A 57671-nucleotide genomic window follows, 5' to 3' on the forward strand; every position below is an offset into this window, starting at 1 on the left:
TTCCAGAATACGGATTGACACTCACGTAGTGCTTGTTAGCCAATCTAAATTGCCAAGCTAATGCTTTATTTTGCTCGGGCATAAAAAAAACAATTTTTTGTTGTGTTTGCGTTTGCACGCTTTCTATCAATTTTTGATTGTTTAATGTACGAGGCTGCGGAATAACCTGCCATTTATCTGGCTGAATGAAGTGCTGTATGTCTTTTGCATAAATCATAACAGCACCGGTTAAGCTCACTATTAATAAAAATAGTCCGCTAATGAGGGCAAGGCCTAAATGAATTCTACGTAACCAAAGTTTCAAAAACAGTATCTCATTATAAGTTAGTAGCAATATTGTAAATGATAATACGAGATGTTTTCAATTAAATAGTTATGTATTTGTTTAGCTTATTATTAACCCTATTATGCTGCGCTTTTATTTGCAATAGGTCTGGTTTCTATTATGCAATTTTCGATGTTAAAATTGTCGTGTAAGAAGCCTTTTACTGCGGGTAAATCAATTGTTTGTTGAGTGCTAATAACAAGCTCACAATGATTTTCTTTATCATCTAGTTGCCAAAGCTTAATGCTGACTACCGATTCGATATTAAATTCATTACTAATAGCATGTGATATTGCGTGTGTATCAATGTTATTAGGGGCTGCTTGCATTAAAATTTTGCCGCTTTGCTTTAATAATAAAATACCATGATAAATTACATACACAGAAATAAGCACTGTGGCAATTAAATCAACGATATACCACTGGTATAAAATAATTAAAGTGCCAGCAATAATAACAACAATAGAGGCCATTGCATCTGAGATGTTGTGAATAAAAGCCGCTTTTATGTTTATGCTGTGATTAGCACCAGCTCGGTAGGTTAAATACGCTGTTGCTAAATCAATAACTAATGCTATTGCTGCCACCCACACAACTATCCAACCATTAATAGGCTGTGGATTTAAATAGCTAGAAATGGCTTCAAAAATTAAATATAGGCCAATTATAATTAATGTAGTGCTATTAAAAAGAGTAGCGAGGATTTCAGCGCGCTTATAGCCAAAATGATGAGTTACGTCAGCTGGTTTATTACCAATTTTACGTGCAATGAGCGCTATAAATATTGCCCCAGCATCGCTTAAATTGTGAAGTGCGTCAGCTATAAGCGATAAGCTACCCGAAAATACCCCGCCAATAACTTGGGTTACGGTTAGTAATACGTTAATGATAACAGCAACGGCGAGCTGTTTATTGCTTTGGTTTTCGTCTACATGACTATGTGAGTGATCGTGCGCCATAATGCTCTCAAAACACTTTTATTGAATAATGCTTATATCATGGGGAGTTTAAAACAGCTACAAGAGTGACAAAGGAGCAGGGCAAGATCACGAACTTTACCTTGACTTAAAAGTATGATCTTATACTCCTTTTTTAAGGAGCATCCCCATGTCTAACATTCAGCTATTTAAATATTTCGAATCAATCGACGACCCTCGCCAACAAGGTAAAGTTGTTCATAAACTATTTGATATCATATTCTTAGCTGTTAGCGCTGTTGTTTCAGGCTGTCAGGGCTGGGAAGAGATTGAAGATTTTGGTCATGATAGACTAGATTGGCTCAGAAAATATGTTCTTCTTGAACAAGGGATCCCTCGCCATGACACAATTGCTCGTGTAATGAGCCGTATTGACATGACGCAATTCCAAGATTCCTTTTCTTCTTGGATGAAAGCCTGCTCCAAATTAACTCAAGGCGGTGTAGTTGCTATTGACGGTAAACGATTGAAAGGTTCATTTAATCAGTCAGATAGACGCGATGCGCTTTATATGATCAGTGCATTTGCATGCGAAAATGGTGTTGTTTTGGCACAATGCCCTGTTGATAAAAAGTCGAATGAAATAAAAGCGTTGCCAGAGCTGCTTGAATTATTAGAGATAAAAGGCTGCTTAGTAACGATTGACGCTATGGGGTGTCAAAAATCAATTGCAAAAAAAATAGTTGGTAAAGAAGCCGATTACTTACTTGCGGTAAAAGCAAACCATAAAAGGCTACTGTCACAAATAGAAGATGTGTTATTACCTGAGGTAGCACGACAAGCATCTGATGGGCTCTTGTTTAACGAAGCCGATTATCAAAAAAATAGAGAAGAATTTAGGTGCTGTGCAGTGAGCCATAACGTGAGCGGTTTATCAGAAACGATACACTGGGAAGGTGTAAAAACAGTGGGTGTTATTGTTTCTTATAGAAAATAAAAAGGTAAATTAAGCAATGAGTTATGCTATAGATACTATATTAGTTCAGCGAATTTAACAGCGGAAGAACTCGCGAGAGGAGCACGACAACATTGGCAAATAGAAAATGGATTACATTGGCGTTTAGATGTAGGATTTAAAGAAGATGAGTGTCGAATTAGGCGCGAAGGTGCAGCACCTGTATTTGCGGGGCTGAGACACATCGCATTTAATCAGCTAAAAGCAGAAAAAAGCTTTAGTAAAGGCATGCCCGCAAAACAGAAAAAAGCTATGCGCAGTACAGCCTACCTTGAAAAGGTACTGAACGCATAGACTTTTTTCATGCTCTTGCCCTGGACAAAGGAGTCAAAAAATTAATCCTATTGGCATGTTTTTTATTGTAATGCTAATTAGACGTTATAACGCTAAACACCGATTTTTTAAGGCGTTTATAGCTCAAAACTTGCGTCTTTATATATTTAATGCATTAATATAGTCACTATAAAATGATTATAAGCTATTAGGCAATAAGCATGGATAAGGGTTTAAACTTTGGAGTATTAACAGGTAAAGGACAATCTGTTCGAAGTAAATTAATTATTACCTTTATAATTATAGCATTAGGGCCGTTATGCTTGTTAACGTGGTTTAGTTTTCAGCATGTAAATAATACGCTTAAGCAAAATGCGCATAGCGAACTAAATGAACTCAGCAATATTGGAAAGCAATTTGCTGAAATTTGGTTTTTAGACCAAGTTAATGATCTGTATTTATTAAAGTCGCAATTAAGTATAAGTCCAACCAAGGAACACGCTTTAATAAATGATTTTGTCAGACAATATGATTTTATAAATCATATTGAAATCATTGATGTGTTGTCTAACAAAGCAAAAATAGAACTTTCCTTATTTAATCAAATTCAAGAATCAGAACTCACTAAATTATTCATAGCACAAAATAAAACAGATAAAGCATTATTTCATTCTATGGTGGTTGAAGGACATGCGCATCATATAGTGTCGTTACCTATATTTGACGATCAAAATAAACTAAAAAGTGTATTACTAGCCGATGTAAACTTACAGGGACTGCTAAACAACTTAAGCAAAATACAGGCAAAAAATACGAGTGTTGCATTCTTTATACTGCACAATAGCAAAATCGAAAAGCAAACAAGGGCTTCCGTTGCTACCCCACCGCTTTTAAATCAAAACAGCTCTGCACCAAAACAAGTGTTTAGTTATGCTAATAACAATGAAAAAATATTTTATGCATACATTAATGAACTTGATTTTTTAGGCCAGCAAGGTTGGCAGCTATTAGTTTCCAAACCAGCTGAAGCAGCATTACAAGGCAGTCTCTATTATAAGCGGCTTGCTATTTTAACTAATGCTGGATCTTTGCTGCTTATTTTATGTTCGTCTTGGTGGTTTGGTCGTAGATTATCTCGCCCGTTAATTCGTTTAACTAATATTGTTGAAAGTATAACTAGAGGGAAACATGTAAAAATCCCTATTTTAAACGACAGTATTGAGTTTAATCAGCTTTCAAAAGATCTGCATGAGCTTGTAAAAGTAAATCAAGAACAGCAAAGTACTTTGCAAGAACAACGAGCTGCATTGCAAATTGCACTTAAGCAATTAGCAGAGCAAAAATCAGCGCTTGATAAGCATGCAATTGTTGCTGTTACTGACTTACACGGAACAATAGTTTTTGTGAACGGAAAATTTTGTGCAATAAGTGGTTATGAAGAATATGAGCTTATAGGTCAAAATCACCGGTTATTAAATTCAGGCACGCATTCACATGCTTTTTTTGAAGAAATGTATGCAACGCTTAAGCGTGGTGAAGTTTGGAATGGGCAAATTTGTAACAGATCAAAGGACGGTAGCTTATATTGGATGGACACCACTATAGCGCCATTTTTAGATGATGAAGGTAAACCACAAAGCTATATAGCAATTCGCACTGATATTACTCCACTTAAGTTACAGGAATTTGAATTAGAACAGCATAAAACACAACTTGAACTTGTTATCAATAGTACCGCTGTTGGTATTTGGGATTGGTATGTAGATACAAGCAAAGTTACGTTTAATAAACGTTGGGCTGAAATCATTGGTTATACACTTAGTGAAATAGAACCTTGCAGCATAGATACTTGGTATAAATATGCACACCCAGAAGATTTAGTTGAATCAGAATTAAAATTAAAAACCTACTTAGCTGGCGGCAGTGATTTTTATGTTAGCGAAGCTCGGATGAAGCATAAGTTAGGGCATTGGGTCTGGGTACTTGATACAGCTAAAGTAGTTGAATGGAATAGCGACGGCTCACCTAAACGAATGATTGGGACGCATGTAGATATTACTCAAAGAAAAACAACGGAGTCTGAACTACAAAGCAGCCGTGATCAGTTTGCGTCTCTTGTTGAAAATATTCCCGGTATTATTTATCGCTGCGAGTCAGATGAAATATGGACGATGCTTTATTTAAGTGATCAAACTAAAGATATCACTGGTTATGCCGCAGATGATTTTATTAATAATAAAAATAAGCGTTTCTTTGATCTTCTTCATGAAGAAGATATTGATCATATAAAAAAATCAATTAACCAATCTATTAAAGAGCATAGTACGTGGTCAATTGAATACCGAATTATAGCAAAAAATGGTTATGTTCGATGGGTTAATGAAAAGGGTAAGGCAATCTATGACTCTGACGGTACTGTTCTGTACCTTGATGGCTTTATATTGGATATTACTGAGCGCTACAATATACAGTTAAAAATAAAACGTCAGCAAAGTTTACTTGAATCAATGAGTAAGCAGGGACAAATTGGCGCGTGGGAAATAGATTTAAAAGCCCATACTCTTTATTGGTCAGATGAAGTTAAAGTTATTCATGGTGTACCTGATGAATATGAACCCGATTTAGCGACCGCAATAGATTTTTACAAGCTGGGAGAACATCGCGATAAAATCTCTAAGCTATTTGAAAATGCAGTTACTTTAGGTGAAAGCTGGAGTGTTGAGCTGATAATTTTAACCCATCAAGGTAAAGAAAGGTGGGTTAAGTCTATGGGTCAAGCTGAATTTAAAAATGGTGAATGCATACGTATATTTGGCTCATTTCAAAGTATTGATGCTCATAAACGTTTAGAGATCGAAAGTGAAAAAGCAAACAGATATAACAAAAATCTTGCTCAATTAACCATTGCGCCTGAAGTACAAAGTAGTGATGTAAGCGAAGTGAACAAACTAGTTGTTAAATCAATGTGTGAGGTATTGAATGTAGAGCGTGCTTCGTTATGGATTTTTAATGAGGCCGGTGATGCTATGGTACGTCATAGTTTACATACTAAAGGCGAGGGACTGGTTCGCACGGAAGATGAGCTAAAAGTTAAAGACTTTCCTGCGTATTTTTCTGCTATTTACAAGCATAACTTAATTGCGGTTGATAATGTAAATATGCACCCTGCAACAGCTGAGTTTATTGATGACTACACCAGGCCGCTAAATATTAAATCGTTAATTGATGTTGTAATTTCTTCGGGTGACGGGAATTTGGGGATTTTGAGTGCTGAAAAAGTGGATGAACACCATTATTGGACTCAAAACGAAGAAACTTATTTACGTTCATTAGCAACCTTAGTCGGAAGTACGCTTATATCGCAACGCCGTAAAAAAATAGCAGAAGAGCTTAGTGTTGCCCTCGTTAAGGCTGAAGATGCTGCGGTTGCTAAAAGTCAATTTTTAGCGACGATGAGCCATGAAATTAGAACGCCGATGAATGGTGTACTTGGCATGCTAGAGCTTATTGAGCTTGAAAACTTATCGAAACCAATTGAAACAAAAGTAGGGATTGCTAAAACAAGTGCTCACTCATTGCTGGGGGTTATTAATGATATTTTGGACTTCTCTAAAGCTGAAGCGGGTAAAATAGAGCTCGAAAGTATTAATTTTAATGCGGGTGATTTAATTGGTGAAGTTGCAGCTGCGCAAGCTTTTACAGCTCAAGATAAAGGCATTGAAATTATCTTAGACTTAGTCGCTTTAGAGCCTTCACAATTGTGTGGCGATCCAGGTCGTATCCGTCAAATTCTTACTAATTTATTGAGTAATGCAGTCAAATTCACCAGTAAAGGTGAAGTTGTCGTTAGTGCTCAAATAGATAAAGTAGAACAAGGCTTAGTGCTACAAATAAAAGTAAAAGATTCAGGTATTGGTATTAATGAGCAAAAACAGCATCAATTATTTTCACCTTTTTCTCAGGTAGATGCTTCAACAACGCGAGAATATGGTGGCACTGGACTCGGTTTAGCTATTTGTAAACAGCTGTGTGAGCTGATGGGCGGGGAAATTTCACTTAAAAGTGAAGCAGGCCAAGGCAGTGAATTTACTGTGACTATACAAGTCACCCAAAGTGAGCAAAAAGAACGTTATATACAAAAGCTAAATATAAAAGGTTTATCTGTCTTAGTTGTTGATGATAATGAGACTAATAGAATTGTTATATCCCAGCAGCTAGAGCATTGGGGCGCCCATGTAGCGCTTGCATGCGATGCATATGATGCACTTGCAATGTGTGAAAGCCGGATCAGTAGTAATCTAAAAATGTATGATATTGCAGTGCTTGATATGCAAATGCCTGGCATGGACGGGATTGGACTTTGCAAGGCTTTAAAAGCAAACGATGACTTTAAAAACATGCCCCTTGTTATGATGACGAGTATTGCTGGTATGGAAGGTGCTCAGCGTTATTCAAGCATTGGATTTCAAGCTTATTTCCCTAAACCTGTTACAACGGCGGATCTGATTTCAGCGTTGTCGGTAATTACAAATAATGAGCATGATGAAGCATTACCGTTGGTTACATCCGGTTATATCTCATCTTTGAAAAAAGAAAAATTAGGTGAACCTATTCAAATATTACTTGTAGAAGATAATCCAATTAATCAGCAAGTATCCACATTAATGCTTAAAAAACTTAATTGTAATATTACGCTTGCTGAAAATGGACAGCTCGCTATTGATATTTTAAATACTCATGGGCAAGGTTATTTTAAAGCTGTGTTAATGGATTGCCAAATGCCAGTGATGGACGGCTTTGATGCCACAAAAGCTATTAGAAATGGCTTAGCGGGCGACAAACACAAAGATATTAAAATAATAGCATTAACGGCAAATGCGATGGATGCAGATAAGCAAAGGTGTTTTGCTGCCGGAATGGATGATTATTTAAGCAAGCCAATACAATTGGATTTTTTAAAAGATAAATTAGAACAATATATTTGAGGTATAAAGTATATGAGTGAAATAATTGAAATTCGTGATGCGCGACCAAGTGATTCAAAAACGATTTTACATTTTATAAACGAGTTAGCCATTTATGAAAAAGAACCAGACGCAGTAAAAACAAATGAACAAGCCATATTAGATACATTATTTAGTGAAGGGGCGACAGCACATAGTATTATTTGTTTGGATGGCGATGAGCCAATAGGCTTTGCTGTTTATTTTTATAACTACTCTACATGGTTAGGTAAGAATGGCTTATATCTCGAGGATTTATACGTAAGTCCAGATAGCCGTGGGAAAGGCGCAGGAAAAGTAATTATGAAACACCTAGCTAACAAAGCGATTAGCAATAACTGTGGTCGGTTTGAATGGGTGGTTTTAGATTGGAATAAACCGGCCATTGATTTTTATGACAGCATGGGTGCTAAAGCGCAAAATGAATGGATTATTTACCGATTAGCAGGAGATGAATTAATTAATTTTGCAAAATAGATAATGAAAATCATTTGCATTTGCGTTTTGTGGTGTGTAAGTTAATAGCATATTAAATAAACGCATAGATGATTTTATGATCTTAGGTCAAAAACAGCAGCAACCTGATTTACTTTATCTTGAGCAAGCATTGAGCCCTTGGCAGTCAAACATCATGCAAGGCAATTATGCCTTTGAGCAAGGTGCATTACTTGAAGCGCGTGACAAGTACTTATTAGCTAAAACACTCGCTGGCCATCTATTACAACAATTCTTATGTGCGCAAATTAATACTAATGTCATTTATGCTATTGAACATTGTATTCCTGCACTTGTTGTTGCCTCCCATAATTTAGCTGATACCTATATTGCAATGCAGCAACCTGAAAATGCATGTAAATGGTTATGTGAAGTTCACTTATCATTATCTCCACTTATTAAGCACACTCATTACGATGTACAAAAGGTAAGTAAGCATCATTATCTTAAAACATCAGCTGAGCTTGTGTCATTTGCACGTCGTTACCCCTCTTTACCCGAACTTATTGAGCAAGTAAATTTTTGCTTATGCTCAGAGAGTACTACAAACAATCAACTGCACTAATTTAAAAGAAAAAGGAGTATTTATGGCTTTTACTTTGCCTGCACTTAACTATGAGTACGATGCGCTTGAGCCTCATATTGATGGTAAAACAATGCATATTCATCATACTTTACATCATCAAACCTATATCAATAAAGCTAATGCTGCTTTAGCGAATACACCGTTTGCTGATTTAGATGCCGAAAAGTTATTGAGAGAGATTAATGGCTTACCAAATGATTTAAAAAAAGCAGTGCAGGAGCATGTTGGTGGGCATTTAAATCATAGCTTATTCTGGTCAGTCATGAGTCCCCACGGAGGAGGAGAGCCAAGTGATATTATGGCACAAGCAATTAATGAGCAGCTTGGTGGTTTTAATCAATTTAAGGAAAAGTTTACTGCAGCGGCTGTGAGTCAATTTGGCAGTGGTTGGGCATGGCTTTGTGTAGCACCTGATGGGTCATTAGTTATACAAAGCAGTACTAATCAAGATAGTCCCTTAATGGAGGGTAATACACCTATATTAGGCCTTGATGTGTGGGAGCATGCGTATTATTTAAAATATCAAAATAGACGCCCTGAATATATTGCTGCTTTTTATAATGTGGTTAATTGGGCTGAAGTACAAAATCGCTATTTAGCTGCTATTGGTTAAGTGCCGAATATGGCTAGTAATACAGTTTATTTTCTATAAGCTAGGCTCTATTAAATTACTTTGTAGAGCCGTTTATGAAATTTTTACATTGGCAAAAAGCACGTCAAAGTCGAGACCCTCGTTTTGATGGTCTTTTTTATGTAGCGGTTAAAAGCACTGGAATATATTGCCGACCAATTTGTCCGGCACCAACGGCTCATGAAAAGAATGTGGCTTATTATCAGTTTGCGCACAATGCAGCGCAAGATGGTTTTAGGCCATGTATTCGATGTAGACCTGATAGTGCACCTGGCAGTGCAGCGTGGCAGGGGACAAAAACTACCGCGTTGAGAGCAAAACAATTAATAGATCAAAATGATGAACATGACTGCGAAAAATTAGCAGGTCGTTTAGGTATTAGTAGTCGCTATTTAAGACGTTTATTTAAACAATATTTTGGTGTGTCTATTACACAATATAGGTTATTCAATCAATGCCATTTTGCTAAAAAACTGATTCAAGAAACAAACCTACCAATGACAGAAATAGCTTTTTCCGCTGGCTTTAAAAGCATTAGGCGCTTTAATGATGCATTTTTACAGCAGTTAAATATAGCCCCCTCGAAGCTACGCAGTGGCGATAAAAAACCAACGTCAACACTCACATTAACTTTACCATTTAGGCCGCCTTATAATTGGCCTGCTTTGCAGTGTTTTTTACAAAGGCGTTTGATAAAACCAATGGAGTGGATAACGCAAACGAGTTACGGGCGTACTTTTGCAAGTGAGGAATATAAAGGAAGCTTTACCGCTGAATTTATAGCGAGTAAAAACCACTTTAGGGTGTCTATTGACATAGATAATACGCGTCATCTGCAACCAGTAATAAATAATATACGTCGTGTACTTGATTTGGATGCCGATATTAATTTAATTGAAACGCATTTAAGCGCTAATACAAACAATGCATTTACAGTGTGCGAGGGGCTCAGGCTTCCAGGAATTTGGTCAAGCTTTGAAGCCGGTATAAGGGCGGTACTTGGGCAACAAGTAAGTGTTACTGCGGCGCATAATTTAGTAACAAAGTTAGTTGATGAATTAGGCGAAAAAAAGGGCGATGCCATTTATTTTCCTACGGCTAAAATTGTTGCTAATAGTGATTTTACATTTTTTAAAATGCCACAGGCGCGTAAAAATGCGCTGCATAACTTAGCGCAATTTTGTGCGTTAAACCCTCAAAATGATGATTTAGACGAATGGCTTAGTTTAAAAGGAATTGGCCCTTGGACGGTAAACTATGCAAAGCTGCGAGGACAAAGCCAACCCGATATACTACTTGATGGCGACTTAGGTGTTAAAAAAGCACAAGCGGCAGCAAACCCTTTTGAGCCTGCTCATTGCGCTCCTTTTCGCTCTTACTTAACGTTTCAACTTTGGCAGCAATTGTAATGATAATTCAAACAAAAATACCAAGCCCAATAGACAATATTATTATTCAAGCAACCGATAAAGGTGTGAGTTATGTTGGGTTTTATCCACCAGTTGAGCACTCTCATACGCCATTTGAGCAAGTCACTAACAAAGCGGTGCTTATTTGCGCTGTGCAATTGAACGAGTATTTTGCAAAAAAACGCACTACTTTTGAGGTACCACTTGATACAAACGGTACAGTATTTCAACAAAGTGTATGGCAGGCGTTATTAACAGTACCTTTTGGGGAGTCGCAAACATATGGCTATATTGCTAACCAACTCAACAACCCCAAAGCAGTGAGAGCGGTAGGCGCTGCGAATGGTAAAAACCCGATTAGTATTATTGTTCCGTGTCATCGGATCATTGGTGCTAACGCAAAGTTAACGGGTTATGCGGGAGGCTTGGATAGAAAACGGTGGTTATTAAAACATGAAGGGCTAATGTGAATTGGTATTAATTTAATATTAAGGTAGCATAAGCGCACTTTTTATAAAATGGCACAGCAATGGCTCAATTATATTTCTACTACTCTGCAATGAATGCAGGTAAATCAACCACGTTATTACAATCGGCATTTAACTATAAAGAGCGTGGTATGGAACCTGTGATCCTCACCGCAGCCATTGATGATAGGCAAGGTGTGGGTAAAGTATCATCTCGTATTGGCTTACAAGCAGATGCGCATGTTTTTGATGCTAGTAAAGATGTTTTTGATCTTATTCAATCACTCAATAATGATAAAAAACGCCATTGTGTATTGGTTGATGAATGCCAATTTTTATCAAAAGAACAAGTAATGCAATTAACCGATGTAGTTGATGAATTAGGTATACCGGTATTGTGTTATGGTTTGCGTAACGACTTTAGAGGCGAGCTATTTATAGGCTCGCAATATTTGCTAGCGTGGGCTGATAAGTTAATTGAGCTTAAAACTGTATGCCACTGCGGACGTAAAGCAAACCATGTACTGCGTACCGATGAAAATGGTGAAGCAATAGCCGATGGTAACCAAGTAGAAATTGGCGGCAATGACCGATATGTCTCGGTATGCCGCAAACATTATAAAGCCGCGTTAAATATGGGCCGACAAAGCATTTAAAAATATATCAATACCTTCGCGGGTTATATCTAAATGCGTTACTAGCCTAAGCTGCTTGCTTGGGCTAAATAATATACCTTGTTGTTTAAGGGCTTTAGCAACCTCTTCAATGCTTATATTACCAGCGTAAGTTGCGTAAACCATATTAGTGGTGTTAGTCATATCGACAGTAAAGCCACTTATTTCACTTAGCTTTTGAGCCAAATAACGTGCATTTTCATGATCGTCTTTTAAGCGCTCTACATTGTGCTCAAGTGCAAACTGCCCAGCGGCTGCAAGCATTCCGGCTTGGCGCATACCGCCACCAAGTACTTTTCTCCATCGTCTTGCTTTATTAATAAGTGCTGGTGAGCCTAATAATAAAGAGCCTACGGGCCCCCCCAAACCTTTTGATAAACAAATAGAAACTGAATCAAAGTGCTTTGTGATTTCAGTGATATCAATATTTAGCTCAACAGCGGCATTAAACGCACGTGCGCCATCTAAGTGCAGTGCTAAATTATGCATATCAACAAAGTCGCGAGCTTGGGCTAAGTACTCAAGCGGGAGTACTTTTCCGCCAATGGTATTTTCTAAGCTGAGCAATCGCGTTTTTGCAAAATGGCAATCGTCTGGTTTTATAGCCGCCGCTATTTTATTAAAAGGGATACTGCCATCAGCATCGTTTTCGATAGGTTGTGGTTGAATAGAGCCTAAAACAGCTGCGCCACCACCTTCAAACTTATAATTGTGAGCATTTTGGCCACATATGTATTCGTCACCACGCTCACAATGCGCCATTAACGCAAGTAAGTTCGCTTGTGTACCTGAGCTACAATAAAGTGCGGCTTCGAAGTTAAAACGCTTACACGCATAGATTTCTAACTGGTTAACGCTTTCATCATCACCATATACATCGTCACCAACCGGTGCGTTGTACATAATATCGCGCATTGTTTTTGTTGGTTTTGTAACCGTATCAGAGCGAAAATCTATCATGGTTTGCTTTTCCTTTTATAGCTTAATCAAGCTCGCTACATATTTGTTCACGAGTTTCTTTATCAAAATAGCTCCATGCAATAAAGCGGCTAATTTTTTGACCCTGTGCCATATCAACTATTTTATACTGTGCTATTGGGTGAGCTTTTAACACTTCTTCAAGCGCTGCAATATTGTCTTTTTTAGAGACTAACGACGTAAACCACAGTACTTGTTCTGCAAAGTCTTCGCTTTCTTTAATCATATTAGAGATAAACTGTACTTCACCGCCTTCGCACCATAATTCATTATTATGACCACCAAAGTTAAGCGTGCTACTGGGTGTTTTTCCTAAGTTTTTCCATTTACGTTCACTGCCTTTACTTGCCTCTTCTTCACTTGCATGAAACGGCGGGTTACAGAGTGTTAAGTGGTATAGATCTTTTTGATTAATAACGCCTTTAAAAATATGTGATGCGTTTTTTTGTTGTTTTAGGGTTATTTTTAAACCATTAAACTGCGCAATTTGCTTTGCTATTTTTACTGAGGCTGCATCAATATCAGTCCCTGTAAAATGCCACTTATATTCACTTGTACCCGTAAGTGGATAAACCAAGTTAGCGCCAGTGCCAATATCAAGCACTTTAATTTGTCTACCTAGAGGTGTTTGTTGTTGATTATCATCACTTAATAGGTCGGCCAAGTAGTGAATATAGTCAACACGCCCAGGTATAGGCGGGCATAAGTTATGCTCGGGTATATCCCAAAAATCAATATTATAATGCGCTTTTAAAAGAGCCTGATTAAGTGTTTTAACAGCCTTGTTATCACTAAAATCAATGCTTTTAGTCCCTGCAGGTGTGATTATAACAAATGGCAGTAGAGCAGGGTGCTCTGTTGTTAATAAATCGAAGTCGTACCCATTTTTATGTAGGTTGCGAGGGTGTAATTTTGAACGTGTTTTATTTTCTTTCATGGCTTCATTTTAACAACAGATATAATGACGTAAGTGTAACAAATGCTGATGGGTAAAGTGCAGACATTTCCTTTGGTATATTTAATATTGCTGGTAGGATGAGTTGAAAATAATAAAAAGGAATAACTGTGGCAATTTCTCAGCAATCAATAATTATCAATTTAGCTGATCAACAAACACTTCATTTACGCCGTATCAGTGATGAAAATCAGCAAGGGCCTGTCGTATTTTTTATGCATGGAGCTGTAGAAAACGGTAAAATTTTTTACACGCACTCCAATAAAGGACTTGCCCCTTTTTTGGCTGAGCATGGGTATAGATGTTATGTGGCTGATTTACGTGGCCGAGGTGATAGTAAACCGGTTATTTCAAGTGACGCTAAATACGGGCAAACCGAGGCCATTTTAGAAGATATCCCAGCCTTTATTAAGCAAATAGAGTTGATTGAAGGTAAAAAGCCTGACTACTGGGTTGCTCACTCTTGGGGCGGGGTATTGATGAACAGTGTATTTGCACGCTTTCCAGAATATATTAATGATGTAAAAGCGTGTGTGTATTTTGGCTCTAAGCGTTCTTTATTTAATAATCATCCTCAAAAATTATTACAAGCCAATTTAATTTGGTATTTTATGGCACCTTTACTTGCTAAAAAGCATGGCTATTTAAATGCTAAAGGTTATAAGTGGGGAAGCGATAATGAAACTCAAAAGTCGCATTATCAAAGTATGCAATGGGCTAAAAAGAAGCCATGGATAGATTCTGATGATAATTTTGATTATGCAAAAGCGCTAAACAGCCTGCATTTACCGCCAACACTTCATATTGCTGCGGTAAAAGATAAAGCATTAGCGCAGCCAATCGATATTCAAAAATTTATGGACGAATCGGGGCCAGGCATTCAACAAATGCGAATTTACGGTCGTAAACACGGGCATAATTTTGATTACGACCATATTAATATGCTTACCCATCCGAGTGCCCGCGATGATCAATTTAAAGATTTACTTAATTGGTTTAAAGTACATTCAGTTAACTAGTTCTCATCAAGCAATTTAAGCAAAGGCGCTCTATAGCGTTCCCATTTTGTAAGTGCTGAATTATTAACAGGCTTTCGAATGGCATGCTTACTAAGCGTAGTAACAGCTGATGTACGCTTATGAAATGCTAAACAACCATCTTCATATTGACAACCTAAAAAGTTAAGTAATGTAGTTAGCTGACCTTTTGGGTTGTTTATTAATGCTTCGTAATTGACATCATAAATTGGCATCTCTTTAAAGGAATACCAATGGCTCATCAGTTTTTCATACAACTTATGATAAAGCTTAAACTCAGGTAGTGAGCAAAAATAAGGCTCGTTTTCAGCAAAGTAATTAGTGAAGATAGAAAATGCGGTGGCATTAAAGTCACGCGTTAAGTTTATAAATTTGGCATTTGGAAAAAGGACATAAATAAGTCCAAGAGATAGGTAGTTACTTGGCAGTTTATTTATTATAAAAGGGCTGATGGGCGATGCTGTTTTTAATGTTGTGATATACATTTCGCGGGCTTTTTTGATTAAATCCGGCGTTAAATGCGCTAAACATTGCGGGTAAGTAACTCCCGTTTTTTGTTCGATAAAAGCAACTGCGTTATTACTAATACTCGTACTCTCTCCTAGGCTCGAAAACTGGCTATGGCTTGCCAACATTTGCTCCACAAGGGTAGAGCCACTTCGAGGCATGCCAATAATAAAGACAGGCGCGATATTAGTTGTAAAATTTTTATCACGTTTTCGCATAAAGGCATTGGTATTGTGTTTAATTATTTCGCCGTAAAAAGGTTCAAGCTCTTGAGTATTAAAGTTACTTAATTTTCGTTGTAGTTTATTTGCTAGTACAAAGTAATTAAATGCTTGTTCAATGTCTTCAAGTTTATCGTAACTTTTAGCGAGTGCGTAATAACACACCATTTTGAGTCGTAAATTATCTGTTTGCATTAATAAATGATGCAGATTACTTATGTAGTTGTGTTCTTTGTCAAAGCGGCCTAATTGAACTAACTCAAATAAAATATAAGCAGTTACGGGGTAAACCCCCATACTCAATGCGTGTGCAAATGTGGTATGTGCTTTATTTAAATCGCCATGTGTTAAATAGTGCTGAGCTAAGTAGTAATGAGGTTCAGGGTTATTATTTGCTAGACTTTTTGCATATTCAAGCACAGTAAGTGCATCTTTTGGTGAGTTGACACCATTAAACGCATCGGCTAGTGCATGCAGTGGCTCAAGCATATGAGGCATGCGCTCACACGCTTTTTGGAGTAGGTATACAGCAGCGTCGTAACGTTCTAGTCGTAAGGCAATTCTGCCTAAGCCAAATAAAGCCTCACCATTTTCAGGGTTGCTTTTTAATAGTGTCTTATAGTGAAACTCAGCTTCTTTGAGCATGTTTTGTTGTAGTAACTGATTAGCTTTTTTGAGTAGCATAGTTATACCAATTTTATTAAAAAAATAATCATTCTATCGCATTAAATAGCGTACTCACTGCGTTAAAAATTATTCATATAGAGCAACTATATATCATAGTTTTCGCCTTGTTATTACGCTATTTTCTGAGCGCTATAATAGAACACTTATTCAATGCAATTGGTATTGCTCAGTATTATTTTTTATTTACTATAAAATAAAAAAGGCGAAATGTCTTAACATTTCGCCTCCAATTCTTTATGTAAAAGTATTAGAACGTGTATGTTGCTTTAGCGTAGTAAAAGCCACCATTAATACCGAACGGAGATGTTTCGTAATACTTACCACCCCAGTTGTTATTTGGTGCGCCAGCTGCTTCAGCAAAATCAAGTTTTTCAGCATCCTGATCAAATAAGTTTTGAGCACCAACCGAGAAGCTAATTGACTCATTCATGAAGTAAGTAATTTCAGCATCAATAGTTACAGCTGCGTCAGCAGTTTTTGCTGTTGCATCGTAATCTACGTGAACGCCTTGGTATTCGCCGTAGTAATTTGCACGAGCAAATGCAGAGATAGATTCCCACTGTTGAGACAATGTGAAAGTAGCACGGTGATTAGGTAAGTCTTCTTCTAAACGCTTAACTTTAAATGCACCAGTAATATCACTAAATTGAGTTACTTCAGTATCATTCCAGTTGTAAGCAAGGCTAAATGTAGAGCTACCACCCATTAATTCAGCTGTATAGTTTGCAACTAAATCGATACCTTGTGTTGTTGTATCAAAGTCATTCGTGAAAAAGCTTACTTGTGCAAGACTCTGTACATTAGGTACGCCCGCTGCTTCAAGTGTATCTTTATCTGCTTGGCTTAAGTTTATTTTATCTGATTGGCTAATACGATCTTCTACTTGGATATTGTAGTAATCTAGTGTTAAAAATACATCACCAATAGTGTATACAGCGCCAAACGTGTAGCTTTGAGATTCTTCTGGCTCAAGCTCTGTACCACCTAATTGTACCGCAATTGGGTTTGTTGGTGGAAGTAGTGCTGAATCTTGTAATACACCATTGTCTAAGCTTGTTTGTACGTTACTTACATTAGCTTGACCAACCGTTGGTGCACGAAAGCCTGTACTAATAGAGCCGCGCACGTTTAAATCTTCCGTTACATGGTACTGCGCCATAACTTTATAGTTTGTTGTTGTGCCAAAGCTGTCGTAATCCTCAAAACGTAAAGCTAAGCCCATTAAAAAATCTTCAGTAAATGGGGCTTCAATATCAACAAATGCAGCGTAGTTACGGCGAGTGTATTCACCCGCGTCAGATGGTTTAAAACCAGGGAAACCATTAGAACCTATACCAAAACCTTGCTCAGTAAACTCACCTGCAGTAAATGACGCTACATCACCAGATGTTACTGTAAATGTTTCTTCATGCCACTCTAAACCACCGGCAATATTTACATCGTATGCTAAATCAAAATCAAATCCTTTAGAAATATCTAAATTGAAGTTTTTCTCTAGTTGCGAGTATTTACCTGGACTAAAGTCGCGTGGTGAGTCTAAGCCTAATGACGCATTAACTGTATCGTAAATAAAGTAGCGAGATTCATTAAAGCCAACCGTACCACTAATGTCATAAAGTGCATCTTTTAAGAAACCACCAGTAAACATGCCTTTAGTACCAATTGTTAAGGAAGTATCGGTAATGTTACCACCAAAGTTAGGTGTGAAACCGCCAGGCAGTGTTTCATTAAATGCAAAACAATTAGCAGAAGTTAGTGAATCTATTGCAGATTGGTCTGGTGCACCGTTAGCTTGAATTTCTACTACTGGACAATCTAATTGAGCGTCATAACCGTCTAAAGATCCAACTAAAACAGTAGGTGTAGCAGCATCCCAAGCAGTTTGTCCATCAGGGTTGTCATCACCAGGGCGGCGCATATTTACACCATTAACATCGCGAATGTTACCACCATATACACCTGGTCGAGATGTAGGGTTACGATAATAGAAGCCACCTCGTACATCGCGCTCAGAGTAGTTACCAAACATGTAAAATTCAGAATCGTTTGTTAGCTCTAATCCAACATTACCAAAAATTGAAATATCATCATCGACTTCTGGTGCGCCCCAAACTTGAGCTAAAGGCGATACGTCTTGAACACCGGCTGCTGCAAGTCCAGCAGCATCAGGACGCTGTACAGAGCGACTAGTTGCATCAGATGTTTTGTATTGAAAGCTTAAGTTAGCAAAACCGTTGTCGGTAAACGGTAAACCAATGTTACCCGATACTTGAGTTGTATCGCCATCTCCTTCGTAGTATTGGCCGTGACGAACTTCTAATTTACCGCCTTCTGACGCGTCTTTAAGTTGGAAGTTCATTACACCTGCAATTGCATCAGAACCATACTGAGCTGCAGCACCATCACGAAGTACTTCTACTTGCTTGATTGCAATACTAGGGATAACTGAGATATCAGCACCTTGTGCACCATCATTAATACCACCACCTAAAAATGCGATTACAGAAGCACGGTGACGACGTTTGCCGTTTAAAAGAACCAATGTGCTGTCTGATGGTAAGCCACGTAAGTTTGCTGGGCGAACAAGTGATGCTGCATCACTAATAGGGTTTTGGTGAACATTGAAAGATGGCACTGCACCTTTTAAAAGCTCAAGCATGTCAGTATTACCTGACTTTTCAAGCTCTTCACCACCAATAATATCGATAGGAACCGGTGAATCACCAATTGAACGTGGAGCTGAACGCGTACCTACTACAGCAATTTTTTCAACATTTTTATTAACTTTAGCCTTTGCTTGTTCTTCATCTGCAGCAATAGCAGAGCTTGAGATGAATAAACCAGCGGTAGTGGTTGCTAGCGCAAACTTAATTGCCTGATTTAGTACGTTGTTTTTTAATTTCATTCTAATTTTCCCCAGTTAGAATAATTTTTGTTTAGTAAGACTTTGTAAGTATTACTTATTTTATATTTTTGGACTGGAATACAGTGGATGTTAGGAGGAAGTTTAATTACTTGACCCCTTAGAGTTTTAGCTCACATCTAGTGAAGTCCTAATTACAGACTATACATAAAAAACAACGAGAGCAATTATTAATTAACTATTAAATAACAAAAGTTTAAATTAACTAAAAGCAGCTAGAGTGGTGCGTTATAAGAAGTAAAGTGGACTAATTAAGTGCAATATGGTGTTTTTAAGGGAAGTTAATGCATTTTACAGGTTGTTAAACTGTCGGCTTTGTTAATTAACTGTATCTATTTTGGGTTGTGTTAGCTGCCATTTTTTAAGCTTTTCTTTGTATGTATCCCATACACACGGGCAGCAAGAGCCTCCGCCACAACATTCATCAGATTTTGGTTTTTCAGGTTTTAAAATATTTTTAGTATTTTCTTTGAACATGGAAATAAATTTATTCGGCACTAGTTTGGTGCAAATAATAGTAGATGAGGCGAATCAAGTAAATTATTCTTTGTGAACATGGATGCCTGTGTGAAAATGCATGTTATGCGATTATATAAAGTTATTCACCGTGCACCTTGGCGGGTAGTTAAAATTAGTAAAAAACGCCAACAGCTGCGTTTTCGCCGTGCTATGGTGGCGCTTAAAATCGCACTCGCCCAAGAAAAACAAGAAACAAAAGAAATGCTTTCTATTTATAGGCGCTATACGCAAGGACAAACAAATCAAGCTGAGTTAAAGCGTGCCAACGAACAATTTGTCGATATTTTAAAGGGCCTTGGCTTGGGTGTATTTGCTGTATTACCATTTGCGCCTATCACTATTCCCTTAGTGGTTAAATTAGGAGGTTTAGTTGGGGTGGATGTACTACCTAGCTCCTTTAACATGAACAAATCAATTAAAGAGCTCGACGCAGAAATTAATCAAGAAAATCAAAAAGAAACTCAAAAAAAACAGACTAAAAAGTAATCTTACAAACCGTTAAATTAGCGATACCTTTTAGGTGCGCTTATTGATATGCTCTTAAGTACCATTTTTATATTATACGAGCTATTTAATGAGTGCATTACTACGTCATACATCTTCTGGTATTCCTTTATCTTTTATTTTAAAAAACGAATTATCTGACTGGCAAACTCAGCAACCTGCATTTATACAAAACTGGTTAAATAACACGGGCTTTGAAAAGCAAGGGCTAGCCCTTATTCCCGATGCTAACACTGGCGAGTTAAGCCAGGTATTTTGTTTAATGCAAAGTAGCGATGACTTTTGGGCTGCGGGTAATTTAGCAAATACACTTCCTACAGGTACTTATCAAATTCAAGGCGACAGTGCTTTTGTTGAGCAGGTTGCTTTAGGGTTTGTACTTGGTGGTTACGAGTTTAGTGAATATAAAGAAAAACCAACAGCAAAGGCGCAATTAGCCATTAGCGATAAAGCGTTATATGAACGCATTAGCCAACAAGCTGATGCCATTACACTTGCACGTGATTTAGTTAATACTCCAGCGGTTGATATGATGCCGCAACATTTATCGCAAGTTATGGAAGATTTAGCTGCAACTTACAATGGCGAATTTTCACAGTGGGTTGGCGATGAGTTACTAGAGCAAAACTACCCGACTATTCATATGGTGGGTCGTGCAAGCGAAAATAAACCGCGTTTACTTGATTTAAAATGGGGCGCGACAGATGCTCCATTAATTACACTAGTCGGTAAGGGCGTATGTTTTGACTCAGGCGGACTTGATTTAAAACCGAGCTCTGGCATGCGTAACATGAAAAAAGACATGGGCGGCGCGGCGCACGTAATTGCACTAGCGCAGCTTATTATGGCAGCTAACTTACCAATTAGATTACGAGTGCTTGTACCAGCGGTTGAAAATGCGGTATCGCGAAATGCATTTCGCCCGGGCGATGTTGTTAAAACACGCAAAGGCATTATGGTCGAAATTGATAATACAGACGCAGAAGGGCGCTTAGTATTGTGTGATGCATTAAGCGAAGCACAAAACGATAATCCTGAGCTAATTATTGATTTTGCTACCCTCACGGGTGCATGTCGTGTTGCGTTAGGCACGGAGCTTCCGGGCTTTTTCTCAACAGAGCGCGATGTAGCAAACGGTATTATTGATGCAGGTTTAAGTGTCCATGATCCTGTTTGGCAACTTCCGCTGTTTGAGCAATACAAAAACTTACTAAAAAGTGATGTAGCCGATATGGCAAACTGTGCAAGTACACCGTTTGGTGGTGCTATTACCGCAGCGCTTTACTTAAAAGAATTTGTTGAACCAACAACACCGTGGGTACATTTTGATGTAATGGCGTGGAACTTACGTGCATTACCAGGTCGTCCAACGGGTGGTGAAGCATTAGGTATTCGTGCTGTATTTAACTACTTACAAAATCGTTTTAATAAATAAGTTTTTGATTCAATAGTAAGAACTTGAGCTTATGAGTTTTAAACCTCATAAAGCTCAAGTGGCAAGTTATCTGGATCGGCAAAAAAGGTAAACTTTTTGCCGGTTATTTCATCCACTCTAATATCCTCAACGTTTACATCGCACGACTCTAAATACGTTTTTGCAATCTGTACATCCGCTACCTTAAAAGCTAAATGTCTTAAGCCTTTTGCTTCGGGATAGCTGGGTCTTTCGGGCGAACCATCAAACGAAAATAGCTCTATTTGGCTACCATCGGGCATGGCTAAATCTAATTTATATGAATTACGATCAGCTCTAAAGTGCTCATTAATAACGTTAAGTTTAAGTACATTGCTATAAAAGTGTTTAGAACGTGCATAGTCACTACAAATAATCGCGGCGTGGTGAATACCTAAAAGTTTCAAATTTAATTCCTTAAAAGCAAAAACGCACTTAAATAAGTGCGTTTTAAATGTGGCTTATTATATGCTGCGTTAGCTTTGCTCGGCTTCTTTACATGCTTTAACTGCTGGTGCTACTAGCTCTAAACCAGTTTTATCACACGGCGGTAAAGCAGCATCGCTTACACTAATAGGCGTTACACGTTCGCCCCATTTTATGTAACTTGCAGCCCATGTAAGGCCTGCACCAAATGCTGCAGACATAATGTTTGAATGCGGTTTAATTAACCCTTGCTCAACGGCTTCACATAACGCAATAGCAATAGTCGCAGCAGAGGTATTACCATACTCACCAATGTTAACCATTACTTTTTCGTCAGGTACTTTTAAGCGATGCTGAATAGCCTGAATAATACGTAAGTTAGCTTGGTGTGGAACGAGTACATTAATGTCGTCAAGGCTTAAGTTGGCCTGTTTCAGTACGTCGTCGCAAGCTTCACTCATACCTTTTACAGCACGTTTAAAAATTTCACGACCTTCAAATAATAAATCAGATGGACCAATTGGCTCATACTTATTTAAATCGCTACCAAAGTTGGTGATGTGTAAAATATCGCGGTCTTCGCTGTCACAACCGGTTTTGGTACCAAGTAGACCAGCTGGGGTATCTGCCGCTTCAAGTACTACTGCACCTGCGCCATCGCCAAATAAAACAGCGCTGTCGCGACGTGCCCAGTTTACGTACCAGGTCATACGCTCAGCGGCAATGACGACTGCTTTTTTAATCATACCCGCTTGAATTTGTGCTGTTGCAGCTTGCAACGCATATAAAAAGCCCGAGCATGCAGCGTTTGTATCCATTGCGGCAGCGCCTGTTGCACCAATATTTTTTTGCACTTGTGAGGCGGTATTTGCCACAACAGTAGAAGGTGTACAGGTTGCTAATATCACTAAATCAATATCTTTAGGATCAACGCCTGCGCACGCAATAGCATGCTTAGCAGCAACAGTTGCCAGCTCGGCGGTACTTACATGGCTCACTCGGCGAGATTTAATGCCTGTACGCGTGGTTATCCACTCGTCGGTGGTATCAACTATTTCACTAATTTCATCGTTGCTAATGCTTGCTGGTGGAATGCATTTACCCCAACCAGTGATATGTGCGTAAGGCATAGTATGTTCTCTTAAGGTGGTCTGACATGTGTTAATTATGGGGGAGTTATACCAAAAAACGGCTTTCAAGACTAGTTTATAGCATGCTTTGTATCGTAAATATTCGCAATTACAGGTTATTTAAGGTAATGCTAGTATAAAAAAGGAGCAAGTATGAAAACAACACTAATAACAACATTCACTGCAATAACGCTGGCATTAATAGCAAATGGGGCTTTTGCTCAACAGCATAAAATTATTTATGCGGGCAGTTTACTTGCATCCGAGGATCAAAAAGTAAAAACAGAGCAAACGTTAGTCATAACAGATAATACAATAACAGCCATTAAAAACGGCTACCTCACAAAAGCAGAACTTAACCTACCTGATGCCGATATTATCAATCTTAAAAATCAATTTGTAATGCCTGGTCTTATTGATATGCATGTTCACGTTACGTTTGAGCGAGATGCTAAAGCAAATCCTCACCGTTGGGCAACAGAATACGATGCGGATTATGCTTTGCGCTCAATTAAATATTTACAACGTACGCTCGATGCGGGTTTTACATCAGTGCGAGATTTAGGTAGCGATCACAAAGTAATATTTCCGCTAAAACGCGCTATTGAGCGAAATGATATTAACGGCCCTCGCATTTTTGCAGCGGGTAATACAATATCGCCTACCGGTGGACACGCAGATATGCACGGATATCGAAAAGATATTACAGATGCGGTTACAGGCGGGATTGGTATTTGTAATGGCGCGGATGATTGTAGCCGTGCGGTACGCGAGGTAATTAAAAGTGGTGCTGATGTAATTAAAATTACTGCCACGGGTGGAGTACTAAGTAATACCGCTGCTGGTGTTAACCAACAACTTACAGATGCAGAGCTGGTTGCAATAGTTGATACGGCTCACCACTTAGGGCGTAAAGTTACAGCCCATGCACACGGTACACAAGGTATAAAAGCGGCCTTAAAAGCCGGTGTGGATTCTATTGAGCATGGCTCTTATTTAGATAAAGAGGCAATAAAGTTATTTAAAAAAACGGGGGCTTATTTAGTACCGACGCTTTTAGCGGGGGCAACGGTCAGTGAAGAGGTGCTTACAAACCCAAATATGCCACCGGCAATAGCCGACAAAGTGCGTGAAGTGACTCCAAAAATGCAGGCTTCGTTTAAACTTGCACTGAAAAACAAGGTTAATATAGCTTTTGGAACAGACTCTGGGGTGTCGCGTCATGGGCTTAATGCTAACGAATTTAGTTTAATGGTAAACAATGGTATGAGCGAAGCCCAAGCTATTAAATCAGCAACCATACATGCAGCTAAACTGCTGGGGCAAAGCGCACTCATTGGCGACTTGAGTGTTGGTAAACAAGCAGATATTATCAGTGTGAATGGCTCACCGCTTAAAAATATCGACGTACTTAAAAACGTACAATTTGTTATGAAAGCTGGGCAAGTTTATAAACAATAGGGAAGGTTATGAGCAGCAAAATAAAAGTGTCGTTGTTTAATCATTTGATTGACGCTGAGCGCCAGTTACTAGACCCAGAAGTTCGCCAATCTGAGCGCGCATTAGATGCTTTACTCGATGATGAATTTATCGAAATTGCTGCCAATGGCACTACATTTAATAAATACCAAGTACTAACTCGTTTACCTACCGAGGTTGTGCCACAGTTTTATAATCAGCATTTTAAGGGCCGAATGCTGAGCGATGATGTAGTGCAACTTAGTTATCAAGCAGCTTATAGGCGCTCTGCTCGCGCTGAGTTTAATTATTCATTGCGTATGTCGCTTTGGCGGCAAACTAACGGGCAATGGAAAATGGTGTTTCACCAAGGAACGCCTTGTGCACCTTTTTCAATTTCGATGGATGATGATTAAAAATCACATAACCGTTAAAATAACCTTATTAAACATTTGATTGGGCAATTACCTCTTGTTAATGCGTACCGACCCCACCATTAGTCGACTATTAATGCTGCGAAGCGGCGCTATTGCCGTGCAATTAATTGCGGTGCTTAGCGTTTATTTTTTATTAGAACATCAAATTGCATTACTGCCTTTACTTATTGTTATTGCCGTTGAGGCTGTGTTTCAGCTTATTAGCCTATTTGCTTATCGAAATGTAAGCCGTGCTAAACCTTTGGGTATGTTGATGCAGTTAACCGCTGATGTATTATTTTTAACGGTTTTGCTATCGCTAAGCGGCGGTGCGACCAATGCATTTGTATCACTGTTATTGCTCCCGATAATGATCGCTGCTGTTACGCTGCGAGAAAAAGGATTAGCTTATATTGCGGTATTAGCCATTGCCGCATACAGTTTTTTACTTATAAAGATGCCCGATCACAGTATGCATCAAATGAATATGAGTGGTCATTTTATTGGCATGTGGGTTAATTTTGTTTTAAGTGCCAGCGTAATTGCACTTGTTATTGGCGCAATGAGCAGGGCACTTAAAGAGCGAGAGCGAATTATTGCAAACGTGCGTGAAAAACAATTGCGTAATGAACAGCTTGTTACCCTTGATGGGGCCGCAGCACAAATAACCCATCAACTAGCGACCCCAATTGCAAACTTACAGTTACTGTTTGAAGAGTTATTAGAAGATCAACCAAACAACCCTATTGTTAAGCACATGCAAGCGCCGCTTACTCAGTGCAGTACACAACTTAACGACTTTAGAAAGCTCTCAAGGCAGTTACGCCTTAAAAATTCACAAGAGCATGTAACGGCAAAGCAGCTGCAAACACAAATTACAGATACACTTTTACTGCAATACCCTGATCAACAAATTAAATGGATTACGCCACCTATTGCGGCAACGCTATTGAGTGATGCGATGTTATTGCCTGCTATTTTAAATTTATTGCAAAACGCCGCGCTAGCTAATCAAAAACAAGGCCAAACTCAATTAGAGTTGAGTTGGCAGCAAGATAACTTACATAGTGAATGCGTTTACTTGTTAATTCGCGATTTTGGCCGTGGCTTTTCATCATCGCAATTAGCAGAGCTTGGCGGGCAACTTATGCCAAGCGATCAGGGAATGGGGCTTGCTGTGCTTTTATCAAACGTTACTTTTGAGCGTTTAAATGGCTCACTTACTTTGTTTAACCATGCTGATGGCGGCGCTGTCGCCAAAGTTAAACTCGCTATTGTAAACACTGAGGATAACGCCTCATGAAGTTACTTATAATTGAAGACGACATTAATTTAGCCTGCACACTGGCAAGGCGCTTAACTAAACAAGGCTTTACCTGCGAGGTGGCGCATAACCAAAGTGATGCGTTACTTACCGCGCGTAAACTATTGCCCGACTTTATTTTATTAGACATGAAACTAGGTGACGATAACGGACTTGCACTCATAAAGCCGCTGCGTAGTTTGCTCCCCCAAACTCATATTGTTTTACTAACTGGGTTTGCAAGTATTGTAACCGCAGTAGAGGCAATGCGGTTAGGCGCAAACGATTACCTTACTAAGCCGGTTGATATGGCAACATTATTAAAAGCGCTTAACACCGAGCCTGTGGCATCGGCATCGAATGTTATTGATGATGCGGTTATGTCGCCAGAGCGTTTAGAGTGGGAGCATATTCAACAAGTATTACACAGTAATAATGGCAATGTGTCGGTTACCGCGAGGCAACTTAATATGCATAGACGTACTTTGCAGCGCAAGTTACAAAAAAAGCCGGTGCAGCAGTAATTTAGTACTTAATTTAAGGAAAGTGTTATGAGCGATGATGCAGCTATATTAATGCAAAATCAAAAAATTATTTTATTTGATGCGCAATGTAAGCTTTGCAGCGCGTGGTGTAACTTTATTATTACTCACGACACTAATACTATTTTTAAATTATGCAGCGTGCAATCTCCAAAAGGGGAACTGTTGTTAACGCATTTTGGTTTTTCAACAATTGAATATGCTTCAATGGTTTACCTAGAAAACGGCAAAGCGTATACGCAAAGCCATGCTTTTTTTAACGTTGTTAAGCAGCTAGGTTACCCATATAAGCTAGTAAACGTATTTAGTATTTTGCCAAATAGGTTTAATAATTGGTTATACGATAGGGTTGCTTTGAATAGGTATACCTTATTTGGTAAATATCAGTATTGCAGAATTCCCAACCCAGAGGATGCTAAACATTATTTATAAATTAGTGGTTAATACACTGCAGTATAAGTAGATGCTAGGTTTATGAGGTTGTGTTAAAATCGCCGCGTTTAATTTTAGCTAACGGTATAAAAGGCTTTTTTCATGGCAAACACAGCACATGCACTTCACATTTTGGTTAAGCACAAAGAGATTGCAGAAGATATTATTAAGCAATTAGGTAAAGGTGCAAAGTTTCAAACCTTAGCTAAAAAGTATTCGTCATGCCCATCGGGTAAAAAAGGCGGTGACTTAGGTGAATTTAGACGCGGACAAATGGTCCCACAGTTTGACAAAATTGCGTTTAAAGGCGCAATTTTAGAGCCACACCTAGTTAAAACAAAATTCGGCTGGCATGTAATTAAAGTACTTTATCGCACGTAATAAAATGATTTTTTGGTATTTACGCGTTGTGATTGCTTGTATATGGGAGATGACCACATCGCTGTAAATTTAACCTTTGAAGATAAACACGCGCTAACCTAAAATTTTGGGTTGTTTACTATTATAAAGTATTAAAAAAAACCGCATTTTATATCTACGCGGTTTTTAACTAATTAAATTATTGATTACTTAACTGGTAATTCGATATCTGCAAATAATTTATCTACATCATCTTGGTTACGCAATAAACTTGCTCGTTCAACACGTTCTTTTGTTAGGTGCGGTGCAAAACGCTCAATGAAGTCATACATATAAGTGCGTAAAAAACTGCCTTTTCTAAATCCAATTTTAGTGGTACTTGCCTCAAATAAATGGCTCGCATCAATACAGACTAAATCGGTATCACTTATTTGATCTATTGCCATTGAAGCGACTACACCGACCCCTAACCCTAGACGAACATAGGTTTTAATTACATCAGCATCGGTTGCTGTAAATACAATATGGGGTTCAAGACCATGTGCACTAAATGCTTTATCTAGTTCTGAGCGACCCGTAAAGCCAAATACGTAAGTAATGAGCGGATATTGCGCTATGTCGGCAACAGTTAAATTATTTACTTTTTTCGCAAGAGGATGGTCTTTTGCAACAACAATACTGCGATTCCAGTGATAGCATGGCAACATAACCAAATCTGAATAAAGATGAAGTGCCTCAGTCGCAATTGCAAAATCAGCGTCGCCACGAGCAGCTGCGTCTGATATTTGTTGTGGTGTACCTTGGTGCATATGGAGTGAAACCGCAGGATATTTCTTCATAAATCCTTGAATAACACTCGGAAGAGCGTAGCGGGCTTGCGTGTGAGTTGTTGCAATATTAAGCTTACCTTGATCTGGTAATGTATGCTCATTTGCAACCGCTTTTATGCCTTCTACTTTGGAAAGTATTTCTCGGGAAATATTAATTATTTCTTCGCCAGCGCCCGTCACATGGGTTAAATGTTTACCGCTGCGGCCAAAAATTTGTACACCCAACTCATCTTCTAACATACGTACTTGTTTAGAAATACCAGGTTGAGAGGTAAATAAACTTTCAGCAGTTGCTGAAACATTTAATTTATGATTTTGTACTTCTACGATATATCTGAGTTGTTGTAATTTCATAGCTGCATATTTTAACGTTGTTATTCATATAATTTATAAAGGTAATACGTGTTAAACCCAAGCGTTTTTAATTTTAAAATTCACCTTGAGTTTTAGGCATACACATTTATCTGTTTGGGATCTAAGGCTAGCACAATAAATATGCTTCAGATAGCAATGATTATCCGAGATAATCTTATAATAGGTCCTCCTTGTAATGCTTTTTTAGCATATTTATAAGTTAAACAGCGCAAAGCTACCCTGTTAGTATATATTTAATGTAAGATTAAAAAATTAGATATGAATCCGAGAATTACACTATGATCGTTTCAATTATTATTGTGCTCATAGTCGCACTTATTGTGATTGCGCTTTGGGTAAGTGCTGTACAGCAACACAAAGAGAAACAAGAAGGCGAACGTCGCAAAGAGCTTACAAAGCAAAAGGCGATAATAGAAGAGACTGAAGAGGCACTTGTGAATAGCGCCAACATACCTTTGTCCGAACCTATTATTCGCGTACTACAACGCCGTGTTTATGAAGCGCTGAAAACTATGGTGGCAAATTCCACTGGTTCAAAGGCGCTTAAAAATAGGTTAAGTGAAGCAAAAGAGCATCTTACGCAACCTGTTCAAGGCAATAATAATGACTCGCTGTCTTTACCGAGTAACGACAAACAGCTTGTAAGTCTTATCCAAGGTATAAAAAAATTACGCATAGTGTTACGCTCAGAACACAATAAAGGGCGAGTTGATAGCCAAGTGTTTACGGTTGAAGATAAACGATTAGAAAAGCTTCAACTTCGTATCAATATAGAAAGCCAAATAAAACGCGGTTTATCAGCACGTTCGGCAAACATGGTAGGTTCTGCTAGGCAATATTTTGAAAAAGCCCAAGTTACTCTTAACGGAGTGACTTATTCAGATGAATATGTTTCAGCTAAACGTCAAGAAGTGGAAGGTTATCTAGAAGCAATTAGTGTAGAGCTTCGAGCATCAAATGCTAATGCGCTTAAAAAGAAAAACGAACAAGAGCAGGACGACTTGGATATATTATTTGCTCCTAAAAAGAAATGGTAAATATGTGTTATCAGCGATAAGCATCCTTTCATCTTAAATTGTTATTTGAAAGCCAGAAACTTTCTGGCTTTTTATATTTTTATTTCAGCCTACCCCTCAGCTAAAATGCTTGATTAGCTTGTCGTGTTGTTACAGGTAATCGGTACTCGAATGATAAATCTAACACCCATCCTAATTTTCTTAGCGAAGAACGGAGTAAAAAAGATGAAATCTTTGCCAAAAAGATTAAATTTAGTGGCACAGTTTTGTGGTTAAATTAAGATGGCTGTCATCCTAATTTTGGTGGGGCGTTTTTAGGTTCCAATATGGGCAGAATATGAAAAATGGGAGGGGGTAAGTCATGTTGATTTTTAGACTTTACATATTGTTCAGTTTTTTTCTATTAGTGTCATGTGGAGCGGATAAAAATTACGAACGTATAAGAGATAATTTAATTTTAGAAAGTGAAAATATAGCTTCTAAAATAGTTTCTAATAATCATAAAGAATTAATTGCAATATTGAAATATTTAAAAGAAAACCCAAATGAATATATAGCAGGAAGCAACTTTCCCTTAGTCAGTAGTGATTTAAAAAAAATCGATTTGGAGCTATATGAGATCACTAAGGTAGCAAATGAAATTGGGGTTTTATCTGGAAAAAGAAACTCATATGGGATTTATGGTTTAGAGGTTATTAGAAAAGATAACAAAGACTTTAAGTTTACCTATGCTATAGCGAGCAAGAGTAAGGATAATATAGATAAAAATACCTTCATAAGCGCTTGTAACCCTATTTCTAAAGAGGGCCTATGCTTACATAAAAAAAGTGATAATTTTTATTTTATTTATAGCTTCAAGAAAAAGTAAATAATAGAGTTAGATTTTTTGTCTTTAGGTGATAAAAAATAATGATGACACCCTGCATAATTTTATGTGGTGAAAATCATTTACGGGAACCGAAGAGGATGGGTTGAAGTTAAGTCCTTTATACTACTGTGAATAATAACACCTCCTTTATTACTGTATGTTGACGATAAAAAAATAACGTTAACATCCATCCTAATTTTCTTAGCGAAGAACGGAGTAAAAAAGATGAAATCTTTGCCAAAAAGGTTAAATTTAGTGGCACAGTTTTGTGGTTAAATTAAGATGGCTGTCATCCTAATTTCTTGTATGGGGTACGTTGGAGTTGAAGCTTCAGCTACCATTGGAACTGCTGAAGGCTATATGAGTTATAGTTATCCTGTAGTAGAAAATTTTAACGTAATAAGCAGTGCTTTCATAGAGTCGTTTTATAATCAGTCTAAGGGACCGCTGGGGGATTAATTGAGTAAGTTTTTATTTTTTATATTGTTAGTAGTATTTTTTTGCCATCAAGCAAAGGGTAATTGTAGTGAGAATGTTACTTTAGAGTTGATAAAGGATGATATTGACGCACAACAGGAACTCGAATGGAAAGATGTTTCTAATATACTAGAACAAGGGATATTGCAGAATGACAGCACTGCGTATTTTCTGTCTGGTTACATTTTATATTTGGGAGCATACAACCAAAATCCAGATTATAAAGAAGCTAGAAAAATGCTTTCAATTTCATCGGATTTAGGGAATATAAGAGCAAAGCATATTCTGGGTAGTTTTTTAATTACAAGTGAAAAAGCAGAAGATGTATATAAAGGTACCAAGCTACTAGAGTTATCTTTTGAGGAAGGTATTTTAGATTCTAGTGTAAATTTATATTATGCATATCAACTTGGAAAATATGGTGATATTGCTTTTCTAAAAAATTCCTTACGTAAAGCATCTGATGTGGGTGATGATGAGGCTGCTATATTATTCGGTCAATTGACTTTAGATGAAGCAATGAAAAAGAATGATTCAGAATCACTATTTAAAATGGTTTCTTATCTATCAAACAGAGCTGATAAGCAAGGTTTTTCAAATGATATGTATAAGAACTTATATTATCTTTTTTTTGGAGTATACGGCCTGCGAGACTCTCCGTTAAAAAATAGTATTTATGCGGATTATTATTTAAAAAAAGCGGCTGAAAATGGACATGAATATGCAATAAAAATACTTAATGAAAATAAATAGGTCCAGGTCTCTTTTTGCTTTTTTGTTATAATAGTTATTTTTACTGGTTCAATTGTTGCTGTTGGTAAAGGTAGTGTTAGTGAGGAAATCACAAATATTACCAGCATTAGTTCTGGGATACTTGTACGCATTAATGCGAAAAAATTAACGTGACACCCATCTTAATTTTAGGCTTGTCTGCGCCCACTTATATACCAGTAAAACATCAGTTCAAATACCACAGAATTACAGGAGTATAGGTTGATTATGTCCCTTGGTAACATACGATTAGTAAAATATATTGTCCCAATACTTTTACTGTGTGCAAATAATGTCTGGTCTTGCTCAAAGTATGCAGAGATGGTTCAAACGGCTGACTTGAGTGAGGTCGGCGAACTTGCCCGACGAGAATTGGGACATGAACTTATGAGGGAGTATGATTTCCCAAGTAAGGTATTGAAGAGACTGATGAATAATGAAATGGAATTTGAAAAAAGTAATATTTTTCATAAATATGGGGATGTTTTGCTTGATATGGCTGTTTATCGTTCAAACTATGAAGGTGTCAGGTATTTGCTAAGTAACGACATATCCTTATTTTCAAAACGGAGATTTATAGAAAGCCCAATATTTGTTGCTACAAGTGCTAAGGACAAAAAAATGTTAAAGTTACTATTAGAAATGACAAGCTCTGAACATACTCAATTGTTTAAAATGGCAAATAAATATATTGATTGTGCTAACTCTTTGTAAGGTTAAGTAGTTTCATAAAAAATTAACGTGGCACCCATCTTAATTAGGATAGTTTTGCTTGTTAAAAATAGGTGCCTGTCTTGCTTAATATCTACCACAGTTCGATAAGGTTGCATTTAAAGGCGAAATTTTAGAACCCCACCTAGTTAAAACCAAATTTGGCTGGCATGTAATTAAAGTACTTTATCGTACTTAGTTTATTTTTAAGTAAGAAGTAGTCTGCGCTATATAGAAGAAGGCTGCAATAAGCAGCCTTTTTTAGTTTTAAACTTTATTTGTATATTAAGCGTCTTGCTTGGCTTCTTCTTCACTAATTTGTTTTAGTGCTTGAATGAATGATTCGCTTGGTTGTCCGCCAGTAAGTGCATACTTATCGTTTATGATAAATGTAGGTACTGACGTAATACCCATTTGTTTAAAGTTGTCTTGCTCTTGGCGTACGTCTTGTACGTATTTGTCTGAATGTAGAATACCGCGCGCAGTTTCTTTATCAAGACCTACTTTTTCAACAACGTCGAGTAGTGCTTCTTCTTGATTTAAGTATTTTAAATCAGTGAAGTGCGCTTCAAAAAAGGCAAGTTTTAATTCGGTTTGCTTACCTTCTTCACGTGCCCACATTAATAAACGATGCAAATCAAAGCTGTTGATCATGATGCGTTTGCCATCAAAATTAAAGGTGAATCCAGCACGCTTTCCTGCTTCGAACATGTTTTTACGATTTTCGTCGCCTTGCTCTTCTGTTAGGTTGTACTTTTGCATTAAATGTTCGTTTAAGTCTTGACCTTCAATTGGCATATCTGGGTTTAGTTCAAAAGGATGCCACGTAATATCTGCGCTCATTTCGTCTTTGAGTTGCTCTAGTGCAGTTTCTAGGTTTTTATAACCCACTACACACCAAGGGCACATTACGTCTGAGACGATATCAATTTTAAAGTTTTTCATATTTATCCTTTTGAGGATTGCTTTGGTATAACAGGGGATATTGGGATGAACTGCACTTTATCAATACCAAACTAAAAAGAGCAGCTAAACAGCTGCTCTTGAAGGTATTCAGTTTTAAGCGTTAAGCCCAAATGGGTCGTCAATGCTATAACTTGGTTGTGTAAACCAATGAGGGCCGTTGTCGGTCATGTAAAAATGATCTTCTAAACGCACGCCAAATTCATCGGGTATAACTAACATTGGTTCGTTACTAAAGCACATGCCAGGGGCAAGTGGGGTTTTATCACCGCCAACTAAATATGGCCATTCATGAATGTCTAGCCCAATGCCGTGCCCCGTTCGATGCGGGCAACCCGGTGTTTGGTACTGCGGGCCTAGCCCTTGCGCTGCTAAATAGTTACGTGCGCCCGCGTCAACGTCTTCGCACGTAGCACCAATTTTAGCTGCATTAAATGCCGCCATTTGCGCTGCTTTTTCATGATCCCAAAACATACGTTGGCGCATTGTTGGTTCGCCAAATACATAGGTACGGGTTATATCTGATAGGTAATCGTGTACTTTACAGCCAGTATCAATTAGTACCATATCGCCTTTTTTAAGTATTTGGGCATCTTTAACACCGTGCGGGAAAGACGTTGCAACACCAAATAAAACAATACAAAAATAGTTACCTGGTGCACCTACTTTTTGGTGTGCTTGCTTAATAAAAGCTTCTACTTCGGTGGTGGTTATTCCCTCATAAAGCATGCTTGCTGTGGCTTGATGTACGGCTAAGGTCATGTCCATCGCGCGTTGCATTAAGCTAAGTTCATGAACTGATTTATGCATACGGCAATGCGCCGTTACAGGTTGTGCATTTATGAGGGTTAAACCCATTTGTGCTTTATTAATGCCGTCGAATATAAAAAATTGTGCGCTTTCATCAATGCCAATAGTTGCGTTTTCATTAATGTTTAACTTTTTTAATACTTCGACAAAAAGTGCATAAGGATTTTCGTGCTCTTGCCACCCATGAATAGGCCCATCTATTACTTTAAACCCGTTTAGTGAACCAATTTCGAAATAAGGCGCAATGTATTGTACTTCACCAAGGGCGGGTAATATCGCGCCAACCATACGTTCGCTCGCGTACCATTTCATGCCTGTAAAGTAGGTAAGGTTGGTGCCAGCGTTTAAATAAATTGCATCTATGTTGTTTGCTAGCATATACGCTTGAGCCTTGGCTATGCGCTCTAAATGTTCGTCAGCTGCGATAGGGGTCAGCGTTTGCGTCATGTTACTTAGGCTTGCCAGCGCTTGCTCGCTTGATTGTGTACCTATACCTATGGTGGTCATGTTTTTCTCCTTGGATTTTTAGCTAGTGTGATTAATACCAAGGTAAAATTCAATGTTATGCGATAAGAGGCTATTAGTTTATAGCCTCTTAAAATGGCATATTATTTTTTAGCGTAAGGTAAACGCGTGAGTTTATTACTTGTGTGGTAGCTATCAAGCCCGGTTACTGCCACCGTTTCAATAGCCTGTAAATCTAAAAAGCCATCACTTTGAAGTGCTACTTCATCTAAATACACATCAGTGATTTCACCGATTACAAGCTCTGTGCCATTGATGGCTAAATGTTGGTTTTCTACAAATTTAACCGAGTACTTTAAGCGGCTTTCTTTAACAAAAGGCGCTGCAAAGTCGTTTAAGTATTCGGGCGTTAACCCCGTCGTATCAAACTCAGACTCATTTTTATCGTAACGAGCTGAAGTTTGATGGGCTTGCTTATAAATCGCTTTATTAACCTGGTTAATGGTGTAACTACCTGTTTCGATTATGTTTTCGAACGTATGTCGAGGCGCGCTATTTGGTCGCATTATCATGCCAACTAGCGGAGGGTGAGCACCTAAATGAATAACAGAGCTAACAATGGCGAGATTAGTATTGCCTTGTTTGTCTTGCGTGCCAATTAAGTTGGCGCTTTTAAAACCCGAAAGCGAATTAATTAAATGAGTACGGGTGTGTTTTTCAAGTGCGTTTATGCGCTCTTTAGTAAAATGCATTAAAGGTCCTTACCACGGTATAGTTTCGCCTTGCCAATCTAAGTAGGCAGGCTCACCATTGAGTTCTAAATGAGGGTTATTAAAAGTAAGTGTAAAAAGCTGCTTAGCTACAAATTCAGCTGTAAAGAGTTTTCCTGCGGGTACGTTTTTTTGAAATGGCTTTGAAAGCGCAGTATCAGTAGTCCCTGGGTGAAATAAAACGAGCTTGGTATTTTTAGCTCGGCGTGCAAGCTCAATCGCTGCGGTTTTAAATAGCATGTTAAGCGCAGCCTTGGAGGCGCGATACGTATACCAACCGCCTAATTTATTGTCGTTAATGCTGCCCACACGCGCACTGAGTGCTGTAATAGTACACTGCGTTTTATGTGTTAAAAGCGGCAAAATACTCTGCAAGCAAAGTAGGGGAGTTAGGGTGTTTGAATTTAGAAGTTGGCTAAAATAATCAGCGTCTAAATCCTCCAGCTTTTTTTCGGGCATATGAGTTTCGTTGTGCAGTGTACCATTGAATATAATAACTTGTTGTATATCGGCATTTTGCGCTTTTAGGTAATTAGTAACGCGCGCTAAACTTTGTTTTGTGTAGTCAGTATGCAGGTGGACAACACTTGAGTCAGATTCAATACTTTTTGAACTAATACAAACGATCTGATGAGTAGGCGTGTTTATTTGTAGATGTTCTATATATGCATTTGCTATGGCACTGCTTGCGCCGAATAAAACAATGGTTTTCATTTATCACCTTTTGCTTTTAGTCCACATTGGCCGTTACTGCACTGAGTATTTGGCATTAAAAAGCGACTGATGGGGTGCCGATACTTAGCAAATAACAGGTATCCGCAGTCAGCGAAAAAGCGAATTATTGGCAAGCGAAAAATTTTCAACCAGCCGTGTTTACCCACTAATTTCCATGCTTCGTACGTTACATCAAGCCCGTAAATCATTTCACCTGATAGCTTTTGAGCTTGCAGATAAGTCATTGCTTGGTCTTTATCAATATACGAGTAGCGCTCACTAAAGTCGCTCGCGTTAAGATCTTCAAGCGTAATTAGATTTTTAGAATCAGCGTGTTTTAGTTGCTGCATTTCGGTGCTGCAAAGGGGGCAGTTACCATCGTAAAAAATTATCATGTGGGTGCTTTGTGATTATTTTATATATATTTTTTTACGACAAGACATTGCAAATGGATCTATTAAATATCCCTACATGATGATATTAATAGTGCCCTACGAAATAAAGGAGAATGAGAAATGAGTGAACAATACGCCGCCTTGCGAGGTAATGTAAATTTATTAGGGCAACTTCTAGGACAAACAATTAAAGATGCTCAAGGCCAAGCTATTTTAGATAAAGTAGAAGAAATTCGGGCTTTATCTAAATCATCTCGCAGTGGTAATGAAGACGACAGACAAGCGCTAATAGATGTTTTACATGCGCTTAGTGATGAAGAGCTTTTGCCGGTTGCCCGTTCATTTAATCATTTTTTAAACCTTGCTAATGTAGCAGAACAATTTCATACCGTTTCGCGTTTTAATGACGTTGGCCTTGGTCAACAAAACCCTCTCACTCAAACATTAAAAACGTTAGTTACAAAAGCAGAACAAGGCCAGCTAGATAGTAATCATTTGGCCGAAACACTCTCAAAACTCCACATAAACTTAGTATTAACCGCTCACCCAACCGAGGTGACGCGCCGTACTATCATTAATAAACATGTTGAACTAAGTGATTGCTTAGCGTCGCTTGAGCGAAAAGATAACTTACCGCTAGAGCGAGATGCTATTTTAAATCGTATTGAACAGCTTATTAGTCAGGCTTGGCATACCGACGACATTCGTCGCTCTCGCCCAACGCCAGTTGATGAAGCTAAATGGGGTTATGCGGTAATCGAAAACAGTCTATGGCACGCTGTTCCGCGCTTTTTACGTGAATTTTCAGCCAATGTTAAAGAGCAATTGAACTTAGATCTACCAAAAGATTACAGCCCGATTGAGTTCACATCTTGGATGGGTGGAGACCGTGATGGAAATCCATTTGTAACATCGCAGGTTACAGCAGAAGTGCTTGACCATGGTCGTTGGATGGCGCTTAACTTATATATTCAAGATTTAAAAACGTTATGCGCTGAACTCTCTATGTCAGATGCCAGTGATGAGCTTATTGAGTTGGCAGGTCAAGACTTTGAACCATACAGAGCGGTGATCAAAAAGCTTAAAAACCAAGTTGCAGAAACAGTAGCTCATCTTGGCGCTAAAATTAAAAATAAGCGTAGCGATTCACAAGATTTAATTACCGATATTAATCAGCTTAAACACCCTGTAGAGGTCTGCTATCGCTCGTTATTAAAGTGTAATATGAAAGTCGTTGCTGATGGCTTATTGCTTGATTTACTGTACCGTATTAATAGCTTTGGCTTGCGTTTAGCTAAACTCGATGTGCGCCAAGATTCGTCTCGCCACAGCGATGTGTTTTCAGAGCTGACGCGTTATTTAGGTTTAGGCGACTACAACCAATGGCAAGAGCAAGACAAACAAGCTTTTTTACTTACTGAGCTTAACTCTCGCAGACCGCTTATTCCAAAACATTGGCAACCAAGCCCTGATGTTCAAGAAGTGCTAGACACCTTTGATGTGATTGCTAAGCAAGACGAACAAACATTTGGCTTGTATATTATTTCGATGGCGCGAACAGCATCAGACATTTTAGCAGTACAATTATTGCTAAAAGAAAGCGGCTGTAGCTTTGATTTACCAGTAGCACCGTTGTTTGAAACACTCGACGATTTAAACGCAGGCAGTGATGTAATTACTACATTACTTGATAATGTTTGGTATCGCGGGCACATTAAAAACACCCAAAATGTAATGATTGGTTACTCTGATTCTGCTAAAGATGCCGGCATGATGGCAGCAGGTTGGGCCCAGTACGAAGCAATGGATAAGCTAGTACAGCTTGCTGATGCTCGTGGTATTGAGCTTGTTTTATTCCACGGACGTGGTGGCACAGTAGGGCGTGGTGGGGCACCTGCTGCACAAGCGCTGCATTCACAACCGCCAGGTTCGTTAAAAGGGGGGTTGCGTGTAACCGAGCAAGGCGAGATGATCCGCTTTAAATTTGGTTTACCCGATGTAGCACTGCAAAGCTTAAATATTTACGCAGGCGCGGTACTACAAAGTAACTTATTACCGCCGCCGGAGCCAAAACCGCAGTGGCGCGAAGTAATGAAGCTAATAAGTGAGGAGTCGTGTGAACACTACCGTAATGTAGTTCGCCACGATGAAAACTTTGTACCTTACTTTAGAATGGCAACACCTGAGCTTGAGTTGTCTAAGTTACCGCTTGGCTCGCGTCCTGCAAAACGTAATCCTAATGGTGGCGTTGAAAGCCTGCGTGCTATTCCATGGATTTTTGCGTGGAGCCAAAACCGTTTAATGCTACCTGCATGGTTAGGTGCGTTAACTGGCTTAAAAGCTGCGCTTAATAAGTACGGCGCAGAAACACTCAACGAAATGAGCTTACAGTGGCCGTTCTTTAGATCGCGCCTAGAAATGTTAGAAATGGTATTTAGTAAAGCCGATTGCTGGTTGAGTGAGCATTACGATAATGCGCTGGTGGAAGATATGTACAAACCATTGGGTGTAACACTTCGTAAAGAGCTTCAAGAAGCGATTAGCTTGGTGCAATCACTTAGCCCACAAAAAAGCCTACTCGCCGAACAACCTTGGATTAAGGAGTCGATTAGTTTACGTAATCCTTACACCGATCCACTTAACCTATTACAGGTTGAGCTTTTACGCCGTGCTCGCTCAGAGGAAAAACGAAACGAAGGTGACATTGATAATGCGTTAATGATCACGATGACAGGTATAGCTGCAGGTATGCGTAATACCGGCTAACACTTTATTTTGTTAGGTATACCTATTAGTATTAAAAGGGAGCACGCGATGTGCTCCCTTTTTTTGCGTTAAATAGGCTGGTATTTAACACCCTAACCTTTTAAACTACTTAGCCATTGAATAATTAAAAAATATTATGGCTTCAGCAACTTTTACTGTACAGCAAGATACAGCACTTACAAATTCGCACTTCACATTAAGCGTAGCGCAAACAGCGTCATTACGTAGTCAATTAAAATCACAACGTGGCATATTAAATTCTAATAATATTAAAGTATTATGCGCGCAACTCAATGTGTCTGATGATGTATTACTACAAGGTTTAGTACCTTTAGCTTCTGAGTATGCCGTTGCGCCAGTGTCAGATTTTCATGTAGGCGCAATTGTTAAAGCGCTTGATGAAAAGGGTGAGGTAAACTTTTACTTTGGTGCGAATGTAGAGTTTGATCATCAAGCATTGAGTTTAGTGGTTCATGCAGAGCAATCGGCTATAAATAACGCATGGTTAAACGGCGCTAAAAAAATAGTTAAAATTGCTATTAGCGATGCGCCTTGTGGGTATTGTCGCCAGTTTATGAACGAACTAGCTGATGCGAAAGAGTTTGATATTTTACTTCCTGATCAGCAATTTAAACTTGCTGAATTACTGCCGCATTCATTTGGACCTACCGATTTAGGTAACGAATTTAGCTTATTTAACCCAAAACCACAGCAAGGTAAGTTTAGCTTTGATGGCCTTGATGAAACCCTTGCGCGTTTTGCACTTAATGCGTATGTGCCTTACAGCCAAAACTTTAGCGCCGTAAAAATAAGTACATTTAGTGATGGTGACTTTTACGGAAGTTACGCAGAAAACGCAGCGTACAGCCCAAGCTTGTCGCCACTGCAAAGTGCACTAAGTCAGTTCTTTTTAGCTGGGCTTAGCTTTAACGAAAGTACGGTGAAGGGAATAACATTGCTCGAAACAGCGGGTCGTGAAAACCAGTCGCAAGTGGCAAAAGCTGTACTTGCCAGTTTTACGCATTTACCAGCACTTAAAGTAATTAGCGCACCACTTAAATAGTGGCTTGCATACAATAAAGCACAGCCGGAGCTGTGCTTTATTAAAGCGAGTCATTCTATCGAATTAAATAACTCACTAACTGCTATAATCTGTATTAATCAAGTAATACTTTAGCTGCTTCTAATACGACTGCTACAGATTTACGCTCAATTTCACCGTGGTCTACATTTGGTATTTCTTGGCGAGTACGGTTAACAAGTACGCCTGCTACACATGCTGCTTGTAATCCAAGGGCTGCACACATAGTAAATAATGTTGCCGATTCCATTTCGTAGTTCATCACGCCCAATTTTTGCCACTCTTCGCAGCTACCTTGTAGTGATTTAGGAACGTAACCAGAGTGCGTATCGTAACGCTCTTGCCCTGGGTAGAATGTATCGCTTGATGCAGTAATACCAATATGAAAATCGATATTTAGGTTTTTACATGCTTGTACCATAGCTTGTGTTGCATAAAAGTCAGATACAGCAGGGTAGCTAAGTGGTGCAAAGTGTTGGCTAGCTCCATCTAAACGTACAGACGCTTGGCTAATTAAAATTTCGCCTTCGTTAATGTGTGGCTGAATTGCACCGGTTGTACCAATACGTAAAAATTTACGCACGCCAAGTTGTGCTAATTCTTCTACTGCAATCGACGTAGATGGACCACCAATACCTGTAGAACATATAACCACAGAGTGGCCGTTTAATTGACCTAAATAAACATGAAACTCGCGAGTTTGAGCAAGGCAGGTTGGGTTGTCTAGGAATTGTGAAATACGTGCTGCACGATCTGGATCGCCCGGTACAATCGCAAGTTTTGCACCTTTAAGATCGTCAATACATAGTCCTAAGTGAAATACCTTTTCCATAGCTAAGCCTTTTATAATAATTTGTTGTCAATCTAGCATCATTGCTAGAAACGTTTATTAAGTACAGGACGATTGTCCGTTTTATCTTAACTCTTCCAATAAAGCCTTAATAATTTTAAGGGCTAATTTGATTTATTCACCAACTATGAATATTCACTCAAGTACTTATATACGTAGCCTTGTTGCGCTGTTGACATGTTCAAGCAGACATAATAAGTATCACTCAAGCGCGTAACTACGATTAAATGGATGATTACAAAGTTTCATTAATATCAAATAAATTCAATGGCTTAATCTTGTAGTGAACACGTAAAAACTAACGTGTTTACTTATATTAAGCACTGACTTATTTAGCAAAGTGACATTTATTTGAAGTTTAGGCACTTTTAGTGATTTTGCATAACTAATCAAAAGTAATCAAAACTAATTAGCTACGTACAGAATAAAAACCGAAGGAGTTTATTATGAGCACACAATTTGAAGCATTTAAAAACAAAGTTGAGCACTGTTTGTGCGCACCGGGCGATGGCGTATACACAGTAAATACTGCAAAAGAGCGCAAAGCCGCACTGCGTAATAAACTTTACGGACAAACTGAAAACGTTGATAACTTGTGGCGCGAGTCTTTAAACGAATTACCAAGCTCACCACATAAAGCCGTTATGTTAGGTATTAGTTCAGACTGTGGCGGTGGAATTTTACGCGGTGCAAACTGGGGGCCATTGTTTGTGCGCTCAGCATTAATTGATCAGCATCCGCAATGTCATTCGTTTGATTTAGGCGATGTACGTGTAATCCCACATTTACTTCATGACAAATACCTAAATGATGCAACCATTTCTAATTGCCAAAAAGCTTTATATGGTGATGAAGATAACGATTATTACGTAAGCCCATTATCAATCACTGAAGATGTCTGCGACAGTTTTTACGCAACGTTTAAAGATAAAGGATTATTTGGTATTGGTGGCGATCACTCAATTAGTTACCCACTTACTAAAGCGTACTTAAAAGCAAAACGTGAGCAAGGTAAGCGCACGGCTATTATTCATTTTGACGCGCATACCGATTTACTTGTGGAGCGCTTAGGTATTGATTTATGTTTTGGCTCGTGGTGTACACATATATTAGAGTTTTTACCGGCACCGCATCATTTAATACAATTTGGTATACGCTCAAGTGGCAAGCCTAAAGCGCACTGGGAAAGTACCTTTGGCGTTAAGCAACATTGGGCACATGAAATCATTGAGCGCGGCGCAGCAGCGGTTGCTGCCGACGCTATTGCACAATTAAAAGCCGATAACGTTGATGAAGTATATGTAAGCTTTGATATTGATGCGCTTGATGCCGAGTTTGCATCTGCCACAGGTACGCCAGAACATAATGGTTTAACACCAAAGCATGCGCTTGATATTTTATCAGCCATTGCGGATGAGTTTCCAATTACGGGGGCTGATATGATGGAAATAGCGCCATTCACCGACAGTTCGCTTGTCGGTCAGTCTAGTTCTGAAACAACACTCAGAGAAGGCGCTAAAATATCGGCCTTTTTAATCAACGCAATGAACAAGTAAATTGGTCGTGCTTATACACTACTAAAAACTAGCAGTTCGCAGAGCCTCAGCTATATTTATTAATGTACTTATCATGAGGCTCAGTTAAATGAAGTGGTTTATCTTTTTACTGTGCGTTATCTGTATTAAGGTTAACGCCACTGAAATTACAATAGTAACGGAAGTATTTCCGGACTTTCAGTACATCAATGAAGATAACAAACTCATTGGCCGCTCTGTAGATAAAGTTCATAAAGCGCTAGAAGGGTCAGGTATAAATTACACTATGTTTGCCTATAGTTGGGCCATATCGTACAACGCAACATTACGTGATAAAAACACCTGTATATTTTCGATAGTGCGACTCCCCAATAGAGATAATAAGTTTACTTGGATAGGCGAGCTAGAAAGCTTTGACTCTGCTATATATGGGCTTAAGTCCAGAGGTATAAAGTTAAATACTCTCAATGATGCCAAAAAGTATAAAATAGCAGTACTGCGTGATAACTTTAGCCATCATTATTTGTTAGAGCGTGGCTTTAGCGAAAGTAAGCATTTATTACTTATAGATAGCCTAGACAAAATAGATAAACTTATTAGTACTCGCGACGATATTCTAGATTTTGTTGTGCTTAGTAAAAAGCAATTTGACTATCGAATTCAAGCTGAGCCAAGGCTTAAATTACTTGAACCTGTTCTGAGTTTGAATACAACACAATCCCCTTTGTATTTTGCTTGCAATATTAATATGGATCCTGCCTTAGTTACGCAATTAAAAGCTGCATTTAAAAATATTAGAACAGTAAAATAAGTGATTTTATTAATATAACACCATGAAATATAATTACTTTAATATATTTTTTAAATTTAAATTGCTGCGTTTAAAAAACCGACTATAATCAGCTGCTTTTGTTTCAAAAGCACTAACTTTTTTGGAGCGTTAAATGGGTGATTTAATCGGGATTAGCTTATTGATCTTGATCAGTGCGTTGTTTGCTATGTCAGAAATAGCAATTGCGGCGTCGCGTAAAATAAAACTGCGAGTAATGGCAGATGAAGGAAATATAAAAGCAGCAGCGGTATTAAAGCTACAAGAAAATCCAGGGGCTTTTTTTGCCATGATCCAAATAGCACTCAACGCGATTGCTATATTGGGTGGTATTGTGGGCGAGCAGGCTTTATCTCCTTATGTTGAAAGCGTGTTGGTACTATTTTATCAAGGCGCACATGTAGAGAAAATTAGCTTTTTATTTTCGTTTTTTACTATTACGTCTTTGTTTATATTGTTCGCCGATTTAATGCCCAAACGCTTAGCGATGATCATGCCAGAAGCAGTCGCTGTGAGAGTGGTGACTATAATGCGTTGGGTGACCTTTGCCTTAACCCCGTTAGTGATGTTTTTTAATGGTGTAACTAACTTTGTACTGCGCTTATTTAAAGTACCCGCAGAGCGGGAAGACAATGTAACAACTGAAGATATTGTTGCGATGATGGATGCAGGTGCTGCATACGGAAGCTTGCAAAAGCAAGAGTATGAATTAATAGGCAATGTGTTTGATTTAGAAGCGCGGTTTTTATCAAGTGTAATGACGCCACGCGACCAAATTGTCTATTTTGATTTAAACGAATCGAGTCATAATATTGCGACTAAAATTATTGATCATCCTCATAATCACTTTTTAGTGGTGTCAGGGAGCTTAGACAAGTTACATGGCTCTGTTGAATCAAAAGATATTTTACGACAAGTATTAAAAGGTGAAGCAGCCAATATAAATGATGAGTTGATTGATAAAGATGTTTTTTATTTACCCGAGACATTAAGCCTATCAGAAGCATTAAATGCCTTTAAAAGTGCAGCCAAACCGTTTGCCGTTGTTGTTAATGAATACGCTTTATCGGTCGGTATCGTTACGGTAAAAGACTTAATGAAAGGCTTTATGGGGGATTTAATAACTCACCAAGGCGATGAATTAATTATAGAACGCGATCAAGACTCTTGGTTAGTTGATGGTTTAACTCCGATTAGCGATTTAGCAAAACTGCTGGACATAGAAGAGTTTCCTGAGCAAATGCACTATGAAACCGTTGCAGGCTTTTTAATTTACAATATGAAGCGAATACCCAAGCGTGCGGAACATTTAACCTTTTCAGGCTTTAAATTCGAAGTGGTTGATGTAGAGGGTATTAGGGTAGAGCAGTTATTAGTTTCAAGAGTTATTACTTAGCACAGTGCTAATATCCTTTAAAATAAGGTGCGCTTTAGTTTTTATATAAATAGCCAAGCTGTATTTGCTTGGCTTTTTTGTGTCTGTTAAACACTTCGTTTCTAAAATGAGATATTATTTCAATATGTTCAGTTGTTTTATTTTCATACAGTCTTGATTCTATTTTCATCTAATTAACATTAAATGCAACCTAAGACGTATATTGTACTGAGGAGTGTAAGTTTGTGTAAATTTCTTCTAATTAAGATTCATTCTCAGCGCGTTTTAATTTAGAATGATCGTTCACTCTAAACTAAAAGGTATTTAACATGCAGCGTTCCCGCATCGCTTTATTTGTATTGTCCGCCCTCGTAGGTTCTGTTGCTTTAACTGGTTGTGACCAAGCAACTGAGCAGTCACAAGCTTCAGCTCCTCAAGCTGTGCCAGTGGGTGTACTGACATTAAAAAGCCAAGCGCTTACTCTCAAAAAAGAACTTCCTGGGCGTATCAGTGCATTTCAAATTGCTGAAATTCGCCCACAAGTAAGTGGTATTGTGCAATCTCGTTTATTTGTCGAAGGTAAAGAGGTTAAGCAAGGCCAAGCACTGTATCAAATAGACCCAGCTACATTTGAAGCAGACCTTGCAGCAAGTGAAGCGAGCGTTGCACGCGCAGAGGCAAGCATCGCCAGCTCTAAATCAAAAGCATCACGTTACGGCGAACTCTTAAAAATCAAAGCAGTGAGTCAACAAGATTTTGACGAAGCGGATGCTGCGTACAAACAAGCAAATGCTGAATTATTAACGGCTAAAGCTCAGTTAAAATCAGCGCAAATTAACCTTGATTACAGCCATGTGTCTTCCCCTATTAGTGGCCAAATTAGTAAATCAAGCGTAACAGTGGGTGCACTAGTAAGTGCAAATCAAAGTACAGCACTTGCAACGGTGACTCAATTAGACCCAATTTATATTGATTTAACACAATCGAGCAATGAGTTGACGCAACTTAAAAAAGCGATTGCATCTGGCCGTTTAGGTATTGATGCAAACAGCCAAACAGATGTTGAATTAATAATGGAAGATGGCTCGGCGTATTCTCACAAAGGAACGTTGCAGTTCTCAGAAGTGACTGTTGACCCAAGTACCGGCTCTGTAACTTTGCGCGCTAAATTCCCTAACCCTGAAAAGCTATTATTACCAGGCATGTATGCACGTGCATCTATTGTTGAAGGCGTTAAAGCGGATGCGATTTTAGTACCGCAACGCGGTGTAAGCCGTAACAACAAAGGCGAGCCAACAGCAATGGTTGTCAGTAAAGACAATAAAGTAGAAAGTCGCGTGTTAAAAGTGGATAGAACCGTTGGTTCAGATTGGCTTGTTACTGATGGCCTAAGTGATGGCGATAAATTAATTGTAGAAGGCTTACAAAAAATTCGCCCGGGTGCGCCAGTGAGTCCTTCTGAAATTCAGTCATCTACAAAAGCTGATAAAGCGCAATAACGGAGAGTTGTAATGTCACGATTTTTTATCGACAGGCCCATTTTTGCATGGGTACTGGCAATAGTAGTGATGCTAGCAGGTATTTTGGCTATACAAAGCTTGCCAATTGCACAGTATCCGTCAATTGCACCGCCAGCAATTAGTATCACGGCAACGTACCCTGGTGCATCTGCACGTACGCTTGAAGATACGGTTACGCAAGTTATAGAGCAAAAAATGAAAGGGCTTGATGGCTTACTTTATATGTCATCAACGTCTGAATCGAGCGGTTCAGCAACGCTTACACTTTCATTTAGTGCCGAAACAGACCCTGATATTGCACAAGTTCAAGTGCAAAATAAATTAGCGACTGCAACACCGCTTTTACCTGAAGAAGTACAAAGGCAAGGTGTCGTTGTTGCAAAGTCTGCTCGTAACTTTTTGATGGTATTAGGTTTTGTGTCTAAAGATGGCAGTATGACTAACATCGATATTGGTGATTATGTATCATCAAACGTGCAAGATATTGTTTCACGTGTTGAAGGCATAGGTGAAGTGCAATTATTTGGCTCACAATACGCTATGCGAATTTGGTTAGACCCTTCAAAACTGCAAAATTACAAACTAACGCCAGCGGATATTAGCGCCTCAATTAGCGCGCAAAATGCACAAGTATCTGCGGGGCAATTAGGAGGGATGCCATCAGTTGCTGGGCAGCAACTTAATGCAACGGTGACAGCGCAAAGTCGTTTACAAACGGTCGAGCAGTTTGAGAATATTTTAGTAAAAACAAATCCTGATGGCTCTTTTGTCCGCCTTGAGGATGTTGCACGTGTAGAGTTGGGTGGCGAAAGCTACCGTGTTGTAGCACGCTACGATGGACAACCTGCTTCGGGTTTAGGTATTAAATTGGCCAGTGGCGCGAATGCACTTGATGCAGCGGCAGGCGTTAAAGCCGCAATTGAAGAGTTAAAACCTTATTTTCCTGAAGGGTTAGATGTAGTTGTACCCTATGACACCACACCATTTGTATCTTTATCAATTGAAAAAGTAGTTCATACGCTTATTGAAGCGGTTATTTTAGTGTTTGTCGTCATGTATTTGTTTTTACAAAACTTCCGAGCAACGCTTATTCCGACCATTGCCGTGCCTGTGGTATTGCTTGGTACGTTTGGTATTTTGTACGCATTTGGTTATTCAATCAATACGTTAACCATGTTCGCGATGGTACTTGCCATAGGCTTACTTGTGGATGATGCGATTGTTGTAGTCGAAAACGTTGAGCGCTTAATGACCGAAGAGAAGCTATCGGCACTTGAAGCTACGCGTAAATCTATGGATGAAATTAAAGGCGCGTTGGTCGGTATTGCCATGGTACTTTCTGCGGTATTTATACCAATGGCGTTCTTTAGCGGCTCTACTGGGATTATTTATCGTCAATTTTCTATAACACTTGTATCTGCGATGGGGTTATCGGTTTTAGTGGCCCTAATTTTAACACCTGCATTGTGTGCAACGCTTTTAAAACCAAGCCATGTACATAACAATAACACGTTATTTGGCCGATTTTTTACAGGCTTTAACCGTGGTTTTGATAAAACAAACTCAGGTGCACAAAGTTTTGTGGGCCGTATGCTTACGCACTCTAAGCGCTATCTGCTTATTTATGGCGTGATTGTGGGCGGCATGGTTTATGTATTCTCAAGCTTACCAACGGCATTTTTGCCTGACGAAGACCAAGGTATTTTGTTTAACCAAGTGTCATTACCGGCTGGCTCCACAACACAAGAAACACTTGAGGTTGTTAAAAAAGTAGAGAACCATTTCTTAAATGATCAATCCGAAGCAGTAAACGGTATTTTTACCGTGACTGGTTTTAGTTTTGCAGGTTCTGGCCAAAACTCAGCGATTGCGTTTGTTAACTTTAAGCATTGGGATGAGCGTCAGCGAGATGATTTATCTGTTAAAGCGGTTGCAGGTAAAGCAATGGGCTACTTTTCAACAATAAAAGAAGCCTTTGTCTTTGCATTTCCACCGCCGGCAATTGTTGAGCTGGGTACGGCCAATGGCTTTACTCTCTTTTTACAAGACCGTGTTGGCCTTGGACATGATGATTTATTAGCGGCAAGAAACCAATTATTAGGTATGGCGAGCCAAAGCCCAATTTTAGCGGGCGTACGTCCAAATGGACAAGAAGACATGCCAGAACTTCAACTTGATGTAGATTTAGCTAAAGCTGAAGCACTTGGTGTTTCACAAGGCGATATAAACAGCACGCTTGCCACTGCTTGGGGGAGTAGTTATGTAAATGACTTTATAGACCGTGGTCGCGTGAAGAAAGTATACCTACAAGGTGATGCGCAATCGCGTATGGTGCCTGAGGATCTAAACAAGTGGTATGTGCGCAATGATAATGGCGACATGGTGCCGTTTTCAGCTTTTGCTAGCTCGTTTTGGACATACGGTTCACCACGCTTAGAGCGTTACAATGGTTTTTCAGCAATGGAAATTCAAGGTAGTGCAGCGCCTGGTTACAGCACGGGACAAGCAATGGATGAAATGGAGCGATTAGTTAAACAGCTGCCTAATGGTATTTCGTCTGAGTGGACCGGTATTTCATTCCAAGAGCGCTCAAGTAGTGGTCAAGCACCCTTATTATATGGCTTATCGCTCTTGTTTGTATTTTTATGTTTAGCCGCGCTTTATGAAAGTTGGTCGGTACCATTTGCGGTAATGATGATTGTACCACTGGGTATATTTGGTGCGATTATGGCGGCACTCGCTGGTGGTTTATCTAACGATATTTACTTGCAGGTAGGCTTGTTGACCACCATTGGTTTGGCATCTAAAAATGCAATACTCATTGTTGAGTTTGCGATTCATAAAATGGAAGAAGGGCTTGGTTTAGTTGATGCTGCTATTGCAGCTGTACGCTTACGTTTGCGCCCAATACTCATGACTTCGATGGCCTTTATTTGTGGTGTTTTACCACTAGCAATAGCCTCAAGTGCGGGCTCTGGTGCGCAGAATGCGTTAGGTATTTCGATTATTGGCGGCACACTCGCATCATCAATATTAGTTGTTGTATTTGTACCGTTATTCTTTGTGTTAGTTCGCCGTATATTTCCTGGTAAAACTAACGAAACAACAAAGGAGAGCGCAGAATGAGCATTAAAACATTCAGCCTAAGTGCAATTGCTTTATTGGTGCTAAGCGGTTGTCAATTAGCGCCAGAGCAAAAAGACCTTGTGCTACCAGTATCTGATGCTTATGCATCAGGTACTGCGCAAAGCGCTGCGCAGCAATTAAATTGGCAGCAGTTTTTTAATGATGAAAAACTACAAACGTTAATTAGCCAAAGCCTTGAGCATAATAAAGACATGCAAATTGCAGTGCTTAATGTGCAGCGTGTGCGTGGTTTGTATCAAATTGAAGACTCTGCTTTGTATCCGTCTCTTGATTTAAACGCATCAGGTACGCGTCAGCGCTTACCTGCTGATTTAGCGGGGACTGGCGATGCTACTATTAGCTCGCAGTACAGTGCAACAGTGGGTATTACCTCCTACGAGTTAGATATTTGGGGCAAAGTGCGTAACCAATCAGCGCAAGCCCTGCAAAATTTATACTCTACAGAGCTTAGCCAATACAGCACGCAAGTGTCGTTAATTTCAGAGTTGGCAAATGCATGGCTCAATTACGCGACGGATTTACAACTGTTAGAGCTTGCAAAAGAAACGCTGACTTCTCAGCAAGAGTCATTATCGCTTACGCAAAAAAGCTTTGATTTAGGTGCAGCTTCTTCAATTACCCTTGAGCAGCTTAGAAGTACAGTTGCTACAGCAAAAGTAGACATAGCAACGTACAAACGTTTGTTAAAGCGTGATAAAAGTGCCTTAGATTTATTAGTTGGTAAATCTGTTTCAGCTGATTTACTGCCTAATAAAGACCTGACTAACTTGATCAGTATGCCAGAAGTACCCGTTGGTTTACCGTCTGACTTGTTATCACAGCGCCCTGATATTAAAGCCGCTGAGCACTTAATGCTTGCTGCTAATGCCAATATTGGTATTGCTCGTGCGGCGTTTTATCCAAGCATAAGCTTAACAGCCAATGCGGGGTCTGCTTCAAGTGACTTAAGTGGCTTGTTTGATTCAGGCTCAGGTACATGGAGTTTTGTGCCGACAATTAGCTTACCTATTTTTAATATGGGACGTAACCAAGCAAATCTTGATGTAGCAAAAGCAGATCAAGAAATTGCAGTGGCAACGTATCAGCAAAAAATTCAAAATGCGTTTCGCGAAGTTGCCGATGCACTTGCTGATAGAGAAGGTTACCAAGAGCAATTAAGTGCCCTTGATATGCTTATAAGTAGCCGACAAATCACGTTTGATTTATCAAAAATGCGTTACGAAAAAGGCGCAGATAGCTACTTGCAAGTACTTGATGCTCAGCGTACGTGGTACGGCGCTGAGCAGCAGTTAATTGCGGGTCAGCAAGCGTATCTTGCGAGTCAAATTAACTTGTACAAAGCGCTTGGTGGCGGATGGAATGTAGCCAGTGAAACAACTCAGGAAGAGAAATAATATTTGCGGCTTTTAAAGCCGCATTACATATTTATATGGCGAGACTATTTATAGCTCTTGCTTTACTGAGTTTATGACTTGGTAGTGGAGTTGAACATGAAGCCTAAAGCAAAAAGGCAAACAGATCCCGCGATAGCACTTGCTAGGCGTGAGCAAATTTTAACAGCTGCTGCAGAGTGTTTTCGCCGTAAAGGTTACCACGGTGCAGGTATGGCAGAAATATCTAAAACGGCAGGGATGAGTGCAGGCCATATTTATAATTACTTTGAAAGCAAAGAAGCCATTATAGAAAGCATTATTGAAAAAGATATGGAAGAAATGTTCTCTATCTTTCAAAAGTTTGAAGATCACCCCGGTGATGTTTTAGCAGCTCTTTTAGATGGCTTAAATATTGGTGTGCAACGACACATGGATACGGGCTCGTGTGTTATTGATTTAGACATGATGGCAGAAGCAGGTCGTAATATGAAAGTCGCTACTCTTTTGCGCGAAACTGATATTCAAGCAAGAGGGCGCATGAGGCAGCTTTTAACAAGCGAGCGAAGTGCGCTCAAAGACATTGATGAGCTTGAACTTGAAAGCCGAATTAATGTTATATTTTCGATGATGGCAGGGTTATTACTCAGAAAGTTACTTTACCCTGAACTAACCGAAGAAACGGTACTTATAGCGCTTCGCCCTGCGATGAAAACATTACTGATGCCATTTGATAAAGCTCAGTAACGTTAAAAATAGATGACTAAAAGTAAGCTAGCCAATACCTTGGCTAGCTTTTTTATTTTAGCCCACAAATTTGTCCATTAGTATCTCCTTGCTCTTTTGCGCTAAAAAGAGGACGTTGGGTATCGTTATCCACAGTGGTCCTGTTTTCTTATTATCATTGAGTAAACGGTTGAAATGGTGATTTGGAGGCAAAAATTGCTATTCAACTTGAATTTTGGTTAAGAGAATTACTAACGTACTGAACCATATTTATTTTTCTCTTACCATTTATTTTCCAGAGTTCAAGTTATTTATACTGGCTGAGTTATACGTTAATACAAGCGACAACCGTTAAGATATTGAAACTAAACATGTAGGTATAATTTATTCACATGTCTGTAAAAAGTGCACAAAGAATGAGTTCACTTGAGGGAGTGTATTTTATTATTTTAAATATCAGTTGGTTAAGATATATTTTTGAGTTTTAAGTGTTTTTTATATGGCGTGATACTTGCAAAATAATTTATACAGCCGTTTAAATTAAGATTAAAAAACGGGATTATTTATAACAAGGAGAAATTATGTGGGCTGCAATTGGTTATTCACTTTTAGCACTACTGCTTATTTTTATTGGTTGGGAAGTGGACTCTGTTTATTTTGCTATTGTTTTTTATTGGACTGCACTGTCACTTTTATTAGTGAGTACTGCATATATTTTTAATACTGCAAAAATATTTAGAAAACGTGAAAATGGGGTGATCCCTTTTTATATACGCTGGGCGTTTGTGCCATTTCTGCTTGGTGTACAAATCTATAATGCTTGGTCACGTAAGCGCGATAAAGTACCGCCCATTCAACAAATAAACGAAAATCTATTTTTAGCTTGCCGATTATTCCCCTCAGATATAGATACATTAAAAAGTAACGGGATCACGGCTATTTTAGATGTAACGTGTGAATTTGACGGCCTCGAATGGAGCTCTACGCAAGAAAGTATTGATTACTTAAATATTCCGGTACTCGATCATAGTATTCCTACCCATTCGCAGTTAAATCAGGCTATTAATTGGATACATCACCATATTAAAGAAAATCATCGCGTTGTTGTACATTGCGCTTTAGGGCGTGGGCGTTCAGTTTTTGTTATGGCGGCTTATTTATTGAGTCAAAATAAAAATGCAGATGTACATGAAGTGCTTGCACAAATAAAAGAAACCCGCGAAACCGCAAACTTAAATAAGCATCAGCTTCGTCATCTAGCTAAACGCCATAAAAAAGGCGAACTGCTGATTAAAAACAAAGCCGTTTTAATTGCAAACCCTGTATCTGGTACACGATTATGGCAAGAAAAAGAGCATTTAATTGTTGCGCGGCTATCGACCTATTACGATTTGAAAGTGCTTACTACTTCAAAAGAGGTTAATGGTATTGAGCTTGCTAAACAGGCAATTGCGCAAAATCCAGATATTATAATAGCGTGTGGTGGCGATGGTACCGTAGCAGAAGTTGCAAGCATACTTGTAAATACACGATGTAAACTAGGTATCATCCCAATGGGTACAGCGAATGCACTAGCCCATGTATTAATGGGTATTAGCTCTAAATTTATTCCTGTAGAACAAGCTTGTGATTTAATTATAAATGGTCAAACAAGTTTAATAGATACTGCTTATTGCAATAATGAACTGGTATTGTTGCTTGCGGGTATTGGCTTTGAGCAGTCAATGATTGAAAAAGCAGATAGAAAATCCAAAAATAAATCAGGGCAACTTGCTTATTTGAACGGCTTTTTTCAAGCCTTTAACGAGCAAAAATCATTGTTACTTAACGTAAAGCTTGATGACAATGAACCTCAAGAAATTTGCACCAATAGCTTTATTGTGGCTAATGCTGCGCCTTTTACAACGTTATTGGCGCAAGGTGGCGGGCAACCTGATCATAGTGACGGACTACTCGATGTAAATTGGTTAACACCAAATAATGAAGATTCAACTACAGTACTAAGTATTGCAGAACTGATGTTTAGTAGTTTAACGCAAACACATTTAGCAATAAATTCGCACCATACAAATGCTAAAAGGGTCGAGGTTACAGGCGAAGGAGAGCTTAAGTATGTACTTGACGGTGAGGTTAAAACAGCTCAAAAACTGGTTATTACTATTGAACCAGCCTCATTAAATGTGATTTGTAAAGAGCAATAAATCGCGCTTGCTACAATCAAAAAAGGAGCTAAATTAGCTCCTTTTTTACATCATTTTTTAATTGATGGCCAAACAAACCCTGTAGTATCCGGCGCTTGAGAAGATGTTTCTCTCGGTGCACTTTTTGGGCTACGAATAGGTTTGTTATTTATAGTGTGAATATAAAGTGCTTCCACTTTATCGCGAGCCCAAGGCGTTTTACGCAAAAACTTTAAACTCGATTTAATGCTCGGTTGATCAGTAAAGCATTTGATTTTTACTTGCTCGCCAAGTGTTCTCCAGCCAAGTCGCTGTTCTAACTCAACAAGTATTTGTTCTAACGTTACCCCATGTAAAGGGTTTTTAGGTTGATTATCCATAGCCATACTACTTATTTAAACTGCGTGCATTGTAGCTCAAATCAGCTTTTAGCGCTAATTCACAGTGATTGTTTTAGGAACTGTTGGGTAAATAGCATTACCTTGTTTATCTATTTTAAGCCAAATGAGTTGGCTGTTACTGTGCTGGGGTGTTTTAGCACCGCACAAAAGTGTAAATGAGTGAATTTGTATTAACGCCCCTTCGCTATAGCGTTTGTTGTCATACCAACAGTTTGATTCTTCATTTACAAACTGGTTTGCATCAATAATTGAATGGGTTTTAAGCGTTGTTGCTTCACTAAGTATTGAATACGATAAGCTGCTAAAACAAAAACATAGAATTAAAAAGTTACGCATTAGAGGCCTTTAAATAGGGGGTAAAAATAATACATTAAGCTAAAAAACGTGCTAGTGTAAAGTACACAAAGTGATTTAATTATAAACTTAGTTATTCACAGAACAATAAAAAGGTGCACACAATGCAATTTAATCAAACAATGATCGAAGAATTCACACTATTAGCAAAATTCCCTCGCGACAGTAAAATGCAAGGTATTAAATTACATTCAGACGCAGAGCCAAGCTTACTTAGCGCAGCGCAACGTTTATTTGAAAAAGGGATTATAGATAGCCCAGATGGCGGATATTTAACTGATCTGGGCTTAGATTTAATTGAGCACGTTACGGTTATTCATAGCGCGCTACAAAGTTAATCTAAATTGGCTTAATTTGCATCGGGTTGATTTTGCGGTGCAGCGTCATTAAATGCAGCTAATTTATTACAGTGTTCGTAAATGGCTGCAATTTTTGGATAAGCGCTCATATCTACGTTAAAACGAATTGCATTAAATACTTGCGGCACTAAACAAATGTCAGCAAGTGTTGGTTGGTCACCAAAGCAGTAGCCATCATTTTCGTTTAGCATCAGTTCTATTTTTTCAAAACCAACTTCTATCCAATGTCGATACCATTTATTTTTAGCCTCGTCATCAACACCTAATTCGTTTGATAAATACTTCAGCACGCGTAAATTATTAACAGGATGAATATCGCAAGCAATGGCAAAGCTTAAGTTTCTTATTTGCGCCTTTTGCCACGCAGTCCCTGTAATTAATGGCGATTGCGGATAAGTTTCATCTAGCCATTCCAGTATTGCAAGCGATTGTGCTAAAACACCATTATCGGTTTCAAGTGCAGGTAGTAACCCTTGCGGATTAGTCGCTAAGTATTCTTCCCCAAGCTGCTCCGATTTTAAAAGGTTAACAATAGCAAGTTCATGATCGATTGCTTTTAAGTTAAGCGCTATACGCACTCTATAAGCCGCTGATGAGCGAAAGTAGCTGTATAATTTCATAATTAATCCTGTGAACCTGTAAATTGTTTTTTAATAGTACGCCAGCAATCGGTGTAGTTTAGTTGGCGCTCTTTACCTTCTAATGCATATTTTGTCGGTGAAATTATATAGCGCGACTCAAACATAAAGGCCAATGTGTTTTCGTATTTTTGTGGTGTAAGCTCAGCGTTTGAGGCTTTTTCAAATACGTCGGCTTCAGGTCCATGTGGCGACATACAATTGTGTAAACTTGCGCCACCAGGTACAAAACCATGCTCTTTTGCATCATACACACCTTCAATCAAGCCCATAAATTCACTCATAATATTGCGGTGATAATAAGGCGGGCGAAATGTATTTTCGGCTACCATCCAACGCGGTGGAAATATCACAAAATCGACATTTGCCATACCCTCAGTAGCAGAAGGAGAGGTTAGCACAGTGAATATAGATGGATCGGGGTGATCAAAGCTCACTGTATTCATCACATTAAAACGCGATAAGTCGTATTTATAGGGCGCACTATTACCTGTCCATGCAACCACATCAAAAGGAGAGTGCTTAATTTCACAGCTAAATAAATTACCGTTAAATTTAGAAACAAGCTCAAAGTCACCTTCTTTATCTTCAAAGGCAGCAACGGGGTATTGAAAGTCTCTGTCGTTGGCATAACCGTTTGCACCAACAGGTCCTCGCTCGGCAAGCTCAAGAGCATGGCCATAATTTTCACAAATATAACCACGGGCTGTATCGTCAATTAAATCAACAGAGAACTTAATTCCTCTGGGAATTACAGCAATTTCACCTGGCTTAATGCTTAACTTACCGCACTCGGTGTGAATTAATAACTCACCTTGCTGAGGAACAAACAACATTTCGCCATCGGCATTGCAAAAGTAACGTCCTTGCATTGACCGATTAGCGACATATACATGAATGCCAATACCAGATTGCCCATTAGCATTGCCATTAGCTGCCATCGTTACCAAGCCATCAATAAAGTCAGTAGACTGTGAAGGCATATCAATAGGATTCCAACGTAGCATTGTTGGTGGTGTTACGGCTTCAGTGATTGGAGCTGTTCTTATTAGGCCGTTATCAATTGCTTGGTAATCTCCTTGCACTACAGACGGACGAAGACGGTAAAACCAAGTGCGGCGATTTGAAGCGCGAGGAGCCGTAAACGCAGTCGAACTAAATTGCTCGGTGTATAAATCGTATTTAACCTTTTGTGGGCTAAATTGCCCTATTGGCAGTGCACCGGGTAGCGCTTGTGTTTCAAATTCATTACCAAAACCGGTCATATAACTTAATTGTGTCGCCATTACTGACTCCTGTGAGAGGGGGTTGGTTTAATATTATTTTTATTTCAGTTAAGATACTCTCAAGTGAGACTAATATCAAATGTGCAAGTATGCACCTGCGTAAATATTAATGAACACCAAAGTAAGCCTTATAAAGCTGGGATAACCAAAAATGAAAATTGATTTAGCAACGTTTTTACCTTATCAATTAACGAATGTAGCAACACGTGTAAGTAACGACTTTGCCGAGGTTTATCAAACTAAGTACGGTTTAAATATTCCCCAGTGGCGAATACTTGCTAACTTAGCGCAGTATGGCCAGAGCAACGCAAAGGATTTATGCACGCAAGCAAACATGGATAAGTCGACAGTGTCGCGTGCGGTAAAAGTTTTAATAGATAAAGGTTTAGTGAAAAGTGAGTTAAATGCACAAGACAAACGCGCGGCCTTACTTGTACTGAGCA

At 38.8% G+C, this 57671-nt stretch carries 52 protein-coding genes and 2 pseudogenes (2 of these 54 cut by a window edge); 34 read left to right on the forward strand and 20 right to left on the reverse strand.

What is annotated here, in order from left to right:
• Both LOS73_RS05900 and LOS73_RS05905 read right to left on the reverse strand, forming a co-directional pair.
• A protein-coding gene (locus LOS73_RS05900; RefSeq protein WP_457934667.1) for a PepSY-associated TM helix domain-containing protein crosses the window boundary here: on the reverse strand, window positions 1–304 show its start. The gene continues 767 nt to the left of window position 1, outside the view; the window shows 304 of its 1071 coding nt (coding positions 1–304); it begins with the start codon at window positions 302–304; the stop codon falls past the left edge of the window.
• A 101-nt stretch (window positions 305–405) separates the two neighbouring features.
• Window positions 406–1284 carry a cation diffusion facilitator family transporter gene (locus tag LOS73_RS05905; RefSeq protein ID WP_457934668.1) on the reverse strand — a complete coding sequence of 293 codons (879 nt, stop codon included), beginning with the start codon at window positions 1282–1284 and terminating at the stop codon, window positions 406–408.
• A 148-nt stretch (window positions 1285–1432) separates the two neighbouring features.
• Between LOS73_RS05905 and LOS73_RS05910 the strand changes: the two are divergent.
• The 8 genes and pseudogenes from LOS73_RS05910 to LOS73_RS05945 all read left to right on the forward strand — a co-directional run bounded on the left by LOS73_RS05910 (window position 1433) and on the right by LOS73_RS05945 (window position 11777).
• Window positions 1433–2551 (forward strand): annotated as a pseudogene (locus LOS73_RS05910) (ISAs1 family transposase).
• A 200-nt stretch (window positions 2552–2751) separates the two neighbouring features.
• The gene (locus LOS73_RS05915) at window positions 2752–7515 is read left to right on the forward strand and encodes a PAS domain-containing protein (protein ID WP_457934669.1); all 4764 of its coding nucleotides are present in this window, start codon (window positions 2752–2754) and stop codon (window positions 7513–7515) included.
• A gap of 12 nt (window positions 7516–7527) precedes the next feature.
• On the forward strand, window positions 7528–8010 hold the full coding sequence (locus LOS73_RS05920) for a GNAT family N-acetyltransferase (RefSeq protein WP_007375593.1): 483 nt from the start codon (window positions 7528–7530) through the stop codon (window positions 8008–8010).
• A gap of 76 nt (window positions 8011–8086) precedes the next feature.
• On the forward strand, window positions 8087–8593 hold the full coding sequence (locus LOS73_RS05925) for a hypothetical protein (RefSeq protein WP_007375592.1): 507 nt from the start codon (window positions 8087–8089) through the stop codon (window positions 8591–8593).
• Window positions 8594–8615: 22 nt separating this feature from the next.
• Window positions 8616–9227 (forward strand): superoxide dismutase, encoded by a 612-nt coding sequence (locus LOS73_RS05930; RefSeq protein ID WP_008133824.1) that lies wholly within the window; start codon window positions 8616–8618, stop codon window positions 9225–9227.
• 74 nt (window positions 9228–9301) lie between these two features.
• The gene (locus LOS73_RS05935) at window positions 9302–10654 is read left to right on the forward strand and encodes a DNA-3-methyladenine glycosylase 2 family protein (protein ID WP_033029722.1); all 1353 of its coding nucleotides are present in this window, start codon (window positions 9302–9304) and stop codon (window positions 10652–10654) included.
• Window positions 10654–11124 (forward strand): methylated-DNA--[protein]-cysteine S-methyltransferase, encoded by a 471-nt coding sequence (locus tag LOS73_RS05940; RefSeq protein WP_033029723.1) that lies wholly within the window; start codon window positions 10654–10656, stop codon window positions 11122–11124. The genes LOS73_RS05935 and LOS73_RS05940 overlap by 1 nt, the downstream gene beginning before the upstream one ends.
• A gap of 59 nt (window positions 11125–11183) precedes the next feature.
• Window positions 11184–11777, forward strand: a complete 594-nt coding sequence (locus LOS73_RS05945) for a thymidine kinase (protein ID WP_002958996.1) — start codon at window positions 11184–11186, stop codon at window positions 11775–11777.
• Here LOS73_RS05945 and ltaE read toward each other — a convergent pair.
• Window positions 11751–12755: a low-specificity L-threonine aldolase gene (ltaE, locus tag LOS73_RS05950; RefSeq protein ID WP_007375588.1), complete on the reverse strand. Its 1005-nt coding sequence runs from the start codon at window positions 12753–12755 to the stop codon at window positions 11751–11753. The genes LOS73_RS05945 and ltaE overlap by 27 nt on opposite strands.
• A 22-nt stretch (window positions 12756–12777) precedes the next feature.
• Window positions 12778–13710 carry a 23S rRNA (adenine(1618)-N(6))-methyltransferase RlmF gene (gene rlmF / locus LOS73_RS05955; protein WP_457934670.1) on the reverse strand — a complete coding sequence of 311 codons (933 nt, stop codon included), beginning with the start codon at window positions 13708–13710 and terminating at the stop codon, window positions 12778–12780.
• Window positions 13711–13838: 128 nt separating this feature from the next.
• On the opposite strand from rlmF, the gene LOS73_RS05960 reads away from it, so the two are divergent.
• Window positions 13839–14747, forward strand: coding sequence for an alpha/beta fold hydrolase (locus LOS73_RS05960; protein WP_096794460.1), 909 nt, complete (start codon window positions 13839–13841; stop codon window positions 14745–14747).
• On the opposite strand, the gene LOS73_RS05965 is transcribed toward LOS73_RS05960, so the two are convergent.
• The 3 genes from LOS73_RS05965 to LOS73_RS05975 form a co-directional block, all read right to left on the reverse strand.
• Window positions 14744–16177 carry a tetratricopeptide repeat-containing sulfotransferase family protein gene (locus tag LOS73_RS05965; protein ID WP_457934671.1) on the reverse strand — a complete coding sequence of 478 codons (1434 nt, stop codon included), beginning with the start codon at window positions 16175–16177 and terminating at the stop codon, window positions 14744–14746. The two genes, LOS73_RS05960 and LOS73_RS05965, sit on opposite strands and share 4 nt — an antisense overlap.
• A 250-nt stretch (window positions 16178–16427) precedes the next feature.
• Window positions 16428–19085, reverse strand: a complete 2658-nt coding sequence (locus tag LOS73_RS05970) for a TonB-dependent receptor plug domain-containing protein (protein ID WP_457934672.1) — start codon at window positions 19083–19085, stop codon at window positions 16428–16430.
• Between the two features lie 336 nt (window positions 19086–19421).
• Complete coding sequence (locus LOS73_RS05975; protein ID WP_008133839.1) at window positions 19422–19580, reverse strand: oxidoreductase-like domain-containing protein; 159 nt, start codon at window positions 19578–19580, stop codon at window positions 19422–19424.
• A 105-nt stretch (window positions 19581–19685) separates the two neighbouring features.
• On the opposite strand from LOS73_RS05975, the gene LOS73_RS05980 reads away from it, so the two are divergent.
• Entirely contained in the window at window positions 19686–20108 is a 423-nt protein-coding gene (locus LOS73_RS05980; RefSeq protein ID WP_033014970.1) for a hypothetical protein, read from the forward strand.
• A gap of 88 nt (window positions 20109–20196) precedes the next feature.
• Window positions 20197–21561 carry a leucyl aminopeptidase family protein gene (locus LOS73_RS05985; RefSeq protein ID WP_096794463.1) on the forward strand — a complete coding sequence of 455 codons (1365 nt, stop codon included), beginning with the start codon at window positions 20197–20199 and terminating at the stop codon, window positions 21559–21561.
• Between the two features lie 38 nt (window positions 21562–21599).
• On the opposite strand, the gene gloA2 is transcribed toward LOS73_RS05985, so the two are convergent.
• Both gloA2 and LOS73_RS05995 read right to left on the reverse strand, forming a co-directional pair.
• Complete coding sequence (gloA2, locus tag LOS73_RS05990; RefSeq protein ID WP_457934673.1) at window positions 21600–21986, reverse strand: SMU1112c/YaeR family gloxylase I-like metalloprotein; 387 nt, start codon at window positions 21984–21986, stop codon at window positions 21600–21602.
• Window positions 21987–22055: 69 nt separating this feature from the next.
• Complete coding sequence (locus LOS73_RS05995; RefSeq protein ID WP_007375579.1) at window positions 22056–23135, reverse strand: ketoacyl-ACP synthase III; 1080 nt, start codon at window positions 23133–23135, stop codon at window positions 22056–22058.
• A gap of 153 nt (window positions 23136–23288) precedes the next feature.
• On the opposite strand from LOS73_RS05995, the gene LOS73_RS06000 reads away from it, so the two are divergent.
• The 6 genes from LOS73_RS06000 to LOS73_RS06025 all read left to right on the forward strand — a co-directional run bounded on the left by LOS73_RS06000 (window position 23289) and on the right by LOS73_RS06025 (window position 27667).
• A complete protein-coding gene (locus LOS73_RS06000; protein ID WP_007375578.1) occupies window positions 23289–24596 on the forward strand; it encodes an amidohydrolase family protein in 1308 nt (435 codons plus the stop codon).
• Between the two features lie 8 nt (window positions 24597–24604).
• Window positions 24605–25009, forward strand: coding sequence for a nuclear transport factor 2 family protein (locus LOS73_RS06005; protein ID WP_007375577.1), 405 nt, complete (start codon window positions 24605–24607; stop codon window positions 25007–25009).
• Window positions 25010–25070: 61 nt separating this feature from the next.
• Window positions 25071–26312, forward strand: coding sequence for an ATP-binding protein (locus LOS73_RS06010; protein WP_204247256.1), 1242 nt, complete (start codon window positions 25071–25073; stop codon window positions 26310–26312).
• The gene (locus LOS73_RS06015; RefSeq protein WP_033029748.1) at window positions 26309–26836 is read left to right on the forward strand and encodes a response regulator transcription factor; all 528 of its coding nucleotides are present in this window, start codon (window positions 26309–26311) and stop codon (window positions 26834–26836) included. Before LOS73_RS06010 ends, LOS73_RS06015 begins: the two co-directional genes overlap by 4 nt.
• Before the next feature lie 27 nt (window positions 26837–26863).
• Window positions 26864–27286 carry a thiol-disulfide oxidoreductase DCC family protein gene (locus LOS73_RS06020; protein WP_033029751.1) on the forward strand — a complete coding sequence of 141 codons (423 nt, stop codon included), beginning with the start codon at window positions 26864–26866 and terminating at the stop codon, window positions 27284–27286.
• Between the two features lie 102 nt (window positions 27287–27388).
• A complete protein-coding gene (locus LOS73_RS06025) occupies window positions 27389–27667 on the forward strand; it encodes a peptidylprolyl isomerase (protein WP_002959014.1) in 279 nt (92 codons plus the stop codon).
• 185 nt (window positions 27668–27852) lie between these two features.
• On the opposite strand, the gene cysB is transcribed toward LOS73_RS06025, so the two are convergent.
• The gene (cysB, locus tag LOS73_RS06030; protein ID WP_007375573.1) at window positions 27853–28830 is read right to left on the reverse strand and encodes an HTH-type transcriptional regulator CysB; all 978 of its coding nucleotides are present in this window, start codon (window positions 28828–28830) and stop codon (window positions 27853–27855) included.
• A gap of 299 nt (window positions 28831–29129) precedes the next feature.
• Between cysB and LOS73_RS06035 the strand changes: the two genes are divergently transcribed.
• The 5 genes and pseudogenes from LOS73_RS06035 to LOS73_RS06055 form a co-directional block, all read left to right on the forward strand.
• Window positions 29130–29888, forward strand: a complete 759-nt coding sequence (locus tag LOS73_RS06035; RefSeq protein WP_007375572.1) for a hypothetical protein — start codon at window positions 29130–29132, stop codon at window positions 29886–29888.
• 340 nt (window positions 29889–30228) lie between these two features.
• On the forward strand, window positions 30229–30735 hold the full coding sequence (locus tag LOS73_RS06040; RefSeq protein WP_457934674.1) for a hypothetical protein: 507 nt from the start codon (window positions 30229–30231) through the stop codon (window positions 30733–30735).
• 459 nt (window positions 30736–31194) lie between these two features.
• The gene (locus tag LOS73_RS06045; protein ID WP_007375571.1) at window positions 31195–31965 is read left to right on the forward strand and encodes an SEL1-like repeat protein; all 771 of its coding nucleotides are present in this window, start codon (window positions 31195–31197) and stop codon (window positions 31963–31965) included.
• Between the two features lie 246 nt (window positions 31966–32211).
• Window positions 32212–32697: an ankyrin repeat domain-containing protein gene (locus tag LOS73_RS06050; protein WP_033029762.1), complete on the forward strand. Its 486-nt coding sequence runs from the start codon at window positions 32212–32214 to the stop codon at window positions 32695–32697.
• A gap of 91 nt (window positions 32698–32788) precedes the next feature.
• Window positions 32789–32893, forward strand: a pseudogene (locus tag LOS73_RS06055) (peptidylprolyl isomerase); the annotation flags it as partial.
• An 86-nt stretch (window positions 32894–32979) separates the two neighbouring features.
• Here LOS73_RS06055 and LOS73_RS06060 read toward each other — a convergent pair.
• The 5 genes from LOS73_RS06060 to LOS73_RS06080 all read right to left on the reverse strand — a co-directional run bounded on the left by LOS73_RS06060 (window position 32980) and on the right by LOS73_RS06080 (window position 36811).
• Window positions 32980–33639, reverse strand: a complete 660-nt coding sequence (locus tag LOS73_RS06060) for a DsbA family oxidoreductase (protein ID WP_007375570.1) — start codon at window positions 33637–33639, stop codon at window positions 32980–32982.
• 114 nt (window positions 33640–33753) lie between these two features.
• The gene (locus LOS73_RS06065) at window positions 33754–34974 is read right to left on the reverse strand and encodes a M24 family metallopeptidase (protein WP_033029765.1); all 1221 of its coding nucleotides are present in this window, start codon (window positions 34972–34974) and stop codon (window positions 33754–33756) included.
• 101 nt (window positions 34975–35075) lie between these two features.
• Complete coding sequence (locus LOS73_RS06070; RefSeq protein ID WP_033029769.1) at window positions 35076–35684, reverse strand: flavin reductase family protein; 609 nt, start codon at window positions 35682–35684, stop codon at window positions 35076–35078.
• A gap of 9 nt (window positions 35685–35693) precedes the next feature.
• Complete coding sequence (locus LOS73_RS06075; protein WP_033029771.1) at window positions 35694–36416, reverse strand: SDR family NAD(P)-dependent oxidoreductase; 723 nt, start codon at window positions 36414–36416, stop codon at window positions 35694–35696.
• On the reverse strand, window positions 36413–36811 hold the full coding sequence (locus LOS73_RS06080) for a thiol-disulfide oxidoreductase DCC family protein (protein WP_007375566.1): 399 nt from the start codon (window positions 36809–36811) through the stop codon (window positions 36413–36415). The genes LOS73_RS06075 and LOS73_RS06080 overlap by 4 nt, the downstream gene beginning before the upstream one ends.
• Window positions 36812–36931: 120 nt before the next feature.
• Here LOS73_RS06080 and ppc point away from each other — a divergent pair, with 120 nt between their 5' ends.
• Entirely contained in the window at window positions 36932–39577 is a 2646-nt protein-coding gene (gene ppc / locus LOS73_RS06085) for a phosphoenolpyruvate carboxylase (RefSeq protein WP_033029776.1), read from the forward strand.
• Between the two features lie 136 nt (window positions 39578–39713).
• A complete protein-coding gene (gene cdd, locus LOS73_RS06090; RefSeq protein ID WP_033029778.1) occupies window positions 39714–40640 on the forward strand; it encodes a cytidine deaminase in 927 nt (308 codons plus the stop codon).
• A 94-nt stretch (window positions 40641–40734) separates the two neighbouring features.
• Here cdd and udp read toward each other — a convergent pair whose 3' ends face one another.
• Window positions 40735–41490: a uridine phosphorylase gene (udp, locus tag LOS73_RS06095; RefSeq protein WP_007375563.1), complete on the reverse strand. Its 756-nt coding sequence runs from the start codon at window positions 41488–41490 to the stop codon at window positions 40735–40737.
• 464 nt (window positions 41491–41954) lie between these two features.
• On the opposite strand from udp, the gene LOS73_RS06100 reads away from it, so the two are divergent.
• The 8 genes from LOS73_RS06100 to LOS73_RS06135 all read left to right on the forward strand — a co-directional run bounded on the left by LOS73_RS06100 (window position 41955) and on the right by LOS73_RS06135 (window position 54211).
• Window positions 41955–43064 (forward strand): arginase family protein, encoded by a 1110-nt coding sequence (locus LOS73_RS06100; protein WP_007375562.1) that lies wholly within the window; start codon window positions 41955–41957, stop codon window positions 43062–43064.
• Window positions 43065–43152: 88 nt separating this feature from the next.
• Window positions 43153–43854 (forward strand): substrate-binding periplasmic protein, encoded by a 702-nt coding sequence (locus LOS73_RS06105; RefSeq protein WP_457934675.1) that lies wholly within the window; start codon window positions 43153–43155, stop codon window positions 43852–43854.
• A gap of 133 nt (window positions 43855–43987) precedes the next feature.
• Window positions 43988–45268: a polyamine export protein PaeA gene (locus LOS73_RS06110; RefSeq protein WP_306724651.1), complete on the forward strand. Its 1281-nt coding sequence runs from the start codon at window positions 43988–43990 to the stop codon at window positions 45266–45268.
• 308 nt (window positions 45269–45576) lie between these two features.
• Window positions 45577–46746 (forward strand): efflux RND transporter periplasmic adaptor subunit, encoded by a 1170-nt coding sequence (locus tag LOS73_RS06115; protein ID WP_007375558.1) that lies wholly within the window; start codon window positions 45577–45579, stop codon window positions 46744–46746.
• 12 nt (window positions 46747–46758) lie between these two features.
• Entirely contained in the window at window positions 46759–49893 is a 3135-nt protein-coding gene (locus tag LOS73_RS06120) for an efflux RND transporter permease subunit (protein WP_033038161.1), read from the forward strand.
• Window positions 49890–51308 carry an efflux transporter outer membrane subunit gene (locus LOS73_RS06125; protein ID WP_033038160.1) on the forward strand — a complete coding sequence of 473 codons (1419 nt, stop codon included), beginning with the start codon at window positions 49890–49892 and terminating at the stop codon, window positions 51306–51308. Before LOS73_RS06120 ends, LOS73_RS06125 begins: the two co-directional genes overlap by 4 nt.
• A gap of 96 nt (window positions 51309–51404) precedes the next feature.
• Window positions 51405–52031, forward strand: coding sequence for a TetR/AcrR family transcriptional regulator (locus LOS73_RS06130; RefSeq protein ID WP_033029791.1), 627 nt, complete (start codon window positions 51405–51407; stop codon window positions 52029–52031).
• Between the two features lie 560 nt (window positions 52032–52591).
• Window positions 52592–54211 carry a diacylglycerol kinase family protein gene (locus LOS73_RS06135; RefSeq protein WP_033029794.1) on the forward strand — a complete coding sequence of 540 codons (1620 nt, stop codon included), beginning with the start codon at window positions 52592–52594 and terminating at the stop codon, window positions 54209–54211.
• A gap of 50 nt (window positions 54212–54261) precedes the next feature.
• Here the strand turns inward: LOS73_RS06135 and LOS73_RS06140 are convergent, their stop codons facing one another.
• Complete coding sequence (locus LOS73_RS06140) at window positions 54262–54570, reverse strand: VF530 family protein (protein ID WP_033023078.1); 309 nt, start codon at window positions 54568–54570, stop codon at window positions 54262–54264.
• A 54-nt stretch (window positions 54571–54624) separates the two neighbouring features.
• Window positions 54625–54927 carry a DUF1496 domain-containing protein gene (locus tag LOS73_RS06145; protein ID WP_033029801.1) on the reverse strand — a complete coding sequence of 101 codons (303 nt, stop codon included), beginning with the start codon at window positions 54925–54927 and terminating at the stop codon, window positions 54625–54627.
• 122 nt (window positions 54928–55049) lie between these two features.
• Between LOS73_RS06145 and LOS73_RS06150 the strand changes: the two genes are divergently transcribed.
• Window positions 55050–55283, forward strand: a complete 234-nt coding sequence (locus LOS73_RS06150; protein WP_007375551.1) for a TIGR02647 family protein — start codon at window positions 55050–55052, stop codon at window positions 55281–55283.
• Window positions 55284–55294: 11 nt separating this feature from the next.
• Here the strand turns inward: LOS73_RS06150 and maiA are convergent, their stop codons facing one another.
• Together maiA and hmgA are read right to left on the reverse strand one after the other, a co-directional pair.
• Window positions 55295–55924 carry a maleylacetoacetate isomerase gene (maiA, locus tag LOS73_RS06155; RefSeq protein WP_007375550.1) on the reverse strand — a complete coding sequence of 210 codons (630 nt, stop codon included), beginning with the start codon at window positions 55922–55924 and terminating at the stop codon, window positions 55295–55297.
• A 2-nt stretch (window positions 55925–55926) separates the two neighbouring features.
• Window positions 55927–57228 carry a homogentisate 1,2-dioxygenase gene (gene hmgA, locus LOS73_RS06160; protein ID WP_007375549.1) on the reverse strand — a complete coding sequence of 434 codons (1302 nt, stop codon included), beginning with the start codon at window positions 57226–57228 and terminating at the stop codon, window positions 55927–55929.
• Window positions 57229–57379: 151 nt separating this feature from the next.
• On the opposite strand from hmgA, the gene LOS73_RS06165 reads away from it, so the two are divergent.
• Window positions 57380–57671: the 5' portion of a MarR family winged helix-turn-helix transcriptional regulator gene (locus LOS73_RS06165; RefSeq protein WP_007375548.1), read on the forward strand. It continues 140 nt past the right edge of the window; only the first 292 of its 432 coding nucleotides appear in the window; the start codon lies at window positions 57380–57382; the stop codon falls past the right edge of the window.

The organism is Pseudoalteromonas sp. SCSIO 43210 (assembly GCF_054133285.1).

Bases quoted from the DNA above. Each gene is read 5' to 3' on its own strand.
- LOS73_RS05905 (WP_457934668.1), bottom strand. From the start codon at position 1,284: ATGGCGCACGATCACTCACATAGTCATGTAGACGAAAACCAAAGCAAT.
- LOS73_RS05915 (WP_457934669.1), top strand. From the start codon at position 2,752: ATGGATAAGGGTTTAAACTTTGGAGTATTAACAGGTAAAGGACAATCT.
- LOS73_RS05920 (WP_007375593.1), top strand. From the start codon at position 7,528: ATGAGTGAAATAATTGAAATTCGTGATGCGCGACCAAGTGATTCAAAA.
- LOS73_RS05925 (WP_007375592.1), top strand. From the start codon at position 8,087: ATGATCTTAGGTCAAAAACAGCAGCAACCTGATTTACTTTATCTTGAG.
- LOS73_RS05930 (WP_008133824.1), top strand. From the start codon at position 8,616: ATGGCTTTTACTTTGCCTGCACTTAACTATGAGTACGATGCGCTTGAG.
- LOS73_RS05935 (WP_033029722.1), top strand. From the start codon at position 9,302: ATGAAATTTTTACATTGGCAAAAAGCACGTCAAAGTCGAGACCCTCGT.
- LOS73_RS05940 (WP_033029723.1), top strand. From the start codon at position 10,654: ATGATAATTCAAACAAAAATACCAAGCCCAATAGACAATATTATTATT.
- LOS73_RS05945 (WP_002958996.1), top strand. From the start codon at position 11,184: ATGGCTCAATTATATTTCTACTACTCTGCAATGAATGCAGGTAAATCA.
- ltaE (WP_007375588.1), bottom strand. From the start codon at position 12,755: ATGATAGATTTTCGCTCTGATACGGTTACAAAACCAACAAAAACAATG.
- rlmF (WP_457934670.1), bottom strand. From the start codon at position 13,710: ATGAAAGAAAATAAAACACGTTCAAAATTACACCCTCGCAACCTACAT.
- LOS73_RS05965 (WP_457934671.1), bottom strand. From the start codon at position 16,177: ATGCTACTCAAAAAAGCTAATCAGTTACTACAACAAAACATGCTCAAA.
- LOS73_RS05970 (WP_457934672.1), bottom strand. From the start codon at position 19,085: ATGAAATTAAAAAACAACGTACTAAATCAGGCAATTAAGTTTGCGCTA.
- LOS73_RS05975 (WP_008133839.1), bottom strand. From the start codon at position 19,580: ATGTTCAAAGAAAATACTAAAAATATTTTAAAACCTGAAAAACCAAAA.
- LOS73_RS05980 (WP_033014970.1), top strand. From the start codon at position 19,686: ATGCGATTATATAAAGTTATTCACCGTGCACCTTGGCGGGTAGTTAAA.
- LOS73_RS05985 (WP_096794463.1), top strand. From the start codon at position 20,197: ATGAGTGCATTACTACGTCATACATCTTCTGGTATTCCTTTATCTTTT.
- LOS73_RS05995 (WP_007375579.1), bottom strand. From the start codon at position 23,135: ATGCCTTACGCACATATCACTGGTTGGGGTAAATGCATTCCACCAGCA.
- LOS73_RS06000 (WP_007375578.1), top strand. From the start codon at position 23,289: ATGAAAACAACACTAATAACAACATTCACTGCAATAACGCTGGCATTA.
- LOS73_RS06005 (WP_007375577.1), top strand. From the start codon at position 24,605: ATGAGCAGCAAAATAAAAGTGTCGTTGTTTAATCATTTGATTGACGCT.
- LOS73_RS06010 (WP_204247256.1), top strand. From the start codon at position 25,071: ATGCGTACCGACCCCACCATTAGTCGACTATTAATGCTGCGAAGCGGC.
- LOS73_RS06015 (WP_033029748.1), top strand. From the start codon at position 26,309: ATGAAGTTACTTATAATTGAAGACGACATTAATTTAGCCTGCACACTG.
- LOS73_RS06020 (WP_033029751.1), top strand. From the start codon at position 26,864: ATGAGCGATGATGCAGCTATATTAATGCAAAATCAAAAAATTATTTTA.
- LOS73_RS06025 (WP_002959014.1), top strand. From the start codon at position 27,389: ATGGCAAACACAGCACATGCACTTCACATTTTGGTTAAGCACAAAGAG.
- cysB (WP_007375573.1), bottom strand. From the start codon at position 28,830: ATGAAATTACAACAACTCAGATATATCGTAGAAGTACAAAATCATAAA.
- LOS73_RS06035 (WP_007375572.1), top strand. From the start codon at position 29,130: ATGATCGTTTCAATTATTATTGTGCTCATAGTCGCACTTATTGTGATT.
- LOS73_RS06040 (WP_457934674.1), top strand. From the start codon at position 30,229: ATGTTGATTTTTAGACTTTACATATTGTTCAGTTTTTTTCTATTAGTG.
- LOS73_RS06050 (WP_033029762.1), top strand. From the start codon at position 32,212: ATGTCCCTTGGTAACATACGATTAGTAAAATATATTGTCCCAATACTT.
- LOS73_RS06060 (WP_007375570.1), bottom strand. From the start codon at position 33,639: ATGAAAAACTTTAAAATTGATATCGTCTCAGACGTAATGTGCCCTTGG.
- LOS73_RS06065 (WP_033029765.1), bottom strand. From the start codon at position 34,974: ATGACCACCATAGGTATAGGTACACAATCAAGCGAGCAAGCGCTGGCA.
- LOS73_RS06070 (WP_033029769.1), bottom strand. From the start codon at position 35,684: ATGCATTTTACTAAAGAGCGCATAAACGCACTTGAAAAACACACCCGT.
- LOS73_RS06075 (WP_033029771.1), bottom strand. From the start codon at position 36,416: ATGAAAACCATTGTTTTATTCGGCGCAAGCAGTGCCATAGCAAATGCA.
- LOS73_RS06080 (WP_007375566.1), bottom strand. From the start codon at position 36,811: ATGATAATTTTTTACGATGGTAACTGCCCCCTTTGCAGCACCGAAATG.
- ppc (WP_033029776.1), top strand. From the start codon at position 36,932: ATGAGTGAACAATACGCCGCCTTGCGAGGTAATGTAAATTTATTAGGG.
- cdd (WP_033029778.1), top strand. From the start codon at position 39,714: ATGGCTTCAGCAACTTTTACTGTACAGCAAGATACAGCACTTACAAAT.
- udp (WP_007375563.1), bottom strand. From the start codon at position 41,490: ATGGAAAAGGTATTTCACTTAGGACTATGTATTGACGATCTTAAAGGT.
- LOS73_RS06100 (WP_007375562.1), top strand. From the start codon at position 41,955: ATGAGCACACAATTTGAAGCATTTAAAAACAAAGTTGAGCACTGTTTG.
- LOS73_RS06105 (WP_457934675.1), top strand. From the start codon at position 43,153: ATGAAGTGGTTTATCTTTTTACTGTGCGTTATCTGTATTAAGGTTAAC.
- LOS73_RS06110 (WP_306724651.1), top strand. From the start codon at position 43,988: ATGGGTGATTTAATCGGGATTAGCTTATTGATCTTGATCAGTGCGTTG.
- LOS73_RS06115 (WP_007375558.1), top strand. From the start codon at position 45,577: ATGCAGCGTTCCCGCATCGCTTTATTTGTATTGTCCGCCCTCGTAGGT.
- LOS73_RS06120 (WP_033038161.1), top strand. From the start codon at position 46,759: ATGTCACGATTTTTTATCGACAGGCCCATTTTTGCATGGGTACTGGCA.
- LOS73_RS06125 (WP_033038160.1), top strand. From the start codon at position 49,890: ATGAGCATTAAAACATTCAGCCTAAGTGCAATTGCTTTATTGGTGCTA.
- LOS73_RS06130 (WP_033029791.1), top strand. From the start codon at position 51,405: ATGAAGCCTAAAGCAAAAAGGCAAACAGATCCCGCGATAGCACTTGCT.
- LOS73_RS06135 (WP_033029794.1), top strand. From the start codon at position 52,592: ATGTGGGCTGCAATTGGTTATTCACTTTTAGCACTACTGCTTATTTTT.
- LOS73_RS06140 (WP_033023078.1), bottom strand. From the start codon at position 54,570: ATGGATAATCAACCTAAAAACCCTTTACATGGGGTAACGTTAGAACAA.
- LOS73_RS06145 (WP_033029801.1), bottom strand. From the start codon at position 54,927: ATGCGTAACTTTTTAATTCTATGTTTTTGTTTTAGCAGCTTATCGTAT.
- LOS73_RS06150 (WP_007375551.1), top strand. From the start codon at position 55,050: ATGCAATTTAATCAAACAATGATCGAAGAATTCACACTATTAGCAAAA.
- maiA (WP_007375550.1), bottom strand. From the start codon at position 55,924: ATGAAATTATACAGCTACTTTCGCTCATCAGCGGCTTATAGAGTGCGT.
- hmgA (WP_007375549.1), bottom strand. From the start codon at position 57,228: ATGGCGACACAATTAAGTTATATGACCGGTTTTGGTAATGAATTTGAA.